Raw genomic sequence first — 57,671 nt, forward strand, 5'->3', positions numbered from 1 at the left:
GTCTTCAACATGGCCGGGCCCTACCTGGTCTCCATCGGCATCGACCGCGGCATCCCGGCGCTGCGGCGCGGGGACTGGACGCCGATCATCTGGGTGTTCGTGCTGATGGTGGTCTCCGCCGTGCTGGCGTCGGGGCTGCGCGCGATCTTCCTGAACAAGGTCGGGCGCATCGGCCAGACCATGCTGCTGAACCTGCGCCGCATGGTGTTCAGCAAGTTCCAGGCGCTGCCGCTGGCGTTCCACGAGAACTACACCTCCGGGCGCGTGATCAGCCGGCTGACCTCGGACCCGGACGCGCTGAACGACCTGATCGACAACGGCCTGGACGGGCTGCTGGACGCACTGCTGACGGTGTCGGCGATCGGCATCATGATGGCGGTGCTGGACGTGCCGCTGGCGCTCGTGGTGGGGCTGGCGTTCCCGGCCATGCTGCTGCTGATGCGGTGGTTCTCGACGCACTCGGCGGTCGCCTACCGCCGGACGCGCGAGACGATCGCGGCGCTGATCGTGCACTTCGTGGAGACCTGCAACGGGATCCGCGCGGTGAAGGCGTTCCGCCGCGAGCCGCGCAACGAGGAGATCTTCCGGCAGCTGAACGACGACTACCGCCGGGCCAACGCGCGCGCGATGAACCTGCTGGCGATCTTCATCCCCGGGATGAAGACCATCGCGGCGTTCACCACGGCGGCCGTGGTGGTCTACGGCGGGCTGCGGGTGATGGACGGGAACATCCAGATCGGCGTGCTGGTGGGCTTCGTGCTGTACCTGCGGCGGTTCTTCAACCCGCTGGAGGACATCGCGATGTTCTACAACTCCTTCCAGAGCGGAACGGCCGCGCTGGAGAAGCTGTCCGGCGTCCTGGCCGAGGCCAACGAGCTGCCGGAGCCGGCCGAGCCGAAGCCGCTGCCCTCGCCGCTGGCCGGCCGGGTCTCGTTCGACGGCGTGACCTTCGCCTACCCCAAGCGCGAGTCGGACGAGACCTCGGCGTCCGGCGCCGAGGCCGGGACCGGGGTCGGGGCCGGGGCCGGGGCTGAGGGTGAGGACATCGGCACCGGCGGCAAGGTGATCCTGCCGCTGCTGAACCTCCAGGTCCCGGCCGGCCAGACCCTGGCCCTGGTCGGCGCGACCGGCGCGGGCAAGTCCACCCTCGCGCGCCTGCTGTGCCGCTTCTACGACCCGCAGGACGGCGCCGTCCGCGTCGACGGCGTGGACGTCCGCGACCTGGCCGACGCCGACCTCCGCCGCGCGGTGGTGATGGTGACGCAGGAGAACTTCCTGTTCGCCGGCTCGGTCGCGGACAACATCGCCTTCGGCCGCCCCGACGCCACCCGCGAGGAGATCGAGGCGGCGGCCAAGGCCATCGGCGCCCACGAGTTCATCACGGCCCTGCCGGACGGCTACGACACGGACGTGAAGAAGCGCGGCGGACGCCTGTCCGCGGGCCAGCGCCAACTCGTCGCCTTCGCCCGAGCCTTCATCGCCGACCCGGCGGTCCTGGTCCTGGACGAGGCCACGAGCTCCCTGGACGTCCCCAGCGAGCGCATGGTCCAGCGCGCACTGCGCACCATCCTGGCCGACCGCACGGCACTGATCATCGCGCACCGCCTCTCGACCGTCGAGATCGCCGACCGGGTACTGGTGATGGAGGACGGCCGCATCGTCGAGGACGGCGAGCCCGGCGCCCTGCTGGCTGCCGGGACCGGGCGCTTCGCGGGGCTGCACCAGGCTTGGCGGGAGTCTTTGGTGTAGGGGTGGGTACGTGGCCGATGTCGTCACTTCGGGACGGTGTCGGCCACTCCTATCAAGCTGGATGCCTCGACGAGGCCGGCTCAGTCGTCGTTGCGGCGCGGTGGGGTGTTGTGGGCACGCAGCCACCGCACGCCCCACGCCGCAGAGGGAACAGCGGTGGTCAAGAAGGTCGCGGCGGTAGCGCTGCCGGACTCCGCCCGGAAGACCACCGCTGCCCAACCCAGGACCCCGCCCACGACTATGCCTGTAGCGGCATTTGAATACAGTGCTCTGAGCCACAGCATTCGGACCATGCTGCCAGTCACGCACGCCACCGAGGCCAGTCGGAGGCGCGGCGCCGTGATCAGCAGCAAGTCGAGCGCGAACCGCAGCTTTCCGATGGCGGACATCGGAGCTTCCGCGCCTACCGGCCCAACCTCCAGTTCCGCCTGCCAAGCTTCCGCTGTCCAGACGTAATACGGCCCGGCGATTCTTGACGCGATATCAGCCAGAGTGGCGCTCGCTCTACCCAGCGTTGTGTTCCCGGCCACATCAGGTCTCATGGGCCATGGGGACGCATTCAGCACGAGCAGAATCCGCATGTCCGTGATGTAGAGGAGGTGGTGGAAGCCAGCAGGAGCTCTGCGACGCTGCCGACTGGGAAACCAGACACCGAACACAGCCAGAACCACTTCGGACGGCGCCATCGCGTTGATCGGGTAGTGAGCGACCCGGTGCCCCACGGCGAATCGGACACCGTCGACTTCCAGTGTCAACGACGTAGCGAACAATGCCGCATCGGTCACCGCTGAGCTCTTCGCCATCGACATGAAGTGCATCTGCTCGTCGGTGGCCTGTGCGAGCGGGACGCCATAGACCATCATTCCCCAACCGATTCCGAGCATCACGCACTTCCCGTTGCCGGAGTGGGCCGGATCAGTGAGATCAACGTGAACTTCGTGGACTCGGTGGTCAGGGCGGCGCGGGCCTGGATCAGTCCGTCGGGCGACAGCCGATAGAAACGGCGGCGGGGCCCGGTACTGCGTTCGGCACCTACGCCGATGTCCTCCCACCGGGCCTCCACCCAGCCCAGATCGTCCAGCCGGGTGAGCAGGGGATAGACCGTGCCTGACGGTAGCCGGGTCAGGTGGCAGATACGCAGCCCCCAGAGGTCGTCCTCGAAGCCGTCGCACAGAACCTGCAGAACCGCGCGGGTGGTCCTGGTGAGACGCAGTTGTTGCGGCATGAGTTGAAGTGTAGGGCTCTGCGACACCAGTAGCTAGCTATGTAGCTATATACATGTCGGTCGTAGGGTTCTGCGATGACCGAGTTCCTGCCCCCGGCCGAGCACTACGCCCGCCTGCCCAAGAACATCGCCGGCGCCGGCGTCGTCTTCCACGACACCGCCGGCCGCATCCTCCTCGTCCGTCCGACCTACTGCACCGACACTTGGGAGATCCCCGGCGGCGCGCTGGACCCCGGCGAGCACCCCTGGGAGACCGCGCGCCGCGAGGTGTTGGAGGAGCTGGGTATTGACCGCGTTCCGGGCCGCCTGCTCGTCGTGGACTGGGTTCCGGCGCTGCCGGACGGTCGGCCGCCGCTCGCCAACTTCGTCTTCGACGGCGGGCTCGTCTCAGAAGACTGGCTGGCCGCCAATGTCGTGCTCCAGCAATCGGAACTCGCCGAGTGGCGCCTCGCGGACGCGTCCCAGCAGGAGGCTTTGCTCATGCCATTGTTGGCGCGTCGCCTCCGTGCGTGTGCCGCCGCGCTGGCCGACGGCAGTGCCGGCTACCTCCACGACGGTCATGCCTGAGCGACGACCCGCGCCGTCTCGTTCCCCGCGCGCAGCACGCGCTCGTCCCGAGCCGGCAGACAGCGGTGCGCCTCCGGGTCGTACACGGTCATCACCACGCCGGCGTGGTCCGTGTCGAGCTCGCTGAGGGTGGTCGGCCAGCCTCGCTGTCGCAGCGCTGTGTGCAGGCGGCGGGCTTGCTCGACGTCGACGAGCGAATCGGCGGTGCCGTGAACCACCTGGACGGGAATCGGCGAGGCGAGCGCGTCGTCCTCGGCCAGCCGCTCCAGAGCCGCCCGGCCGGTCAGCGGATCCGGGCTCGTGTACCTGCCGGCGATGGCGACAACGGTGCGGGGCCTCCAGCCATCCAGCGCCGCGTCATCCAGAGCGACGGCCACTGCGGTCTTCCCGCCCAGCGACCATCCGGCCAGCGTGATCCGTGTGACGTCCCCGTTGAAGTCGGCCCCGTGCTGCCGAACGAAGAGCGCTGACTCACGCAGGTGTGTCCGCCCGCCGTCCTCGGCATCGGGTCGCCAGTCCGGCACGAAGCACACGGCGCCCAGCGAAGCGACCGCCCTGGCCAGCGGAGCAAGAACGTCGCGTTCGTCCGGCCCCCTCCCGTGCCACAACAACACAATGGGACACGACTCCGGCCGACCCTCAGGAACGTAAGCATCCAAACGCTGGCCGCTGTCCCCATAAGCGAGCCCGTCGAAAACCGAGACGTCCACTCGCTCCCCATCCCCCGACCGCGCGAAGCGGCGTTGCGTGGTGCCCAGCGGACACACGCACATTTTTAGCCAGCTTTACCCGCTCTCTCAAACCCCATTCAGCTTCCACACCCCCCACTTGCATCGCGCCGATGCCCGACCGTCTGCACGTGCGTCCGCCGCGTGCGCGAGCCCGGGAACGTTGCTGGTGAAGGCCATGGTGGCCACTCTGCGCATGCCTTACCGCTCCGCTGTGTAGTGCCAAGACTCGGCAAAGTCCCGGTCATCTTCGGGCCGTCTCCATTGAGACCGGACCGTGACCTCCGGCAGATTGCTCTCCCGACAGGCCTCGCGCGGGCGTTCGAAACGAACACCCCACACACCCCGCGCACAGGAGGCGAAGTTCGGCGGAAGGCCTCTCTTGTCCGGCATATCCGGCTCCGGCTCCGGCAGACACGTAGCCAGCCACGCCAAGCCCGGGGCGATGACCCACGCCAAGGGCAAGGTCAAGACCGCGGCCGCGGTGACGAGTGTCCTGGCCGTCAGCGGAGGCGTCGCCACCGCGTTCCACATGCATCAGGACGGGCTTCGCAACAGCGCGGAGGCCGCGTCCTCGGGGGACGCCAACACCTCCGCCGCGATCGCCGCCGCGAACGCGCTGGCGGTCCGGTCGAGCACCGCCGCGAACCGCGACCTGGCGCGCCCCAGCCTGACGCAGAGCTCGTCCGCCGCGCCGAGCACGTCCCAGGCGCCGACGTCGGCCGCCACGTCGAGCACGTCGAGCAGCACGCCGCCGGCGCCCACCTCGACGTCGACGACCAGCACCACGCCGCCGGCGCCGACGACCACCAAGTCGCCGATCCCGCTGCCGACGAAGACCTCGACGAGCACGCCGACGCCGCCGAAGACCACGACGACGACGCCGACCTCGTCCAGCTCCTCCGGCTCCGGCACCGACATGGGCTACAACGCCACGCCGGCGCAGGCCAAGGCGATGGCCGAGCAGATCGTGCCGTCCGGCCAGTTCCTCTGCTTCTCGGACATCATCGAGCGCGAGTCGAGCTGGGACGTCCACGCCACCAACCCGTCCTCCGGCGCCTACGGCCTGGGCCAGGCACTGCCCGGCTACAAGATGGCCTCGATGGGCTCGGAGTGGCGCAACAGCGCCCTGGTCCAGATCAAGTGGGCGCTGTCGTACATGACCGGCCGCTACGGCTCGCCGTGCGCCGCGTGGGCCTTCTGGCAGGCCCACAACTGGTACTGACGTACCGACCAGGTGGCCCGGGACCCCACATCCGACCGTCGGCGCTTGCAGTCCTGAGCGTCGGCGCCGGACCCGGGCGGCCGCAAGACCGACCCGCGGCCGAACCCCCCACCGGCCCGCCGGGGCGGAACCAGGAAGGGTGCGTCAGCCGTCTGAGGCGGCGGCGAGCAGCGGGACCAGAACGTCGGACACCGGCGTCGGGATCCCGTGCCGCCGCCCCAGACGGCGAACCACCCCGTTGCGCGCGTCCCACTCCAGTTCCCGGCCCGCGAGCCGGTCGAACAGGATCGAGGACCCGATGTCCGGGTCCATCCGCTCGAAGATGCCGACCAGCGCCTCGGCCTCGCTCTCCGGCAGCGCCGCGCCCTCGGCCCGGGCCACCGCCAGCGTCTCCTGTGCCAGCGCCAGAACCAGCTCCCTGATGTCGGGGCGCTGGTAGATCGCCGCGCGGCGGCCGGTGGCCGCCATCACGCCGGCGATCGCGTTCGTGGTCAGCTTGCGCCAGGCCGCGGTGGTGAAGTCCGCGACCAGCTCGATCTCGACCGCCGGCGCCCCCTCCAGCAGCCGCGCGAACTCCTCGCCGTCCGGGCCCGCCGGGACCTGGATCACCGAGGAGATGTTGTTGCGGACCGTGATCTCGCCGGGCCCCGTCGGCTCGGCGCTGATCCAGACGATGGCCGGCAGCACGTGCGCGTCGTTCGCGTACGGCGCGACCCGCTCCACGTGCTCCACGCCGTTCTGCAGCGCCACGACCGTCGTGGTCGGCTTGCACAGCGCGTCCAGGTATCCGGCGGCGCCGTCGGTCTGGTGCGCCTTCACCGCCAGCAGCACCCACTCGGCCGGCCCGGCCACCTCCGCCGGGGAGGTCAGGACCGGGGCTTCCAGATCCGTCGCGGTCCCCGAGACGTCGTCGACCACGCGCAGTGCCCCGGGATCGCGCCGTGCGCACAGCGTGACGGAATGCCGCCCCGTCTGCTGCGCCGCAAGCGCCGCGACCGAACCGATAGCGCCAGGCCCCACCACCGCTATGTCCGCCATGGGTCAAGAGCGTATTGGTTCGGTGGCACCCCGTGCGAGGCGACAACAGGTTGTGATCGCAGGTTACTGCCGAGTTCACAGGGTTGCGGCGGGCCGCTACCGCACGTCCCCCATCAGCCGGTTGATGACCGGCGCGGCCGCGAACACCAGCACCCCGATGACCGCCGCCACGAGCCCCAGCGACAGGAAGTAGCTGAAGTCGCTCATCGTGGTGCTGAGCTTGGTGACGTACACGTTCAGCGCGTTGCCGGTGGCCGTGGCCAGGAACCACAGCCCCAGCATCTGCCCGGCGAACCTCGGCGGCGCCAGCTGCGTGGTCACCGACAGGCCGACCGGCGACAGGCACAGTTCCCCGATCGTCTGCAGCAGGTAGGCGACCGCCAGGAAGGCGATCGACACCCGGTGCGTCGGCGTGGCGTCCTTGCCCGCGATGCTCATCACGAAGAACGAGCAGCCGATCACCACCAGCGCGATCGCGAACTTCACCGAGGTGCGCGGGGCCCGGTCGCCGAGCCGCTGCCACATCCAGGCGAAGATCGGCGCGAACACCATGATGTAGAAGGGGTTCGCGGACTGGAGCCAGACCGAGGGCATCTCCCAGCCGAAGATGTGCAGGTCCGTCTTGTCGGCGGCGAACAGGTTCAGCTGGCTGCCGGACTGGTCGTAGATCATCCAGAACACCGTCGCGCCGATGAAGAAGGCGACGAACGCCAGCAGCTTCGGCCGCTCCCCGGCCGACAGCCCGCCGCGGCTGAACATGTACCCGAAGTACACGAACGGCGTGGCGATGATCGGTGCGGCCAGCCCGTCGGCGAAGGCCGAGACCGACCACTCGGTGATCGCCATCCAGCCCAGCACGATCGCCAGCACGATGGCCACGATCACCGCGCCGGCCTTCAGCGACCGCCGCAGCTCCGGCGGTGTGATCGGCTTCGGCGGCCGCAGCCCCACGGTGCCCAGGTGCTTGCCCTCCACGATGTACCAGACCACCGCGAACGTCATGCCGATCGCCGCGCACCCGAAGCCCAGGTGGTAGTTGATGTGCTGGCCGATCCAGCCGGCGGTCAGCGGCGCCAGGAAGGCGCCCATGTTGATCGCCATGTAGAACACCGTGAAGCCGGCGTCCCGCCGCTTGTCGTGCTCGTGGTAGAGCCCGCCGACCTGCGCGGAGATGTTCGGCTTGAGCAGACCGGTGCCGAGCACGATGAGCCCCAGCCCGAGGAACGCCGTCGCCGAGGTCGGGACGGCCATCACATAGTGGCCCAGCGCGATGATGATGCCGCCCCACAGCACCGAGCGTCTGGCGCCCCAGATCCGGTCGGCGATCCAGCCGCCGGGCACCGCCATCAGGTAGACGAGGCTGTTGTAGATGCCGTAGAAGCTGTTCCCGGCCTCCTGGGAGAGCCCCAGGCCGTGGTGGGCCGCGGTGTCCGTGAGGAACAGCACCAGCAGCCCGCGCATGCCGTAGAAGCTGTACCGCTCCCAGAACTCGGTGGCGAACAGTGTCTGCAGACCCTTGGGGTGACCGAAGAACGCTCGGTCCTCATCCTGCGGCGGCAGGCCCTGGGCGGGGGACGGAACGTTGTGGGTCGTCATGCGTTCGGTGCTTCCCGGACCAGATCCCAGCATTACAGACAATGCTCCGGATGGGGGAGCGACAGCAGGTCCACCCCGATTACCATCACACTCATGACCCGAGTACTGCTCGCCGAGGACGACGCCGCCATTTCCGAACCGCTGGCGCGGGCGCTTCGACGTGAGGGCTACGAGGTCACCGTCCGCGCCGACGGTCCCGGGGCCCTGCTGGCCGGGCAGAGCGGCGTCGACCTGGTGGTTCTCGACCTCGGCCTGCCCGGCATGGACGGCCTGGAGGTCTGCCGCCGGCTGCGCGCCGACGGCCACACCTTCCCGGTGCTGGTGCTGACAGCCCGCGCCGACGAGGTTGACACCGTGGTCGGTCTGGACGCCGGCGCCGACGACTACGTCACCAAGCCGTTCCGGCTGGCCGAACTGCTGGCCCGGGTCCGCGCGCTGCTCCGGCGCGGCACCCCGGACCTGGGCAACGGCGTGCACGGGGTGCGGATAGACATCGAGTCCCACCGCGCCTACCTGGGCGACCAGGAGCTGAACCTGACCGCCAAGGAGTTCGACCTGCTGCGGGTGCTGGTCCGGGAGGTCGGCCGGGTGGTCACCCGCGACCAGCTGATGCGCGAGGTCTGGGACACCACCTGGTGGTCCTCCACCAAGACCCTGGACATGCACATCTCCTGGCTGCGCAAGAAGCTCGGCGACGAGGCCTCGCGCCCCCGGTTCATCACCACGGTGCGGGGCGTCGGCTTCCGCTTCGAGCGCGGTTAGCGCGCGGGCCCGCCTGCTGTGCGCCGCCGCCTGGTCTCCTCCACGTTCCTCGTGGTGATGATGGTCGTCATCCTGCTCGGCGTGCCGCTGGCCGTGCTGGAGGTGCGCTCGGTCGACACCAGCACCAAGACCGTGCTGGCCACCGAGGCCCGCATGCTCGCCCGGACGGTGTCGATGCAGGTCAGCAAGGCCAGCCTGGACGGCACCAACTCCGGGCCGCTGGGCAACTACGTCTCGAACATGCAGCAGATGGTCGCCGCCGACCACACCGCCACCATCAACGTCGACGGGCAGAGCCCGATGCAGGTCAACGCCTCCGCGATCGCCCCGGGCGCGCCGACCTTCACCGCCACCTTCAACGAGGACAACGTGCTGCGCAACGTCGGCGTGCACGTCACCGTGCAGGCCCCGCGCGAGCCGGCCGACCAGCAGATCCGCAGCTCGATGTACCTGATCGGCGGCGTGGCGCTGGCCGTGCTGGTGGCCGCCACGGGCCTGGCCTACCTGCAGGCCCGCCGCCTGACCAAGCCGCTGGAGGAGCTGGCGGCCACCGCCGAGCGGCTGGGCTCCGGCGACCCGCGGCCCCGGCACCGCCGGTACGGCATCAGCGAGCTGGACCGGGTCGCCGAGGTCATCGACAGCTCGGCGGACCGGATCTCCACGATGCTGGGCTCGGAGCGCCGGCTGGCCGCCGAGGCCTCGCACGAGCTGCGCACCCCGCTGGCCGCGCTGTCCATGCGGCTGGAGGAGATCATCACGCTGGCCGACGACCCGCAGACCGTGCGCGACGAGGCCGAGGTGGCGCTGTCCCAGGTGGAGCGGCTGACCGACGTGGTGCAGCGGCTGCTGACCACGGTGCGCACGCACCGCCGCTCGGACCTGGCGGTGCCGATCGAGGTGGACACCGTGATCCGCCAGCAGGTCCACGAGTGGCGCCCGGCCTACCAGTCGATGCGCCGCGGGATCGTGGTCTCCGGCGAGCGGCGGCTGATGGCCATGGCCACGCCCGGGGCGTTCTCCCAGATCCTGTCCACGCTGTTGGAGAACTCACTGATCCACGGCGCGGGCACGGTCACCGTGCACACCCGCGCGGTCGGCGGCTCGGTGGTGATCGAGGTCGGCGACGAGGGCGACGGCATAGCCCCGGACCTGGAGGCGAAGCTGTTCGAGCGCGGCGCCTCCTCCCGCGGGTCCACCGGGCTGGGCCTGGCGGTGGCGCGGGAGCTGGCCGAGGCCGACGGCGGCCGGCTGAACCTGGTGCTTCAGCGGCCGGCGGTGTTCGCCGTGTTCCTCACGGAGCACTCGCCGCTGTCGGTGATTGCGCGCTGAAGCCGTCGTCGGGGTCGGCGCCCTGGTTGGGGAGGGCGTCGTCGCCGTCGCCCGGCGCGGAGCCCGCAGGAGTCCCGGCGGCTTCGGGGAAGACGAACAGATGCGAGGTCGTGAACCGGAACGCTCCGGCGATCGGCAGGCCCAGCACGAACTTCGCGACGTTGGCCGCGGCGATGCTGTGGAAGCCCAGTACCCGGTCCCCGACGAACACGAAGCTGTTCTCGATGATCAGGCCTATCAGGCTGATCAGCGCGAACATCGCCATCTCGCGGCGGCGGGCGTCGGCCGGCCGGTCGCGGAAGACCCAGTAGCGGTTGCCGATGTAGGCGGTGACGGTGGCCGCACAGGTGCCGCCGACGGAGGCGACGGTGTGGCTCAGACCGGTGTACTTCCACAACAGGTTCGAACAGCCGATGTCGGAGGCCACTCCGATCGCGCCGACCACGCCGAACTTGAGCATCTCGGCGTACAGCTTGCGGACTGTCGAAACGACCTTGGCAACGAGCACAGGAGGATTATCTACGCGAGAGACCGGAGCGTACTCAGCGGCCTGCGGTCTCCGGGATGGGGCGCTGGTGGACGTGCGCCTGCTGGACGTGCGCCTGCGGGGCGAGCGCCGGGTAGCCGTTCTGCGCCGGCTGGCCGACCGGGTACAGCGGCGCGCTGGCCGCGGCCGGGACGACCTCGGGCTCCGCGCCCTCGGGGAAGACGAAGGTCCGGTAGCAGTACAGGCGGAACAGCATTCCGACCGGCATACCGAAGACGTACTTGGCGACATTGACCGCCAGCGTGCTGTCCTCGCCCAGGCCGTACTTGGCGATGAAGACGAACATCACCTCGATGACCGCGGCGACGCCGTTGATCAGGAAGAAGAAAAGCATCTCCCGGTGGCGGTCGATCTTGTCGCGGTCCTTGTACGTCCAGTAGCGGTTGCCGACGTACGCAACGCAGGTGGCCACCACGGTGGAGACGATGGTGGCGACGATCTGCTTGTCCTTGACGGCGAGCAGCATCCCGTTCAGCACGGCGATGTTGACCAAGAGGGCTGCCGCGCCCACGACGCCGAACTTCGACAGCTCGTGGACGAGGTGTTCGAAGCGGTTGTACAGAGAACGCACGACCGTCACGCCTGCCACCTGTCTTCCATCGGTTTTCTCCTAGCGACCCGAGGGTACCGTCCCTATCTGGGCCGCTTCGACAGCTGAACGGGAAACCTCCGTTAAATCTACTCATCGCGACGTAGCTGTGACATTGGGCCGCACCCATTCGTGGAGTTTGGCAGGATTTCCGCCACCAATCGCGTCCAGGCGTGCAACCGAATCGGCGCAGGCCGCGTCAAAGGCGCCACCGCTCCCGCCTTAGACTCAGGTGGTGAGCTTTCCGGTGGTAGGAGTCGTCGGCGGCGGCCAGTTGGCGCGCATGATGCAGCAGGCCGCGATCGGCCTCGGGGTCGAGTTGCGGGTCTTGGCGCAGCGTCCCGATGATCCGGCGGCCCAGGTCACGCCGGGTACCGTGCTCGGCGACCACCACGACTTCGAGGCGCTGAAGGCCTTCGCCCTCGGCTGCGACGTGCTGACCTTCGACCACGAGCACGTCCCCACCGACTTCCTGCACGAGCTCGAGGCCGCCGGCGTCGCCGTCCGCCCGGGCCCCGACGCGCTGGTCTACGCGCAGGACAAGGGCCTGATGCGGCAGCGGCTGTCGGCGCTGGGGCTGCCGTGCCCCGAGTGGGCCCTGATCGCCACCGAGGACGACCTCGCCGACTTCGGCGCCACGGTCGGCTTCCCCTACGTGTTGAAGGCCACCCGCGGCGGCTACGACGGCCGCGGCGTGTGGGTGGTCGACGACCTGGCCGCGGCGCGGGAAGTGCTGGCCGGCGCCGCCGAGCGCGGCGTGCGCCTGCTGGCCGAGGCCAAGGTGCCGTTCGTCCGCGAGCTGTCGGCCCAGGTCGCGCGTTCCCCGCACGGTCAGGCCGCGGCCTACCCGGTGGTCGAGTCGCTGCAGATCGACGGCATCTGCCGGGAGGTGTACGTGCCGGCCCCGGGGCTGTCCGAGGAGGCGGCGCTGGACGCGCAGCGGATCGCGCTGACCGTCGCCAAGGAGCTCGGCGTCACCGGGATGCTGGCGGTGGAGATGTTCGAGACCGCCGACGGCGCGGTGCTGATCAACGAGCTGGCGATGCGGCCGCACAACTCCGGGCACTGGAGCATGGACGGCGCGGTCACCGGCCAGTTCGAGCAGCACCTGCGCGCCGTGCTGGACCTGCCGCTGGGCCAGGTGAAGCCGGTCGCGCCGGTGGTGGTGATGGCGAACGTGCTGGGCCTGGACCTGCCCGAGGTCTACCCGGCGTACAAGCACGTCATGGCGCACGACCCCGGGGTCAAGGTGCACATGTACGGCAAGGCTGTGAAGCCGGGCCGCAAGATCGGGCACGTGAACGTCCTGGGTCTGGCCGGCAGGTCGTTCGAGGACACCGTCGAGCGCGCCCGGCACGCGGCCGCTTACCTGCGAGGAGAGATCGATGAGTGAGCCGGCCGCCGCGCCCCTGGTGGGCGTCGTCATGGGTTCGGACTCCGACTGGCCGGTGATGAAGCTGGCGGCCGAGGCGCTGGAGGAGTTCGGCATCCCCTACGAGGCGGACGTGGTCTCGGCGCACCGCATGCCCCGCGAGATGATCGCCTACGGCGAGAAGGCGGCCGGCCGCGGTCTGAAGGTGATCATCGCCGGCGCCGGCGGCGCGGCCCACCTGCCCGGCATGCTCGCCTCGGTCACCCCGCTGCCGGTGATCGGCGTCCCGGTCCCGCTGAAGTACCTGGACGGCATGGACTCGCTGCTGTCGATCGTGCAGATGCCGGCCGGCGTCCCGGTCGCGACGGTATCCGTGGGCGGCGCCCGCAACGCCGGCCTGCTCGCCGCCCGGATCCTGGCGTCCCACGACCTGGAACTGCTCGGCGCCATGCGCGCCTTCCAGGACGACCTCAACGCCCAGGCCACGGCCAAGGGTGCGGTCCTGCGCGCGGTTAGGGCAGAGTAGGCCGGGCGCATAGCGGGGCACACTCGTCTGGTATCCGTTGTCCATGCCCTACGTGGGTGACTACCGTCCGCTGAAGAGAGGACAATCACCTCACGCGCGCGACGACAATGGGGGAGCAGTCCAGTGGAGGCCAACCGACCCGCTCCGGGGCCCGGCGGCTACGGCGGCCTCGGTGCCGGAAGCATCGTCTCGAAGAACATCCAGCCGCTGCTGGAGGCCGACCCGCGGCAGATCGGGCCGTACGCGGTGCGCGGGCGGCTGGGCCAGGGCGCGATGGGCAGCGTCTACCTCGGCTTCGCGCCGACCGGGCAGGCCTTCGCGCTGAAGGTGCTGCGCCAGGACTTCGCCGCCGACCGGGACTTCCGCAAGCGCTTCGCGCGCGAGATCGCGGCGGCGCGGGCCGTGCACTCGCCGTTCGTGAACGCGGTGACGGACGCGGACCCGAACGCGGCGACGCCGTGGCTGGCGTCGTACTTCATACCCGGGCCCCCGCTGAGCGCCGCGGTGCAGCTCGCGGGGCCCTTCTCGCCGCGCTCGGTGGCGCATCTCGGGGTCGGCATCGGGCTGGCGCTGCAGGCGATCCACACGGCGGGGATCGTGCACCGGGACTTGAAGCCGGCGAACGTGCTGGTGGCGTCGGACGGGCCGCGGGTCATCGACTTCGGGATCGCGCGCGCGACCGACGCGAGCATGCTCACCGCCACCGGCATGCGGCTGGGGACTCCCAGCTTCATGGCTCCCGAGCAGGTCGCGGGGGCCGACGTGGACGCTCCGGCGGACGTCTGGGCGGTCGGCGGGATGCTGATCTACGCCGCGACCGGCCGGACGCCGTTCGGCCTCGGCGACGCGATGGCGATTCTGTACCGGGTCGAGCATCACGAGCCGGATCTTGAGGGGCTTGAGCCAGCCCTGGCGTACATCGCGGCGCGGTGCCTGACGAAGGACGCTGCTGCGCGGCCGACTCCGACGCAGCTGGTCGAGATGTGCCGGGCCGCGCTCGACGGGGGTGTCGAGGGGCGCCCGGCGCTGCGGGGATCGGACGTCACGGGGTGGCTGCCGTCCGCGGTGTCGCGCGATCTGGCGGCGCGGGCGGTGGAGTTGGCGAATGTGGGGCAGGTGCTCCCGGGGCCCGGGCCCGGGTTCGCTCCGGTAGCTTCGCCGACGGCGGGGGCCGGGGACACCGGGTTGGGGACCGGTGCCGGTGGCAGGACCGGCGGCGGCCTCGGCGGATTCTTACGACGGAAGGGCGGAGGCCAGGCGACGAGCGCCGGCTCCGCGACGGGGGCGGCTTACAGCGGGCAGCCCATTGGTCAATACAGTCAGGGGACTGCGATGAGTGGCGGGCAGGGTCAGTACGGGCAGCCGGATGGGCAGACCGGCGGCGGGCAGTACGGACCTCCGCCGGGGCAGGACGAGCAGGATCCGAACGGGACCGGTGGCGAGTACGGTGCCGGCGCGGGGCAGACGGGGCCGGGCCAGTTCGGCGGGCAACAGCAGGGGGCACCCGGCCAGTTCAGCGAGCAGCAGCAGGCGCCTGGCCAGTACGGCGCGCAGCAACCCGCGCCTGCTGGCCAGCAGTATGGTGCCCCGGCCCCGCAGGGCTACGGCCCGGCCGACGGCGGCGGCGGTGCACAGCAGGCCGCGCCCGGCCAGAACGGCGGGCCGCAGCAGGGAGCGCCGGGCCAGTACGGCGCGCAGCCGCCGGCCGCGCCGGGCCAGTTCGGCGGGCAGCAGCCGGCGCCTGGTGGCCAGCAGTATGGTGCCCCGGCCCCGCAGGGCTACGGCCCGGCCGGCGGCGGTGCGCAGCAGCCCGCGCCCCCGGCCTGGGGCCCGTCCGGTCCCTCGGGCAGCGACATGCCGACCATCATCACGCCGCCGCCGACCCCCGCCCCCGAGCCGCAGGAACCGGCGTGGCGTGCCGCGACGTCGTCGCACACACCGGCGCCGACCCCCGAGCCGGACTCGGCGGGTCTCGCCGGGCTGCCGGCCGGTTTCACGCCGATCGGTGAGGAGGCCAAGCGGCTCGCCGAGGCGGCCGAGGCGGCGGAGTCGCCGGACGGGAGCGCGGGCTTCGGCGAGCCGCAGTCTGCTGGACCTTCCCCCGAATCCGCCGCCTCCGATGCCGCCTCCGACGTCGACGCCGCCTTCGGCCCGCCGAAGCCCGCCAACCCGGTCGTCCCGCACATCGCCGAGCCGACGTTCGCGACGAACTTCAACATCCCCGCCGTCACCCCGCAGCCCGAGGCGGGCTCCGCGCCGGCGCCGGCTCCCGCGCCCAAGCCGTCGGTCGGCATCCCGCAGATCGCCGAACCCACGTTCGCCACGAACTTCAACATCCCGGTTGTCACCGCGGCGTCCGGCGAGTCCGAGGGCACACCCGCGCCGGCGTCGAGCGGTGTCACCGTGCCGCAGATCGCCGAGCCGACGTTCGCGACCAACTTCAACATCCCCGTGGTCACCGCCACCGACCCGAACGCCGACGGCGACGACGCACCCGCCCCGCGCACCGGACCGCCGCAGGTCAGCGTCCCGTCCATCGCCGAGCCCGGCTGGGCGACCGGCTTCGGCATGCCCGCGGTCACCCCCGAGTCCCAGGCCCCGGCACCGGACGCCGACGAGGACGCGGCCCCCAAGCCGGTCACGCACGCTCCGCCGATCCCGCCGCACCTCCAGCAGCCGATGACGCCGCCGCCCGGCTTCGGCGGCCCGGCCACGGCGGCGAACCGCCAGCAGCCGGCGCAGCAGCCCTTCGGGGCATCGCAGCCTTCGGCGCAGAGCTCACCGTTCGCGCCGACCCAGATCCAGAGCCCGCAGGGGCAGCAGGGCTTTGGCTCCCCGCAGGCGCCGGGCCACGCTCAAGGCGCGCAGGCGCAGCAGCCGTTCGGCTCAGCGCCGCAGCAAGGGCAGCAGGCCTTTGGCTCCGCGCCGCAGCAGGGCCAGGCTCAGGGCGTGCAGGGGCAGCAGCCGTTCGGCTCCGCGCCGCAGCAGGGCCACGCTCAGGGCGCGCAGGGGCCGCAGCCGTTCGGCGCTGTGCCGCCGCAGCAGGGTCAGCAGGCCCACCAGCCCTTCGGCGCCGCCCCGCAGTCACCCTTCGCCCCGCCGCAAGGCCAGGCCCAGCAGCCCTACGCAGCACAACAGCAGGCCCCTTACGCCCAGCAGCAGCCTCCGCAGGGCTACCAGCAGCAGCCGCAAGGCTTCCAGCAGCAGGGTTTCCAGCAGCCGGGCCAGCCCCAGGGCTTCCAACAGCCGCACCCCCAGCCCAACTCCCAGTTCGGCTACCAGCAGCAGCCCCCGGCCCAGCCCCAGCAGCACAACCCCCAAGCCGGCGGCATGACCATCGTCCCGCTCCCGCCCTCGATGGAGTCGCCCTACGGCGTCCCCGAACGCCCCCACGGCCCCACCCCCACCCTCCTCGACACCAGCGCCCAGAAGGGCTGGTCCTCCTGGTCCAGCACGAAGCGCATCGTCGTCCTCGCGGTGGCGGGCATCGTCGTCATCGGCGGCGTCGTGGGCGCGATCCTCGCGCTCTCCGGCGGTAGTTCCTCCAAGTCCAGCGCCCCGCCCGCCGCGGCTGTCGGCGACGCCGCCGCCACGACCGCGGCGGCGGCCGGGCCGATCGGCGCGCAGCAGGGGGCGCCGGGCGCGCGCGACGTCGTTCTGCGCGGGCTCTACGGGGCCGCCGCCGCGCACGACTTCGCGACCGTCTGCGCCTCCCAGACCGTCGGGGCGCAGCAGGGTGCCGCCAAGAGCGCCGGCTGGAACGGGCAGGGCGACCCGATGCCGCAGTGTGAGAAGTACTTCCAGGACCACTGGTCGAACATCAGCGCCGACTACCTGCGCGGCCGCCAGGTGACGGACGTCAAGCCCGGCTCGGCCCCGTCCACCATGACCGTCACCGTGAACGACCCCCCGCCCTCCGGCGGCACCACCCGCAGCTTCACCGTGGTCTGGCAGGACCCGCACTGGCTGCTCGAGGCGGCCGCCGCCTGATCCCCGCCGCCGGACGGACGCCGGTCCACCGGTCGGTCCACCGGTCCACCGGTCGGTCCACCGGTCCACTGGACGGCGCCGTGCTCAACGCAGCCCGGCCGGACCACTAACCTGTCAGTCATGACAGGGCATGGACCGGCCGTCGCAGCGGTCGGAAACGCGGCGGGCACAGGGAGTAATGGTACGTACTTCAGTGCCTACTCCGTGGTCGGGATCCTCCTGCTCCTGGGAGTGGCCTTCGTGGCGACGGCGTTCGGGGCCAACCGCTTGTTAAGTCCTCACGCGCCGACCCCCGAGAAGCTTCTCACCTACGAATGCGGCGTCGACCCGGTCGGCGAGGGGTGGGCCCATACGCAGGTCCGCTATTACGTATATGCGTTCCTATACGCCATCTTCGCTGTAGACGCCGTATATCTGTTCCCCTGGGCGACCATCTTCGCGGCGCCCGGCTTCAAGGGGACGACGCTCGTGGAGATGTTCGTCTTCCTCGGCTTCCTGGCGGTCGGCTTGCTGTACGCCTACAAGAAGGGTGTGCTCGCATGGCTGTAGACCTCCCCATCCCGCGCGTAGGCGCCCCTGCGCAGAGCTCTGCAGAGGGAACCGGAGCGGCTCTGGGGCTCCTCAACAGTGCCGCCCCGGCGCCGATGCGCGTCGTCCTGAACTGGGGACGCCGCTACTCCCTCTGGGTCTTCAACTTCGGCCTGGCCTGCTGCGCGATCGAGTTCATCGCCACCTCCATGGCCCGCCACGACTTCATCCGTCTGGGCGTCATCCCCTTCGCGCCGGGACCGCGGCAGGCGGACCTGATGGTCGTCTCCGGCACGGTCTCGGACAAGATGGCCCCGGCCGTGAAGCGCTTGTACGACCAGATGCCCGAACCCAAGTACGTGATCTCCTTCGGCTCCTGCGCCAACTGCGGGGGCCCGTACTGGGACTCGTACTGCGTCACCAAGGGCGTCGATCAGGTCATCCCGGTGGACGTCTACGTACCGGGCTGTCCGCCGCGTCCTGAAGCGTTGCTTCAAGGAATCATTAAGCTGCAGGAAAAGATTGCAGCCGAAGATCTCTCGGCGCGCTATAGCGGACGCGACCCGCGGAACGCTCCGCGGCTTCCCTTTATGCGTCGCTCTCCTAAGCATCTCTCCGCAGGGGCCACAGGCGCTACCGGCGCTAAGGGCTCCGCTCAGACGGTCGCGGACACGAAGACCATCGCGGACATCCTCGCGACGGCCCAGGCGCCGGTCTCTCTGCTCCCTCCGCGCGAGGACGCCCCGACGGTCCTCCTCCCGGTCGTGGAGAAGCCGAAGCCGCCGAAGCTCTTCTACCGCCGCTACCCGAAGGAGCTGCGGCGCTCCCGCGACATCGGTCTCAACATCCTCAACCAGAAGCCGGACGCCGACGATGACTGAGACCGAGGCCTGGGACGACGTCCAGGAGACCTTCGGCGAGCGGACCGTCACCGTCGCCTCCGAGAACTGGCTGGCGACCCTGGAGCGGGCCCACGGGTTCGGCTACACGTTCTTCGACTGGCTGACCGCGGTCGACGAGGAGGCCGCCGGGTTCGACGTCTTCGCGCACGTCGCCAAGGTCGAGGGCGACGACCGGGCGACCCGGCTGCTGATCAGGACCCGCATCCCGAAGGACAAGGCCGAGCTGCCCTCGGCCGTGCACGTCTACCGCGGTGCGAACTGGCACGAGCGCGAGACGTTCGAGATGTTCGGCATCACGTTCACCAACCACCCGAACCTGGTCCCGCTGCTCCTGCCCGACGGCTTCGACGGGCATCCGCTGCGCAAGGACTTCGTGCTGGCCGCGCGGGTCGCCAAGGAGTGGCCGGGGGTCAAGGAGCCGGGGGAGGGCGGGCCTTCGCACGCGGCTCCGGCCGGGCGCGCGGCGCGCCGTCGGATGGTTCCGCCGGGCGTTCCGGACGGCTGGCTGAAGCCGTTGCCGGAGGACGAGCCCGCCGCGTCCGCCGGTTCCGCCGCGTCCGCCGAATCCGAGACCCCCGGACAGGAAGGCGGAGCATGACCGTCACCGACGCCGTCGTCCGGCTGGCCATCATCCTCGGCTTCTTCCTGGTCGTGCCGCTGGTCGTCGGCCAGATGGAGCACAAGGCCATGGCGCACATGCAGTCCCGCGTGGGGCCGATGTACGCCGGGGCCTTCCACGGCTGGGCGCAGCTCGTCGCGGACGGCGTGAAGTTCGCCCAGAAGGAGGACGTGGTCCCGGCCGCCGCCGACCGCCGCGTGTTCCAGCTGGCACCGGCCGTCGCGCTGATCCCGTACCTGGTGGTGCTGGTGACGATCCCGATCGGGCCGGGCACGCAGGTCGGGCGGAACCTGGACGCCGGGCTGTTCTTCGTGCTGGCGGTGATGGGCGTCGGCGTGCTGGGCTCGCTGATGGCCGGCTGGTCCAGCGCGAACAAGTACTCGCTGCTCGGCGGCATCCGCAGCGCGGCGCAGCTGATGGCGTACGAGCTGCCGATGATCCTGGCGGCGTCCTCGGTGGCGATGGCGGCCGGGACCCTGTCGCTGACCGGCATCGCCGAGGCCTGGCACTGGTACTGGCTGCCGTGGCAGCTGATGGGCCTGTTCGTGTTCTTCGTCTCGGGCCTGGCCGAGCTCCAGCGGCCGCCCTTCGACATGCCGGTGGCCGACTCCGAGATCATCTTCGGCGCCTACACCGAGTACACCGGCATCCGCTTCGCCCTGTTCCTGCTGGCCGAGTACGCGGGCATCGTCGTGCTGTCCCTGCTGACCGCGGTGCTGTTCCTCGGCGGCTGGAAGGGCCCGTTCTACTTCGGGCTCGGCGAGGCCGGCTTCGGCTGGTTCTGGACCCTGGCGAAGACCCTGGTGCTGGCCTTCCTGGTGATCTGGCTCCGGGTGAGCTACCCGCGCCTGCGCGAGGACCAGCTGCAGAAACTGGCGTGGACGACCCTGATCCCCCTGGCGTTGGCGCAGATCGCGCTGACCGGAATCCTGAAGGTGGTCTGAACCAGATGAGCGCGGACAAGCGCGCCCTGCCCGGCGCCGGCCTGGCCAAGGGCCTGGCCACGACCCTGAAGACGATGACCCACCGCTCCGTCACGGCGCAGTACCCGGACGTGAAACCGGAGCTCCCACCCCGTTCCCGAGGCGTCATCGCCCTGCTGGAGGAGAACTGCACCTCCTGCATGCTCTGCGCCCGCGAATGCCCCGACTGGTGCATCTACATCGACTCCCACAAGGAAGTCGTCCCCGCCACCGAACCGGGCCAGCGCGACCGCACCCGCAACGTCCTCGACCGCTTCGCGATCGACTACAGCCTGTGCATGTACTGCGGCATCTGCATCGAAGCCTGCCCCTTCGACGCCCTCTTCTGGTCCCCTGAGTTCGAGTACGCCGAATTCGACATCGTCGACCTCCTGCACGAGAAGGACCGCCTCCGCGACTGGATGTGGACGGTCCCCCCACCGCCCTCGCACGCCGCCAACGCCGAGCCGCCGAAGGAGATCGCCGCCGCACAGAAGACGGTCGAGAAGCAGGCCGCAGCGGAGGCCAAGGCCGCAGCCGAGCGTGCGACGGCGGAGGCGACGGCGGCCGCGACGGCTCCGGCAGCGCCGACCGCCCCGACAGCGACCGCGCGGACCCAGCCGCTGCCGCGCCCCGAGGCGGCCGCGCCGAAGTCGGACGGCACGGTGCCACTGCCGAAGCCGGAGGTCGACGACACCACCGAGATCCCGAAGGTCACCGGACCCGACGCGCTGACGGACACGACAGAGCTGCCGGTGGTCGAGGCGACGGAGCCTCGGGCGCAGGGTGGGGACGACTCGCAGCTTTCGGCGACGCTGGCTGCCGAGATCGCTGCCGCTGAGGCTGCGGGCAAAGCGACGGGGACGCCGGCTGCTGAGGCCAAGACCCAGCCGATGCCGCAGATCAAGCCTGTCGCCGAAGCGCCGGCGGCCGAGACCCAGCCGTTGCCTCCCATCGAGCCCGGCGCCGAAGCACCGGCTGCCGACGCTAAGACGGAGCCGCTGCCGCAGATCAAGCCTGCCGCTGAAGCGCCCGCGGCCGAGACCCAGCCGTTGCCTCCCATCGAGCCCGGCGCCGAAGCACCGGCTGCCGAGGCCAAGACGGAGCCGATGCCGCTGATCGAGCAGGTCGCCCGGCCTGCCGCTGAAGCAGCGGCTGCCGCGGCGAAGACCGAGCCGCTGCCTCCGATTGAGCCCGCCGCCGAGGCTGAGGCTGAGTCGCCGGCTCCGATCGAGCCTGCTGCCGGAGCCGAGCCTGCCGCTGATGTACCGGCAGCTGAGGCCAAGACCGAGCCGCTGCCTCCGATTGAGCCCGGCGCCGAAGTTGCGCAAGAAGCCGCTTCCGAAGCACCGGTGGCCGAGGCCAAGACCCAGCCGATGCCGCCCGTCGCGCCCGCTGCCGAAGCCGCGCTGGAAGCTCCTGCCGAAGCGTCGGCTCCGAGCGAGCCTGCCGCCGAGCCGCAATCCAAGCCCGCACCTCGCTCCCGCAAGACCGCCGCGTCCAAGACCGCGAAGTCCACCGCCAAATCCACCCCCCGCCGTCCGCGCAAGACGGCGTCCCCTGGCACCTCCGACTCCGCCGAGTCCGCCCCGCCCAAGGCCCAGCGCCCCCGCAAATCCGCCGCACCCTCCGAGCCGCCGGCCCCGGACACGGACGCCAGCCCCGACACCGCCCCCGACACCCCGGAGGCCGCCGGATGACCGCCACGCGCGCCTTGAGCTCCACCACCGGGGTGGAGATCACGTTCGTCCTCGTCGGGTTGCTGACCTTCGGGGCCGCGATCCTCACCGTGACCGTGCGGAACCTCGTGCACGCCGCGCTCTGGCTCGTCGTCGCGCTTGGTGGGCTCGCCGGCTGCTATCTGCTGCTCGCCGCCGAGTTCGTGGCGTGGGTGCAGGTGCTCATCTACGTCGGGGCCGTCGCCGTGCTGTTGCTCTTCGGGTTGATGCTCACGCGGGCGCCGATCGGGCGTACCACCGAGCTGGACTCCGGCAATCGGTGGGCTGCCGCGGTGGTGGGGCTCGCGACCGCCGGGGTGTTGGTCAGCGTCGTCGGCGATGCCGTGCGGACGACGTGGTTCGATCCGCGCCAGGCCGTCGTCAACGGCACCGCCAAGGCCGTCGGTTCCAGCCTGTTCCGCTACTGGGTGCTGCCCTTCGAGCTCCTGTCGGTGCTCCTGCTGGCCGCGCTGGTCGGGGCGATCGTCCTGTCGCGGCGTGACGTGTCCGACGACGCCGAGACGGAGGCCGGAGCCTGACATGCACGCCATCTACCCCCTCACCCTCGCCGCGCTCCTCTTCGCGGTCGGCGTCTACGGCGTCCTCGCACGCCGCAACGCGGTGGCCGTCCTCATGGCGATCGAGCTCCTCCTGAACGCGGTCAACCTCAACCTCGTCACGTTCTCCAGCCTCCTGCGCGATCAGTACGGCATGGGCCAGGTCTTCACGATCTTCCTCATCACCGTCGCCGCCGCCGAGACCGGCCTGGGCCTGGCCATCGTCCTGCTCCTCTACCGCAACCGCGGCACGGCGGCCATCGACGACGCCCGCGAGCTCGGCGAGGACGGCGCCCTCGGTCTCAAGCGGGTCCCGCCGCAGGCCGACGGTGACGGAACCGACGCCAACGCCAACGCTGACAACGCCCCCACCACAGCCGCCCGAACCCCCAAGGCGGTGACCAAATGAGCACCCTGGCTCTCTGGATCCCCCTCCTCCCCCTGCTCTCCGCCGCGGCCCTCGCGGCGGTCTCGCTGTCCGGCCGGGGCCGCCGAACGGTCCCCGCCCTGGCCGTCCTCCCCATCGCCGCCGCGGCCGTCCTCACCTTCGTCGTCCTGTTCGGCCACGGCACCGGCGCCGCCACCGAGTCCCGCGTCCGCTACGCCGCGACCGGCGGCCCCGAGCTCTGGCTCGGCGCCCGCGTCGACGGCCTGGCGGCCCTGATCGCGGTCCTGGTCGGCGTCGTGGCCACCGCGGTTCAGCTCTACTCGGTCAGCTACATGGCCCACGAGGAGCGCTACACCTCCTACTCCGCCCTGATCTCGCTGTTCACGGCGGCGATGCTGGTCGTCGTCTACTCCACCGACCTGCTCGTCCTGCTGGTCGGCTGGGAGATCATGGGCGCCTGCTCCTACTTCCTGATCGGCCACCACTGGGAGCGCCCCGAGGCCCGCGGCGCCAGCATCAAGGCCTTCCTCGTCACCAAGTTCGGCGACGTCCCCTTCCTGCTGGGCATCCTGTTCCTGGCGCACGGCGCGGGCACCTTCCGCGTCCAGCCGATCCTGCAGCACGCGATCCAGCAGGGCGGCCACGGCTACACCGCCGCCGGCGCGATCCTGCTGATCGGCGGCGTCATGGGCAAGAGCGCGCAGATCCCGCTCCAGACCTGGCTCCCCGACGCGATGGCCGGCCCGACGCCCATTAGCGCCCTGATCCACGCGGCCACCATGGTCGCAGCCGGCGTCTACGTCGTGGCCCGCCTCTACCCGGTGTTCCTGGTGACGCCGGCCGCCTTGTGGATCCTCGCGATCGCGGCCACCCTCACCGCCGTGACGGCCGCGCTCTCCGCCTTCGCGCAGCGCGACCTCAAGCGCATCCTCGCCTACTCCACCGTCAGCCAGCTCGCGCTGATGGTCGCGGCGCTCGCGGCCGGCGGCCGGGACGCGGCGGTCTTCCACCTGATGTCGCACGGCGGATTCAAAGCCCTGCTGTTCCTCGGCGCCGGCGTCATCATCCACAAGGCCGGAACCGGCGATGTGGACGAGCTCAACACCCAGAACCTGCGCCGCAAACTGCCGGTCACGTTCATCACCATGACGATCGGCCTCGCGGCGCTCGCCGGCGTCCCGCCCTTCTCAGGGTTCTTCTCCAAGGAGTCGATCGCCGGCGCGGCCTATGACACCGCGACGCACAGCGGCCCGACCAAGTCCCTCCTCGGCGTCACGCCCCCGGCCGGCATCGGCTGGCTGGTCCTCGTCGCCACGCTCCTGACCGGCTTCCTCACCGCCGCCTACGCCCTGCGCACCTGGCTGATGCTCTTCGGCCCGCTGGAACGCGGCTGGTTCCGGTCGGCCGTCGAGATCTCGCAACGCCAGCCGCAGGCCGTGGCACCGGCCGGCGCGAGTGAAGGCGTGGTCAAGGCCGAAGCCGAACCCGAAGCCGCGACCCCGACGGCGGCCGAGACCGCCGCGGGCAGCGAGTGGGCCCTGGAAGCGCTGGTCGCGGAGTCGATCCGGGAAAAGACAGCCGCCGAGGTCGCCGCAGCCAACGAAGCCAGCGAAGTCGCCAACGCCAAGACCAAGACCAAGGCCAGAACCGGCCCCGAAGCACCACGCGCCGAACTCCTCCCGCTGGTCGTCCTCGCCGCGGTCACCACGGTGTTCGGCTTCGCCGGCCTGAACCTCGGCTGGTTCGCCTCGTGGCTCGGCGACGCCGACGGCAACGCCTACCGCGCCAAGGCGGCCGAAGCGGGCAAGCTCATCCAGCCCGCCGACGCCTACCACCTCGGCCCGGGCCTCCTGTCGATCCTCCTGGCGCTGCTCGCCCTGGTCCTCGGCCTCGGCGTGGTCTTCGTCGCCGCGCGCGCCAAGCCCGGCACGGATCCGAACCACATTCTCGGCTTCCTGCGCAAACCGGCCTTCCTCGGCTTCCGCGCCGACGACCTCCAGGACGCGGTCGTGGTCCGCCCGACGCAGGCCGCCGCGGACGCCGTCGGCTTCCTCGACACCGAAGTCGTGGACGCCTACGTCCGTGGCAGCGGGCACGCGGCCCGCCTGCTCGGCGAGGGGCTGCGCCGACTCCAGACCGGCAACGTCCAGCTCTACCTGACCGGGGTGCTGACCGGAGTCGTCGTCATCGCCGCCGCCCTCGGATTCGGAAGGTAGGGAACGGGATGAACGCCCTTCTGCTGGCGATGCTGCTGGTCCCGGTGGCCGGTATCGCAGTGCTCTACCTTCTGCCGCGGGACGCCGCCGAGCGCTCCGCGTCCCGCGTCGGGTTCTACGCCGGCGGCGCCGTGCTGGTGCTCGCCGCCGCGCTGGCCTGCGTCTTCGACTACACGAAGACCGGATACCAGGCGAGCGTGGACTGGAACTGGATCCCGGCCCTGCACATCCGGTTCCACCTCGGCGTCGACGGCATCTCGCTGCCGCTGATCCTGCTCACCGCACTGCTGTCGGCGCTGTGCTTCTTCTACTCGATCCGGCACATGCCGGACGGTGGAAGTCAGCGCTCTTACACAGCCCTGCTGCTGCTCCTCGAGATCGGGATGCTCGGGACCTTCATGGCCGCCGACCTGATCCTGTTCTTCGTCTTCTTCGAGATCGTGCTGATGCCGATGTGGGCGCTGATCGCCTATTGGGGCGCCGACGGTGCGAAGGCGGCGGCGAACAAGTTCATCCTGTACACGCTGCTCGGCTCGGCGGTGATGGTCGTCGGGTTCCTGGTGGTGTTCGCCTACGCCGACAGCTTCGACATGGCGTGGCTGACGGCGCACGCGCGGGGCGACGTGCCGAAGGGCGCGGCGCTGACGGCTTTCGCCCTGATCGCGCTCGGGTTCGCGGTGAAGACGCCGATGTTCCCGCTGCACACCTGGCTGCCCGACGCGCACACCGCCGCGCCGACCACCGGGTCGGTGCTGCTGGCCGGCGTGCTGCTGAAGATGGGGACGTACGGGTTCGTCCGCATCGCGGTGCCGATCCTGCCGCAGGCCGCGCCGACGTACGCGCCGGCGCTGGCGGCGTTCGGCGTCGTGGGCGTCATCTACGGCTCGCTGGCCTGCCTGTCGATCGCGCGCAAGCCCGACGGGGATCTGAAGCGGCTGATCGCGTACTCCTCGATCGGCCACATGGGCTTCGTGCTGCTCGGCATCGGTTCGCTGACCACGGTCGGGATGAACGCGGCGCTGTTCGCCTCGGTGGCGCACGGCCTGATCACCGGCCTGCTGTTCTTCCTGGTCGGCGGGCTCAAGGTGCGGGTGCACTCGGCGAAGCTCGACGACATCGGGCGGGCGCTGTACCGGCGGGCTCCGAAGTACGGCGTGCTGGTCGCCTTCGCGGCCATGGCGTCGCTGGGGCTGCCCGGGCTCGCCGGCTTCTGGGGCGAGGTGCTGGCGTTGTTCTCGGCGACCAGGCCGGGGACCGGGCTGACGCAGGGCTCGTACATCGCGATGGCCTCGATCGCAGCGGTCGGGCTGGTGCTGACGGCGACGTATCTGCTGGCTGTGGTGCGGCGGGTGTGCATGGGGCCGGCCGCGACGCCGAGCGAGGCGCCGGTGACCGAGCTGACCGCGGTGGAGACCGCGACGTGGACGCCGCTGGTTCTGTTGACGCTGCTGGCCGGGCTGTGGCCGGCGTTGCTGTTGGGCATCACCAATCCCGCTGTCCGTGTCCTGATGAAGGGAGTCTGACGTGACGATCTCCTCCCTGGTCCAGAACGTTTCGTACGCGCAGATCGCCGCGCCGCTGATCGTCGCGGCGGGGGCGGTGGCGGTGCTGGTGGCGGAGGTGTTCCTGCCGCCGAAGCGGAAGCAGCTGGTGTCGTGGCTGTCGCTGGTGGTGCTCGCCGGGGCCGCGGCTCCGGACATCGCCTTGTGGCCGGGGCGGACGACCGGGACGTTCTGCATGCCGCAGAGCGCGGCCGGGCTGTATTCGCTGGGCGTCGGCGAGCCGCACGGGATGCCGAGTACGTGTTCGTACGTCGCCGACCGGTTCGCGCTGATCTTCCAGTTCATCGCCCTGGCCGGGGCGTTCATCGTGGTGCTGATGTCGGTCTCGTCGATGCGGCGGGACCGGATCCCGACCGGCGAGTACCACTTCCTGCTGCTGTCCTCAGTGGCCGGGGTGCTGGTGCTGGCGGCGTCGCGGGACCTGATCACGCTGACCATCGCGCTGGAGACGGTGTCGCTGCCGGCGTTCGCGCTGGTCGGGTTGAAGCGGTGGAGCGGGCGGTCGTCCGAGGCGGCCCTGAAGTTCTTCCTGGTGTCGGTGGCCTCGACGGCGGTGATGCTGTTCGGGATCAGCCTGGTGTACGGGGCGACGGGGAACGTGCACTTCGGGCCGGTCGCGCTGCACCTGCACGCGCTGGCCGGGGCGTCCGGCGGAACCAGCGGGCCGATCCGGCACCTGGCGTACCTCGGGGTCGGGATGACGCTGGTCGGCTTCGGCTTCAAGGTGTCGGCGGTGCCGTTCCACTTCTGGACGCCGGACACCTACGCCGGCGCACCGGTACCGGTCGCGGCGTACCTGTCGGTGGTGTCGAAGGCGGCGGGCTTCGCCGGGCTGATCCTGTTGACGGGGACGGCATTCAGCCCCCTGCTGGACAAGACCGGCCCGCTGCTGGCGGTCCTGGCCGCGCTGACGATGTCGCTCGGCAACCTGGTCGCGCTGCGCCAACGGGACGCGGTGCGCCTGCTGGCCTGGTCGACGATCGGGCAGGCGGGGTACATCCTGGTGCCGCTCGCGGCACACGATTCGGTCTCGTACACCAAGCACATCAACGCCTCGGTGGCGTACATCATCATGTACGCGGCGATGAACCTCGGCGCCTTCGCGGTGGTGCACTCGGTGCAAGGGACGAGCCTGGACGGCTACCGCGGACTGGCGAAGACGCGGCCGCTGGCGTCGGCGGCGCTGGCCTTCTTCCTGCTGTGCCTGGCCGGACTGCCGCCGGGACTGATGGGGCTGTTCGCGAAGGTGGCGGTGTTCGGCGCGGCGGCGGGCTCACACCTGGTGTGGCTCGCGGTGGTGATGGCGGTGAACGTGGTGATCGCGCTGTACTACTACCTGAGCTGGACCGCGCGGCTGTTCGCGGCGCCGGACGCGGCCACCGCGGCCGTCGGCCGGTCGCCGGTCACGCTGCGGTTCGCGATCGGGCTGACGGTGCTGGCGGCGGTGCTGTTCTCGGTGTGGCCGCAGTCGGCGTTGGGGGCGTTTTAGGCGCGCCGCCGCCAACCCCCAGCGCCCCTACCGCAAACTCTCCCCGGCGATCTGCTCCAACCGCCGCACCCGGTCCGGAATCGGCGGGTGCGTCGAGAACAGCCGCGACATCCCCGCGCCCTGGAACGGGTTCGCGATCATCATCGAACTGGTGGTCATCAGCTCCGGCTCCGGCGCCAGCGGCCGGGCCTGCGTGCCGCGCTCCAGCTTCACCAGTGCCGAGGCCAGGGCCAGTGGGTCGTTCGTGAGGCGGGCGCCGGAGGCGTCGGCCTGGTACTCGCGGGAGCGGCCGATGGCCAGCTGGATCATCGAGGCCGCCAGCGGGCCCAGGAACATGATGGCGAGCATGCCGACCAGGCCGGGGCCGTCGTCGTCCTCGGAGCGGCCGACCGGGATCAGCCAGGCCAGGTTCACCAGCCACATGATGGCGCTGGCCAGGGCGCCGGCGATGGAGGCGATGAGGATGTCGCGGTTGTAGACATGCGACAGTTCGTGGCCCAGGACGCCGCGGAGCTCGCGCTCGTTGAGCAGGTCCAGGATGCCGGTCGTGCAGCACACGGCGGCGTGCTGGGGGTTGCGGCCGGTGGCGAAGGCGTTGGGGGCGTCGGTGTGGGAGATGTACAAGCGCGGCATGGGCTGGCGGGACTGCGTCGACAGTTCGCGGACGATGCGGTACATCGCCGGCTGCTCGACCTCGCTGACCGGCTGGGCGCGCATGGAGCGCAGCGCCATCTTGTCGCTGTTCCAGTACGCGTAGGCGTTGGTGCCGACCGCGATGAGCAGCGCGAACGTGACACCGGTCCGACCCCAGAAGCTGCCGACGCCGACGATGACCGCCGAAAGCAGACCCATCAGTGCCGCGGTTTTCACGGCGTTGTGGCGCCCATGGAGATGCGTGGTCGATGTCATCGACGTCCTTGCCCGTTTTCCCTCGTCCTTGCCCTTCCCCCTCAGTCCAACGTAGGTGAAGATCTCCGGGGTTCCCGGGGCGCTGGGCCGGGCGGGTGAGGCGGGCGGGGCGGGAGCGGCTAAACCGCCAGATCCCGGGAGGTGAAACGGGCCCAGGCCAGGGAGACGGCGACCACCGCGTAGCCGGCCTGGAGCCACAGGCTGTGCGAGATCGTGCCCCAGTAGACAGGTGTGCGAAGCAGGTCGGCGAAGGCCAGCCAGTCGAAGGAGAACAGCCAGGGCTGCAGCGGGCTCAGCTGCGGGATCGAGCCGGCTATCTCCGCGACGACGATCAGCCCGATCGTCCCGGCCAGCGCCGTGGCGGGGGAGTCGGTAAGCGTCGAGATGGTCAGCCCGAGGACCGCGACGCCGGCCATGCAGCAGGTCACGACCCCCGCGATGAGCACCGCACGCCCGAACGCCGCGCCCAGCGGGATCGTCGCCCCGCTGAGCATCGTCACGGCCCGCATCGGGAACAGCGCCGCGCCGGTCGCCAGCGCCGACAGCGTCACCGTGCACGTCGCCGCCACCGCGTAGACGACCGCTGCGACGAGCTTGGCCGCCAGCAGCCGCGTCCGGCCCACCGGCCACGCCAGCACGGTCCGCAGCGTCCCATCGGCGGCGTCCCCGGCCACCTGGTCCGCGGCGACCACGCCGACCGCCACCGGCAGGAACAGCGGCACCATCAGCGCCAGCGACGCGAAGAGCAGGAACAGGCCGTTGCCGGCGACCTGGTTCAGCATCCCGGTGCCGCTCCCGGCCCCGAGCCCGGACACCCGGATCGACACCCCGAGCAGTACCGGAACCACCGCGAGCACCGCGAGGATCAGCAGATTGCGACGCCGGCGGAAGGTCAGGGCCAGCTCGATGCTAGGAATGGCTCCCCACCTCCGGATTCGATGACGATGATGACGGCGACGGCGACGGCGACGGAGATAACGACAACGGCTCCGCGGCGACCGTTGCCTCCAAGGACTCCGGCGTCGCGAAGGCGATGAAAAGCCGCTGGTCCGGCGTGAACACCAGACTGACCAACCGGCTGCTCCAGACCAGTCCGACCGGAGTCTTCTCCCCGGCGGCCATCATCATCCGCAGGTAGCTCTGCAACGGCGTTCCCGGAGTCCCGGCCAACGCGGCCAACACCGCGGCGGCCCCCTCCGGCGCGGGCTGCTGGACGGTACGGCCGCCGCCTCCGAGCCCTGAGATCAGCTTCGCCAGGTCGAAGCCGCCGATCGCCACCGCGGCGGTCCAGCCCTTCCCGGCGCCCCGCACCGGATTCGCCGTCGTGTCCAGGGCCGGTGTGGTCTCCTCGACCACCTTCGCCCCGGGCGGCGGCGTGAAACGCAGCTCCGAGGGGTCGGCGGCGAAGCTCACCGTCTCGAACTCGGCCCGGATCGCAGGGCTCGACGATCCCGTCGGGTAGATCGCGACGCTCAGCGGCACCCCGGTCGCCGCGTCCACGGCGACCTGCACCGAACCGACCGTGGTCCCGTCCGAATGCGGTGTGACGAGCAGGACGTAGCAGTCCCGCCCCGCGACCCGCGTCGTCTGCCGCGCCGAGTACGCGGTGTCGAACAACAGCGTCTGGACCGCCGTGGGCCCCGTGAACGTCTTCGCCAGCTCCGAAGGCGAGGCGAACGAGAGCAGCGCCGCGGTCAGCGCGTTGACCGTGCTGTGCCGCGCCGTCTGGTGCGACGAGTCCCACGCCCACAGATCGCTGCCGTCGCGGTACAGGTCGTACTCCGACAGCGTGTCCTGCACCCCGATCCGCTCGCGCGGTTCGGGCCCGGAGTCGTCGGTCGCGACCCGCACGAAGTGCACCCCCGACAGCAGCCGCATCGGATCCGCGCCGCCGTCGCCCCCGAGCTTGGGCAGCTTCGGCAGCCCCACGTCGACCGTCAGCCGCACGGTCCCGGACACCGTCGGCGTCTGCGGCTTCCCCATTTTCTTCAACAGCGACAAGGTGGATATGCCGGGCAGACGCGGCGAATCCGACGCGCCGAGGCCGTGCGAGACGGCGGCGACGGCCACCACGGCGGCCGCCGCCACGAGCGGGACGAGCATGCGCCGGTGCATCCGGTGCGCCTCCCCCGGGACTAGGTCCGCGACGCCGACCGTGCGGACCGTGCCGACTGTGCCGACCGCGCCGACGACGCGGACCGCGCCGACCGCGTCGGCGCCGTCCGGCTCACCGGCTCACCGGTAGTTGGTGAACTGGATCGCGAAGTCGTAGTCCTGCTCCTTGAGCAGCGACTGCGTGGCCTGCAGGTCGTCGCGCGACTTCGAGGACACGCGCAGCTCCTCGCCGATGATCTGCGCCTTGACGCTCTTCGGCGCCTCGTCGCGGATCAGCTTGGAGATCTTCTTCGCGTTCTCCGAGGAGATCCCCTCCTTGATCGCGACGCTGATCCGGTACTCCTTGCCCGAGACCCGCGGGTCCGAGGCGTCCAGCACCTTCAGCGAGATCTTGCGCTTGATCAGCTTGTCCTTGAACACGTCGAGCACCGCGGCGACCCGCTCCTCGGAGTTCGCCTTCATCTCGATGCCCTCGCCGGACCACCGGATCTCGGCGTCCACCCCGCGGAAGTCGAAGCGCTGGGCGATCTCCTTCGACGCCTGGTTCAGCGCGTTGTCGATCTCCTGCCTCTCGACCTTGCTCACCACGTCGAACGACGAATCCGAAGCCACAGTCCGGTCCTCTTTTCTACTCAGCTCTCCTCGGCGGAGCGTGTCCGCCGCGCTGAACGATCCTAGACGCGTCACTACTTCCACGAACGCAAGTAGGACCGAGAAGGCGAACCGAGACCGGTCACGTCGTCGTAGCCGGCACCGGTGGTGAGCAACCCGTCGTCGCCGAGCTGGTACAGCCGCGCCTGGTGCCCTCCCTTGCCGTCCAGGCCCAGGTCGACCACCGTGGCCGGCGGCGTGCCGGGACGCGGGGAGTCCGCGCCGAGCGAGGTCGGGGTCACGTCGTGGAACGCGCCGGTGGCCGCCAGGCCGTACAGGGCCGGGTTGAGGAAGCCGAATGGATGACCCGCGGCCTGTTCGGCGTCGGCCATCACGCCGGCGAACAGCGGGGTGGCCAGCGACGTGCCGCCTATCGTCGACTCGGCGTACCCGACGGTGCCGTTCGGCAGCTTCTGCGTGACCCCGGTCAGGAAACCGGTCATGGGGTCGGCGTCCATCGCCACGTCCGGCACCGTGCGCATCGGCTGCGCCGCCGCCTTGCCGTTCAGCAGCGTGGTGGCCAGCGCCTGCGGAACGACCCCGGCCTGGTAACTCGGCTGCGGCACGTCCTCGCTCGTCCCGCCGCCGCCCCCGAACCGCCACTGCCCGGTCCCCGCCGACGGCGCCCACGCGGTCCCGCCCGGCGCCAGCGACGACCGCCGGTCGCCCCAGCCGACCTCTCCGACGTACTGGTCCCAGGGCCCGACCGCCAGGCTGGTCCCGCCGACCGCGGTCACCCACGGATCCTGCGCCGGGTACTCCGTCTGCGGCCGGGCCGAACCGCTCGCGCACTGCGCCGACGGATCCTCGGCGCCGCAGTCCCCGGTCGAGAACAGGAAGCTGATGCCCTGCTGCCCGCCGCGTTGGAACAACGCCGAATACCCGGCCATCGTCGCGGGATCCTCGTCGCCGTAGGCGCTGTGCGGGATGCCGCCCCAGGAGTCGGAGACGATCGTCGCGAGGTGGTTGTCGACGACGGTCTGCAAGGCCGCCATCAGATCGGTGTCGTCGCAGGAGGCGGCCGCGACGTAGACGATGTTCGCCTGCGGGGCCATGGCATGCACGGCTTCCACGTCCAGCGCCTCCTCCACGGCCCAGTCCGCCGGCACCTCGCACTCGCCGTCCGTGAGGTGGTGGTACGCCGGGGGAGCGACCTCCCGGTACTGGCTCGGGCTCAGCAGCCGCTCGTCGTGGTTCATCGCGTAGTGGTTCGCGTCGGCGAGCATCGTGGGGGAGGCGTACGCGTCGACGATCGCGACGGTGACGCCCTTGCCGCGCTCGTGGGACTGGGTGACGCCGTAGGCGAAGCGCAGCTGCTCGGGGGTGTAGCCGCAGACGGCCAGCGGATTGCGGCCGCCGAAGGCGTTCGGGACGGTTCGGGCGGTGAGTTCGCCGTAGTAGTCGGAGCACTTCTCGGGACCGATGTAGTTGGGGTCGTCATCGGTCAGCGATATGTGGTTCGTGCGCATCGCCAAATGGCGGGCTATGTGGTGCGCAGGCGCAGGCGCAGGCGCCGGAGCCGGTGTTGATGTCGGTGCCGGCGCCGAGGCCGTCTCCGAGACAGCGCCCTGTGACACTGCTGTGAACGCGACGGCCGCCAGAGCGGCGGCCCACGTGGAACGACGGACTAAGCGTCCGAACATGAACCCTCCCGAATCGGTACGTATGTCGGGTTCGTACCGTCTCGGGAGGGCGGGGAAGCGCGGTCGCCCCGAAAGGGTGACCGCGCGTCCTGACTTCTAGTGTTTGAACGAGTTCAGATACTCCTCACGGGGGGATCCGAGGCCCGTCGCGAGGTCGTAGCCGGGTCCGGCGGGCAGACCCTGGTCGTGTCCGAGCTCGAACAGCCGCACCTGGTGCCGGCCCTGGGCGTCGACGCCGAGGTCGAGGACGGTGGAGATGTCCGCGGGCGCTCCGGCCGGCTGCGCGACCACGTCGGTGAACGTGGCGGAGGTCGCGCGCTGGTACAGGTCCGGGTTCGCGAAGCCGATCGGCTTGCCGCCCGCCGCCACCCGCGCCTGCTGCGCGTCGGCCTGCGTCGCCGCGAACATCGGCGCGGCGGCCGAGGTGCCGCCGACCGCGATCTCGCCGTACTGGCCGGTGGTGGCGTCCGTGACGCCGACCTGCACCGCGGTCAGCAGGTCGCCGTCCATGGCGGCGTCCGGCAGAGTGCGCATCGGTGTCGCGGTCTTCGCCCCGGTGCCCAGGGTGCGTGCGAGGGCGTCGGGGACCACACCCTTCTGATAGGCGGGCTGCTGGAAGTCCTCGCTGGTGCCGCCGCCCCCGCCGAAGTAGAAGTCGCCGGGGAACGGGAGCCAGCTCCGGCCGTCGTCGGACAATGCCGAGCGCCGGTCGCCCATCGAGGCCTGCCACAGCGGACCGCTGTCGGAGCCGAGCGCCAGCGCGGTCCCGCCGACCCCGGTCACCCACGGCGAGGACACCGGCCACTCGGTCTGGGCCCGCGCCGACTCCGGGTCGCAGCCCGGTCCGGTCCGCGCCGAGTCGTCGCCGCAGTCGCCGGTCGCGAAGTACAGGCCGATGCCCTCGGTCGCCGCGTACTGGAACACCTGCGTGGCCTGCGAGATCAGGGCCGGGTCGATGTTGCCGGACAAGCGGTGCATGGTCTCCCCGAAGGACGAGGAGAGGATGTCCGCGGCGCGGGTGTCGACGATGTTCGCCAGCGTGGCGTTGATGTCCTGGTCCGCGCAGGAGTTCGCGCCGAAGTAGTGGACGGTCGCGCCCGGGGCCATGCCGTGGACGGTCTCGACGTCCAGCGCCTCCTCGCCGGCCCAGTCGGCGGGGGTCTGGCAGATCCCGTCGGTGGTGTGCGTCCACTGGCTCGCGGTGACGGTCTCCTGGTACTGGCTGCCCGCGAACGGGGCGTCGCCGTGGTTCTGCGCGAAGCGGTTCGCGTCGGTGAGCATCGTCGGGGAGCCGTAGGCGTCGATGACCGCGACGGTGACGCCGGAGCCGGTCAGGCCGGAGGCGCTGACGCCGTAGGCGGTGCGGAGCTGGCTGGGGACATAGCCGCAGACGTCGATCGGCTCGGGGGTGTTGTAGCCGGGCGGCAGGCCCGGGTCCGCGCTGAGGGCGCCCCAGCTGGGGGAGCAGGACGGGAGCGCCGCCGTTCGGGCGCGGGGCGTTGCTCCGGCGGAGTGAACGACGTCGGGGTGTTCGGGCAGGTCGGCGGGCAGCGGGGCGCCGCCGTCGGAGTGCGGCGCGGTGGGGTTGCCGACGCCGGCGTAGGGCGGGGTGGCGGCGTCGGGCTGGCCGAAGCCCGCAGCGGTCTGGCCGCCCTGGCTGAAGCCCGCCGGCGTCTCGCGGCCTGCCTGGCTGCTTCTGTCGCCGCGCGCCTTTCCTGCGTCTGCGCCCGCTGCGACCCCGAGCGTGCCTGCGCCGACCGGGTGAGCGCTCATTCCCCGGCGGGCCGTGATCGCCGCCGTCGCACCCTCGCGCATCCCGCGCACCTGCGTCTGCCCGAGCCGCGCCACGTTCGCCACGGCGCGCGCGACCTCCGGCGGCGCGGTCAGCCGCAGGGTCCGGGGCCCGCCGCCGAACGCCGCCCGCGCGGCTCCGGCGCTCCCGGTCGCGTCGACCCAGTGCGGGTCCTGATCCGTGACCTGCATCCCGTTCGCCTTGAGCCACTTCTTGACCGCTTTGACCTGTGTCGCGGTCGCCCCGAACCGGGCCTGGGCCTGCGCGGGCGTCAGGTAGTGCCCGTACTCCGTACTGCCCGGCGTGGACACCGCCCGCGCGTACGCCTCCAGGCCCGCCGGATCCTGCCCGGCCAGCCCGATCCGCACGCTCACCGGCGCGCCATGCTCCTGCGCGCCAGCCGTGGCATCGGCGTCGGCCGCCCCGGCGGCCAGCAGCACGACCGCCATCGCACATCCCAGGTATCGAAACATGAATCGGTGTTATCCATCACAAACAGATTCATGTCTGGTGATTCAAGGTGTGGCAATATTCTCATCAAGTTTTCCACCTGCGGGCATTCGAACATTGACGCTGTTGGTCATGCCCCTTACGTTCCAGCCGTGTCCGTCAAACGAGTGCGCACCGTGTTCATGTCGCTCGCACTGCTGACCTCCGCGCTGCTGCCGGGACCGGCGCACGCCGCCAAGCCCGTCGCCGCTACTGGCACGGCTTCGCTCGCCGCCTCCTGGACCGGCCCGCTGAGCACCAGCGGCCGCTACGTCGTCGACGCGACCGGCAACCGCTTCAAGCTCATCGGCGGCAACTGGGACGGCGCGCAGGGCCACTGGACCGGCAGCGGCTCCCCGACCGATCCGGCGCAGAACCACGCCGGCGAGGTCTCGTACGACGTCCCGCTGGCCCTGGACCGCGCGCCGATCGCGCAGATCCTCGCGGACTTCCACAGCCTGGGGATCAACACCATCCGGCTGCCGTTCGCCGACGCGATGATCCACGACACCTCGACCGTCCCGGACGCCGCCGTCGCCGCCAACCCGCAGCTGCGCGGGCGGACGCCGCTCCAGGTCTACGACGCCGTCGTCAGCGCCCTGACGAACGACGGCTTCGCGGTGATCCTCAACAACCACACCACGAGCTACCGCTGGTGCTGCGGCCTGGACGGGAACGAGCGCTGGAACAGCGGGCAGACCACGCAGCAGTGGGAGTCAGACTGGCTGTTCATGGTGAACCGCTACAAGGACGACAAGCGCGTGGTCGGCGCCGACCTGCGCAACGAGGTCCGCCGCGACACCTGGGACGACCCGAACTGGGGCCGGTACGACGACCACGACGAGTACGCCGCCTTCGAGGAGGCCGGCAACCAGATCCTGGCCGCCGACCCGGACATGCTGATCATCATGGAGGGCATCAACTGGTACGGCATCCCGGCCGCCGGCTTCTCGCACGGCCGCCCGATGCTCACCCCGGTCCAGAACCTCTCCAACACCCTGATCACCTCGAACAAGCTGGTCTACGCGGCGCACTTCTACAGCTACACCGGCCCCAACAACTCCGGCGCGGCGGCGGGCAGCGCGGGTGCCACCAGCGATCCCCGCTACGAGGACTTCACGCCGGACCAGCTCGCCTCCGTGGTGAACCAGGAGGCACTGTTCGTCACCCAGTCCGGCCAGCACTTCACGGCCCCGGTCTGGGTGAGCGAGTTCGGCGCGGCCGGCCGCGGCTCGACCGACACCAAGGAACAGGCCTGGTTCGACAACTTCACCAACATCCTGGCCGCCAATGACACCGACTTCGCCATCTGGCCGCTCATCGGCTACACCGCCGCCGACGGATCGCTCCAGGACAACTGGGCCCTGCTGTCGTACGACGCCTCCGGCAACCGTGTCAGCGTCACCGATCCCGGCGACTGGCGCCTGGCCGACTGGCAGAAGCTGACCGCGGCCCCCGCCTTCAGCGGCCCGGTCCCAGCCTCGCCGCACTGGAACATGCTCGACCTCGACCACGCCGACTACGACGTCTCCACGACGATGCTGGCGCAGTCGGACTGGTCCTCCGGCAACCGCAAGGGCGACTGCCCCGACACCGAGCGGCTGATGGCCCTGGGCCGGGGAAGCAGCCGCGGACTGTGCACGGACTCCTCCGAACCGGCGAAGGGCGCCGGTGCTTGGACCGTGGTCACCGACGAGAGGTACGTGACCGAAGGCGACTGGGCCTCCGGCTACAGCAAGCTCCAGTGCCCCGACAACACCTTCGCCGTCGGCTACAGCGTCCACAACAACGGGATGGCCGCCCTGCTGTGCGCGCCGTCGGCCGCCGCGCTACCGACCACCGGCCACGACGTCTGGTTCAACCAGGGCGACAACCGCCCCGCCGGCGGCGGGTCCACGGCTTCGGACTGGGCCCCCGGCTCCTACAAGGGCCAGTGCGCCGACAACGAGTACGTGGCCGGCGTCGCCTACACCTGGCAATGGGCCGAAGGTGGCGTTCCGGATGCGCTTCTGTGCCGGCCGCTGGTCTGATCGGAACTGTGACCCTATGCCGGTATTCACCACTTCTGGGACGTGAACACAATCACGAAAATTTCTGTGACTCACGTCCTCGGCTAGGGTCTCCCCCTACGTCCGAACAAAAAAGCTCGGGTGTGGAGGCCTGACGATGGTGACGGAAACAGACACGACTTCGGTGTCCGCGGCGGCGGCCGGGGATCCGGCTGCCTTGGAGCGCTTGGTCTCCGACTACCTGCCGCTGGTCTACAACATCGTGGGGCGCGCGCTGCCGGTGGCCGCCGACGTCGACGACGTGGTGCAGGAGACCATGCTGCGGGTGGTGCGCTCGCTGCCGACGCTGCGCGACCCGCGGGTGTTCCGGTCCTGGCTGGTCGCGGTGGCGATGAACCAGGTGCGGGACCACGTGCGGGCCTACCAGGGCCGGCCGCGGCCGTTGGACGAGGCGCCGGAGGTGGCCGACCCGGGAGCGGACTTCGCCGACCTGACGCTCACCGAGCTCGGGCTCACCGGGCAGCGGCGCGAGGTCGCGATGGCCACCTCGTGGCTGGACGACGACGACCGCGAGCTGCTGTCCCTGTGGTGGCTGGTCGAGGCCGGGCACCTGACGCGCGGCGACCTGGTCAGCGCGCTCGCGCTGGAGCCGCACCACGTCACGGTCCGGATCGCGCGGATGAAGGCGCAGCTGGAGGTGTCGCGGGCGGTGGTGCGCGCGCTGTGCGCCGCGCCGATCTGCCTGGAGCTCTCGGACCTCGCCATGCACTGGCACGGTCAGCCGGAACCCTTGTGGCGCAAGCGGTTCGCGCGTCACGTCCGGCAGTGCCCGACCTGCGCGGGGCTGGCGTCCGACTTCGTGCCCGCCGAGCGGTTGCTGGTGCGGCTGCCGCTCGTTCCGCTGCCGTTCGGGCTGGTTGAGGCCGTGCATCGTTCGGTGCCCTCGGCGTTCCACCCGGCGGCGGCTGCGGCTCAGCAGCCGCTTCCGGGCGGGCCGGGGCAGGCACCGGGGCACGTTCCGGGGCAAGGTCCGGGGCAAGTCCCGGCGCAGGAACCGAGCCAAGGTCCGCGGCCGACCGGCCACTCCCACCGCCGAATACACAGGGCGGGCGCGCGGTCCGCGGCCTCGCACTTCGCCGCCAAGGCCGCCGTCGCCCTGGCCGCGACGACGGCGATCGTCGGGGCGGTGGTGGTGACGACCGGGGCGACCGACCCCAAGGCCGACTCCCAGCCCGGCGGTGCCGCGACGTCGCTAAGCTCGGTCGATGGAAGTTCCACTTCCGCAGCCGCCACGCCCACGCCGTCGGATTCCCAGACGTCCACGTCCGCGTCGAGTACTTCAGCGCCGTCGTCCCGTTCGGACTCCGCCAAGCCGACTCCGAGTACTTCGAAGAGCTCCATGAAGCCCCCCACGCATTCCTCGGCCAGTTCGTCCGTGTCGCAGAGTTCTGATCCCGCCTCGGTCGGCGCCCCGTCCACTTCGGCGACCTCGTCCAGCTCGTCCTCGTCGCAGGCGTCGCCGGCGGACCAGGTGCTGGCCGTGATCAACCAGGCGCGTGCCGGCCAGGGCTTGGCGCCGTTGACGTACAGCGCCGGCCTCAACAAGAGCGCCTCGGCGCACACGTCGGTCATGGCGTCCGGCTGCGGTCTGTCGCACCAGTGCCCGGGTGAGCCGGCGCTCGGCGATCGCGAGACCGCCGCGGGCGTCTCGTGGTCGTCGGCCGGCGAGAACATCGGCGACGGCGGGCCGGTGTCGGACACGAACGCGGCCATCGCCTCGATGGCCGTCGGCCTGACCAACAGCATGCTCGCGGAGCAGCCGCCGGACGACGGCCACCGTCGCAACATCCTGAGCACCGACTTCCACCACATCGGGATATCGGTGTTCCGGGACAGCAACGGCACGGTCTGGATGACGCAGGACTTCTCCGACTGAGAGTCTTGGCGCATGCAGGCCGACAAGACCGACGAGTTGACGCCCGATCTGCTTCCGCCGGGCACTCGGGCGCTCCGCAGTGAGGCCTTGACCGGAGGCGTGGCGCACACGGCCTGGCGCGTCGCGCTGTCCGACGGTCGCGAGGTCGTGGTGAAGGGCGGCCATTCCGTGGCCGAGGGGTTCTTCGGTCAGGAAGCCGAGAGCCTTGAGGCGCTGCGGGACATCGGTGGCCTGCCCACGCCGCAGATCCTGCACGTCGGCCCGCATTCGCTGGTCCTGGAGGCTCTGAACTCCGAGCTGCCGGACACGCCGCAGTTCTGGGAGGCCGCCGGCCGAGCCGTCGCCGCTCTGCACGGCCACGGTTCGGACCGCCACGGTTGGGACCACGACGGCATGCTCGGCTTGCTGCCGCAGGAGAACGCGTGGGACGAGGACGGGTTTCGGTTCTTCGCCGAACACCGGATCCTGCGTTATCTGCGCGAGCCGAAGGTCGAGGCGGCCTTCGAGACCGCGGACCTGCGCGCGCTGGAGCGCTTGGCCGAGCGTCTTCCGAGCCTGCTTCCGGAGGCGCCGGCGGTGTTGGTCCACGGCGACCTGTGGCGGGCCAACATCATCGCCGACTTCGATGACCTGCCAGTGTTCATCGATCCGGCCGTGTACTACGGCTGGGCCGAGATCGACGTGAGCATGATGTATTGCACCGGTGGTGTGCCGGAGGAGTTCTTCTCCGCGTACTACGAGGTGCGTCCGCCGGTCGGCGACTGGCGGGAGCGGATGACGCTGCTGAACCTTCGCGAGTGGCTGTGTGTCGTCGCGCACTTCGGTGCGGAGGAGAAGTACGTGACGCTCATCCGTGAAGTACTGAAGCGGTTCTCATAGGCTCTCACCGATATACGCAGTACGTGTCTATGAGAGGAGCCGCGCCATGGCGACCATGCGGGCCGCACGTCTGAACCTGTCAAACCCTTCCAGCCCGACGCTGAGCGTCGAGGACGTGGAGAAGCCGACGCCGGGGACCGGTGAGGTGCTGGTCAAGGTCGAGGCGGCGGGGGTCTGCCTGTCGGACGTGCACCTGGCTCGCGGTTACTTCGCCAAGCCCCGGCTGCTGGTCGGGGACACGGTCACGCTCGGTCACGAGACCGCCGGGACGGTCGCCGAGGCCGGGCCCGGCGTCACCGCCTGGAAGCCCGGCGACCGCGTGGTGCTCCAGGCCGGCGAGGTCCGCGACGGCCAGGTGTGGACGCGCGGCGTCGACTACGACGGCGGCTGGGCCGAGTACGCGCTGGCGCGGCAGGACACGCTGGTCGCACTGCCGGACTCCATCCCGTTCGAGCAGGGCGCGATCATCCCGGACGCGGTGTCGACGCCGTGGGGCGCCATCACCGCTACGGCGCACGTCGGCCCGGCGCAGTCGGTCGGCGTCTGGGGCATCGGCGGGCTCGGGGCGCACGCCGTGCAGCTGCTGCGCGCGATCGGCGCCTGCCCGATCATCGCGATCGACCCCTCCCCGGCGGCCCGGGAGCGGGCCCTGGCCTTCGGCGCGGACCTGGCGCTGGACTCCGCCGACCCGGAGCTGCGGGCCACGATCCGCACCGCGACCGGCGGCCTCGGGCTGGAGTACGCCTTCGACTTCGCCGGCGTGACGCCGGTCCGCGACCAGGCGCTGCGGCAGCTGGCGCCCGGCGGGAAGCTGGTGCTGGTCGGGCTGAGCGGCCAGCCGATCACGATCGAGAACAGCACCCGCTTCCAGTCCGCGCAGTACCAACTGCTGGGGCACTACGGTTCGCCGGAGGAGTCGGTCGCACAGTTGATCCGCCTGGAGGCCGGTGGACGGTTGAACTTCGCGCGGTCCATTTCCGGGGTGATGGGGTTGGAGGAGGCTGCCGAGGCGGTCGAGCGGCTGGAGAAGAAGGTCGGGGATCCGATTCGGATTGTTCTGCGCCCTTCGCTTTAGGGTCTAGTCTCTAGGCGCCTCTATGGGGTCGCCTTTTATAGGAACTCGCTAAAGAGCTCCTAAGGATCGCCGCCACGGCGTGCTGCGCAGGGGCACAGTGCGCGGGTGCTCCATAAACTGGCCAGGTCAGGACATTCGGCCCGGCCGGTGCGGGGCCTCGACAATCGGGAAGCACTCTGTTCGCCTACGTACTGGCCGCGCTGTTCGCGCTTCTGTTCGTCGACTCGGTGATGCGTGACCCGCGCGGGTTCCGCAATGCCGTGTTCCTCGGGCTGACGTTGTCGTTTCTGGGGTTGGGGCTGCTTTACGGCGTGACGCGCACGTCCGGGGACGGACGCGTGCTGGCCGTCATGGCGGTGGCGTTGCTGCCGACGCTGGGGCTGATGGCGCTGGTGACATTCCTGATCCTCAACGGCATGACGATGCTCCGCAAGGAGGGGCGTACCGCCGGGAACCTGCTGTCCCTCGCTTGTGGGGTCGGTATCATCGCGCTGGTCCTGCTGTTGGTGGCGGCCGTGGTGGCGCGGCGGCATGTGCTGATCGGTCTGGCAGCCGCCGCGGTGCTCGTCGTCTGCTACTTGGCGTTCCTGTTCTTCTGTTACCTCAGCTATGGGTTCCTCTATAGGCGGATGCCTATAAAGCGCGCCGTGGACTTCGTCGTAGTGCTCGGGGCCGGCCTGATGGGAGGCCGACGGGTGTCGCCGTTGTTGGCGAGCCGGCTGGAACGCGGGCGCTCTGTGTATGAATCGCTTGATGCGCAGAACGCGCCGATGCTCATCGTGTCCGGCGGCAAAGGATCGGACGAGCGGCTGTCCGAGGCAGAGGCGATGGAGAACTATCTGGTAGAGCGTGGGTTCCCCGCCGATCGGATCCTTAGAGAGGATCAGTCGCGGACGACGGAGGAAAACCTCATCTATAGCGCGGCCCTTATGCGGCAGTCCCGGCCAGAGGGGTACCGCTGCGTGGTCGTCACCAACGACTTCCACAGCTACCGCGCCGCGCTGATCGCGCGGGACCTCGGCGTGCCCGCTCAAGTGGTCGGATCGCCGACCGCCGCGTACTTCCTGCCGAGCGCGACGATCAGGGAGTTCATCGCCGTCTTCGTCCGCTACTGGAAGGTGAATCTGCCGATCTGTGCGTTTCTGGCGGCGCCCGCTTTGGTGATGCTGACCCGCTGAGGCGCGCCTTCGACACAGACGTGTGTCCGCCCTCGAAGATGGGTTGGTGAACGGATACGCGGTTGTCGATGTCGAGACGTCAGGGTTCCAACCTCCGATCGCTGAGATCGTGGAGGTCGCGATCGTGCATGTGGACGTCGCCGGGCAGGTGACGGGCAGTTGGGACAGTCTGCTGCGGCCGGAGGGCGGGGTCGGGGCGACGCGGGTGCACGGCATCACGCGGGAGATGGTGGAGCCGGCGCCGCGTTTCGAGGACGTCGGGCTGGACCTGTACGCGCTGCTCGCCGACCGGATCGTGGTCGCCCACAACCTGGCCTTCGACGCCAAGTTCCTGGTGACGCAGTTCGCGCGGATCGGCGTGCACTCCCCGGAGATCGCCGGCGGCGCCTGCACGCTGCGCACGTCGCAGGCGCTGCTGCCGGGGCCCTCGTACAAGCTGCTGGACTGCTGCGAGGCGGTCGGAGTCCAGCTGACCGACGCGCACAGCGCGCTCGGCGACGCGCTGGCGACCGCGCGGCTGCTCGGCTTCTTCCTCCAGCGCGGGGTCAACGTCGGCGGGATGGCGGTGCGGCCGCAGGCGGCGGTCCCGCAGCCCCGTGCCGAGCTCAGCGAGCTGTTCCTGTCCAGGTCGCGCTAGGACTCCCGGGCTCCGGCGGCGCGTCGCGGACTGTTCGACAGTTGAACGCGACCCGCCGCAGTCCGCTGCTTCGGGGCTACAGTGACGCGCAACTCGGGGAGCTCGCCGGCCGGCCGGCGTGAGAACCACAGCGGGGAACAGCCATGAGCCAGGAGCCTGATACCACCACCGCCGAGTACCAGCCGACCGCCCCCGGCGTCTACGCCCGAGCGCAGGCCCGCGGCCAGCAGGTGCTGCGCGCGTCGCTGCTGGACGTCGCCGCGCGCCTCCTCGCAGCCGAGGGCCCAGCGGCCCTGACCATGCGCCGCATAGCAGCCGAAGCGGGCTGCTCGACCATGGTCCTGTACAAGCACTTCGGCTCCAAGGACGCCATCGCCGCGGCCCTGTACCTCGAAGGCTTCGCCCGCCTCAAGCTCCACCTCGACGCCGTCCCGCGCGCCTCCGACCCCGCGGAGTACCTGGCGGCCGTCGGCCAGGCCTACCGCGAGAGCGCCCTGGCCGAACCCAACTTCTACGACGTCATGCACGGCCCCGGCATCCCCGGCTACAGCCCCGACGCCCACGCCCGGACGGCGGCCAGGCAAAGCCTCGCCGCCCTCCGCATCGCCGCCCAGCGCTGCATCGACGCCGGCATCTTCAGGCTCACCGCGGATCCCGAGGAGATCACCGACGTCCTCTGGGCCGCCGCCCACGGCATCATCAGCCTCGAACGCGCCGGCCACATCGCGCCCGTGACCGCCGCCGTCCGGTACCGGACGATCACGGCGGCGGCAGCGGCGGCTTTCGCTGTGACGCCAGCGCCGGCTTCGGCTGCTTAGCGAGCCGGTGTCGCCGCGCAGCGCGTGATGGACGTGATGGACGCGATCGCCGGGCAGGGCTACGGCTCGGACGTCTCGTCCGCCTCGTCGTAGTACCCGGCCGCGGCGACGAGGACGGACTCGAAGTAGAGCGGCGACCCGTCCGCGTCCTCGGGGACCTCGTGCGCGGCATCGCGGCTGAAGCCGAGCGTGAGGTCGGGCGCGGAGGCGAACAGGTCGCCGTCCTCACGCACGATGCGGTGTCCGCGGGACTCCAGCTCCGCGAGCAGCTTGCTCCAGGGCGTGCGGAAGACATCGAGGCCTTCGAACGTCACGGTCACGTCGTGCCCGGGGTCCGGCGGCCGCCATACCTCGACGGTGTCCGCGTTCCCGCTCTCGTCGAGGGTCAGCGCGAAGTTGAACTCCGGGCCGCCCGCGACCATCTTCGTCGGGATGCGGAACGGCTCCCCGCCGACCTGGACCAGCGCTCCGCGAGAGACGCTGACCGGGCCGAACCGCTCGGCCGCGCGCACCGTCTCCTCCTCGGGACGGCCCAGGGCGATGCCGGTGAAGCCGGTGGGCGGCTGCAACTCGATGTCCACGACCCAGAACCTACAGCTGCTTCCGATAGTGCTCGCGCCAGATCAGCCGGTACACCGGAACCACGCGCGGCAGCGACCGGAGTCCGGGGATGAACGGCACGAACACCAGCACCGCGCCGATCAGGCCCATCGTCCCCCACACCAGCGCGTCGCCGTTGCCGGAGGTCTTGTAGGGCGAGATCTGGTACCAGAACGTGTAGGGCGCCAGCCATACCTGGCCTGGGAAGTCGCCGACCTCGTTCATCATCCCCCACTGCGTTCCGGCCAGGTGCTGCGTCCGCGCCTCGGCGGTGAGGTCGCTGCCGTCGGCGAGGAGCATCAGCGGGAGCGTGTAGTCCGAGTGGTAGAAGCCGTCCTCGGACATCAGCTGGCCCTCCAGCGAGCCGGCCTGCGCCTGGTTCAGCAACTGCGCCAGCATCAGCGGCACCGGACCGTAGACGCCCGGGGCGACTTTGGACGGATCGCCGCCGGCCGTGCCGAGTGCGGTGGAGTAGGCGCTGGTCCAGGCCGTGCGCTGGTCGTCGTTCGCCGAGTTCCAGGTGCCGATCGCGGCGACCACCTCAGGGTTCTGCGGTATTGACTCCAACGGCTTCAGGACGAACGCGTCGACGGTGTCGATCGGATGCGTGACTCCGGCGGCCTTGGCGATCGCCAGCGGACCGAGCTTCTGCCCCTCGGCGGCGGAGTTGTACGGCGGGCCGTACCCGGCAGTCGTGCTGCTGCCGTCGAGTTCGGCCAGCGCGGTGGTCGTGAAGTCGCCGGGGTCGTTGGTCGCCCAGGCGGCGATCGTCATCGGCTTCACGTCCGGCGAGGAGAACGCGGCAGCGAGCACGACGGTCAGTACCACGACCGCGACCAGCGCGATCACGAACTCCTTCACCAGGTCGTACGGCCGCGAGCCGAACGAGTACGGGTCCGGTTCGGCGTGTGCGCGGCGGCTCATGCCTCCACCTCCGAAGCCGAAGTCTCAGCCAATGTCGAAGCCGAAGCATCGTCCGCACCCCGCACCGCCAACGGCGGCACCACACCCCGCCGCCGCACCAGCAGGATGTGCAGCACCACGATCACCGACACGACCAACGGCAGCAGCGCCACATGCCAGATCAGCATCTGCCCGAAGTCCATCGTGTTGAAGTACGCCCCGACCCCGATCGCGTTCAGCCCGTCCTTGGCCTGCGTCGCGATCCACTGCGAGTCGAAGTTCTGCTGCACCAGGTACCCGGTCAGCGCGGTGAACGCCGAGGCGCCCAGCGCGATCACGCCGGTGATCCACGTCAGCGCGCGCTTCCCGCGCCAGGCCGCCATGAAGAACTTGGCGATCAGGTGCACGGACATGAACGTCATGAACAGCTCCACCGACCACAGGTGCAGGCTGTTGACGTAGTGCCCGGTCCCCGACACGTGCCACCACGCGGCGCCCTTGAGCGCGAGCACGGTGCCGGTGCCGACGACGGTCAGGAACGCGGTCAGGGTCAGCACCCCGAAGACGTAGATCCACGACGCGACATACGCGGGCTGGGTGTCGGGGAGCAGCTGCTCCGGGGGCATGGTCTCGAAGATGCGGCGCCGCAGCGCGCCGGTCCATCCGCCGGCGGGCTCCGGGTCCGGTGTCGGCTCCGGCACGGTCGTCGCCTCGATCAGGTCGGTCATTTCCCGTCCCGTCCCTTCGGCTTCGGGAACGGCAGGAACAGCGCGGCGAGGAACACCGCGCCGATGAGCGCGATCATCACGGTGTTGGCGGCGGAGATCTGGACGAATCCCCAGTGCAGGTAGTGCCCGTGGCCGCTGAGGTTCACGGGTGGTGCGAAGACGAGATGGGGGGTGGCAGGTGTGGCGGTCACTGGTGTCCTCATCGAGTGCGAGCCGCCCGGTGGGGCGGCTGGGGCAGGGGGAGGTCCCCGGGGTGGGTGGTCCGGGGAGATGTGAAGACGGCCGTCGCCGCGTGAGTCTTGTAAAGTAAGAACGCTCATGTCAATGATCTGGCGGTAAACAAGCACTACCTGAAGGCGGATGCGACACCAATTACGAGTAAGCCCGTTGCCGCCGTGCTTTCCGGCTCTGCACTTCACGCCAGGGTTCGCCGGATACCGGCCGACGGGATTCGACCGACGTCTACGACTCGCGGCCGTAGTGCCGCACTCTGGCGGATTTGCCGCATTCGGCCGCTGACCTCGGGTTCAGCGGGATGAGCGGGTCGGGCGTTTAGGGTTGGAGCCGTGGAGACGATCGGAACCGAAGCCGGAGCCCGCATCCTGGTGGTCGAGGACGACGCCGGGATCGCCCAGTCGCTGGTCCGCGGCCTGGCCCGGGCCGGGTACGTCGTCGACACCGCGAGCACCGGGGCGGACGCGCTGGTGGCGCCGCCGGCCGACGTCGTGCTGCTCGACCTGGGGCTGCCGGACGTGGACGGGGTCGAGGTGTGCCGGCGGCTGCGGCGGCGCGGCGACGTCGCGATCATCGTGGTCACCGCGCGCGGCGAGGAGAGCGACCGGGTCGCCACCCTGGACGAGGGCGCGGACGACTACCTGGTGAAGCCGTTCGGGCTGGCCGAGCTGCTGGCCCGGGTGCGTGCGGTGCTGCGGCGGGTGCGGCCGGCGGGGCCGGTGACGTACGCGTACGGACCGCTGTCGGTGGATCCGCGCACGCGGCGCGTCGCGGTTTCCGGCGTCGAGGTGATGCTCACGCCGAAGGAGTTCGACATCATCGAGTGCCTGGCCGCCGACCCGGGGCGCGTGGTCTCGCGGCAGGAGCTGCTGGAGCGGGCCTGGGACGCGAACTGGTACGGGCCGACGAAGGTGCTCGACGTGCACGTCGCCGCGCTGCGCCGGAAACTCGGCGTCGAGGGGCTGGTCGAGACGGTGTACGGGCGCGGGTTCCGGCTCGGGCGCGTCGCGTCTCCGGCCCCGCCGACGCGGTCAGAGGACTGACTCGGTGCGCCGCCGCATCGCCCTCGCCTTCGTCGCACTGGTCGCGGTCCTGCTGGTGGCCGCCATCCTGCCGCTGGGCGCGGCGATGCAGTCGCGCGAGGACGCGTCGTTCCGCTTCACCACGATCTCGGCGGCCCGCCAGGTCTCCGCAGCCGCCGAGGAGACACTGGTCGACCACCACCCGCCGGACGCGATGAACCAGGCCGTGGCCGAGGCCGGCCGGCACGGCGACTGCGTGGCGGTCTTCACCGGCACCGGCGACCTGGTGACCGCGACATCCTGCGGCACCGCGAAGGACGCCGCCGCGATCGCCCTGGCCACCCGCGCGATGACGACCAAGACCGAGACCACCGCCCGCGCCGACGACTGGCTCCGCGCCGCGATCCCGGTCGGCGACGAGGACGACTCCGGCGCCGTGGTCCTGGCCCGCTCGGCCGAATCCCTCGACCACCACGTGGCCGTGATGTGGGGCTGGCTGGCCCTGACCGCCGCGGCGGGCCTGGCCCTCGGCATCGCCCTGGCCGCCGCCCTGGCCCGCTGGGTCGCCCGACCCCTCCTCGCCCTCGACACGGCAGCATCCCGCCTCGGCGAAGGCGCCCTCGACGTCCGCGCCCCCACCGAGAGCGGCCCCCCGGAGGTACGCCGCCTGGCCCGCACCTTCAACCGCATGGCCGAGCGCACCGAGACGCTGGTCCACGCCCACCGCGGCTGGGTCGCGGACGTCTCGCACCAGCTCCGCACGCCGCTGACGGCGCTGCGACTGCGGCTGGACGTGCTGGCGGGGGAGGCTGCGGAGGTGCAGGCAGACCGCGCGGTGACCGAGGCGCCGCTGGGTGGCTCGCGAGGAGAACCCGCGGAGGCGCTGCAAGATCCAGCCGCTTCCGAGAGCACTGATCTGGCCGCTGACTTGCCGGTCCGCGCGGCTTCGCAGAACCCTGGTCTGCTCGCCGACTCGCCAGCGAGCGCACCAGCCTGGCCCGGCCCCGACTTCGCCGCCGAACTGGCCGGCGTCCAGGAGGAGATCGAGCGCCTGTCCCGCCTCGTCGATGGGCTCCTCGCCATCGCTCGCGCCGAGTCCGTCGTCGCGCCGCGCGAAGCGGTTCCGGTCGCCGAGGTCGTTGCGGAGCGGGTCGCGGCGTGGGAGCCGTTGGCGCGGGAGCACGGCCAGGGGCTGACCGCCGTCGGGCGTCCGGCGTCTGCCTCGCTCGCGCCGGGCGACCTGGAGCAGATCCTCGACAATCTGATCGCCAACGCGCTGGCCGCCATCCCGTCCGGCGGCCGGGTTCGGGTCGAGAGTGTCGCTGATCGCGAGCACGACCGCGTCGTCCTGCGCGTCGTCGATGATGGCCCCGGCATGAGTGACGCGGCCAAGGCGACCGCCTTCCGCCGCTTCGGGGCCAGCAGCGGCTCGGGGAGCGGGCTGGGGCTGGCGATCGTGGATCGGCTGGTCTCGGCGAACGGTGGTGAGGTCCGGTTGGCGGATACCGTCGGCGGCGGGTTGACCGTGGTCGTGGAGCTTCCGGCGGCGTCCTCAGCAGCGGCTTCGGGCGGCTGATCGCGGCGGGCGCCGACACCTTATATATGTGCCACGTTTTTCTTTGCCTTTTCTGAAGGACCGACGCGCCATGCTGTGCGGGACCGCCCCGTGAAAGCTGCACCGGAGGATCCGCGTGACCGCGTCTGCGACGACTCAGCACCGACGTCGTGCCCGCGCCGAAGCCGAAGCTCAAGCAGATACAGGCGCCGAGGGCAACGAACGCCTCACCGCGATCACCGGAGCGCTGCTGCTCGTCCTGTTCGCCATCGAGGGCGTGACCATCCTCCAGCTTGGCGGCCTGCTCTACTGGCACTACTTCTTCGGCTTCCTGCTGGTCGGCCCGGTGTGCGTGAAGATCTGCGCGACCGTCTACCGCTTCGCGCGCTACTACACCCGCGAACCGGCGTACGTGCGCAAGGGACCTCCGATGATCGTGCTGCGGGTGTTGGGCCCGTTCGTCGTCCTGACCTCCTGCGCCGTCCTCGTGACCGGCATCCTGCTCGGCTTCGCCAAGTCCGAGACCGTCCTCGGCCTGCCGATGCTCTTCCTGCACAAGGGCTTCTTCATCGTCTGGGCCGGAGCCATGACCATCCACGTCCTCGCCTACCTCTGGCGCCTCCCCAGCCTGGTCGCCTCCGACCTCCCCGGCGCACGCCGGATGCACGGCGCCGCGACCGCCGTCGGCGGAAGCGCGCTGCGCTGGTCGGTGACGCTCGCGGGCCTGGCCGGCGGCCTGGTGTTCGCGATGCTCGCCGCGCACCTGTCCTCCGCATGGCGGTGAGCCGGACCCCGGTCCGGTCCCCGATGCCCTTCCTGAGCTGCGGCTTTGACTGCGGTGAAGATCTTTACCTTCTCTGAAGGACTTCCGAACCTGTTTCTCATGTCCGCGGGTGAGTCTGGTCGCAGATGGAATGGCACGATCCAGCCGCGCGGCAGGACAGCCCGGCGGCGGACAGGGTCCGATGGGAGCCGAGCTGATGGATGCCAGAACGCGCAACGCCGTCGCCGCACGCGACCGGGCAGTCGGCAGGGTTAGCCACCTGACCTGGCGGATCGGGAGCTTCGCGGCCGTCGGGGCGGTGGTGCTCGGCGCCGGGTTCGCGCATCTGCTGCCGACGCATCTGCCGCACTTCAGCTCCGGCGGCGGCACCGGAAGCTCCGGCAACTCCGGCAACTCCGGCAACTCCGGCAGCTCAGGTTCCAACTCCGGTTCCAACAACATCCAAGGCCCCGGAACCGCGCCCCAACAAGGCTCCGGCAGCGGCAGCCACGTCACGTCCGGCGGGTCCTGACGCCATGCGCACCCGCACAGCCGCAGCCGCAGCCGCGGCCACAACCGTCGGCCGAGCCGGCTTCCCCGCACTGGGCGGCCTCGCAGTCGTCCTCACCGCGGACCCCGACGCCATCGAGCCCGCAGCCGAAGCGGTACGCGCCGAAGTAGCGGCGATCGACCAAGCCTGCAGCCGCTTCCGCGACGACTCCGACCTCTCCCGCGTGAACGCCCGCGCAGGCGAGTACGTCGAGGTCGGCCCCCTGTTCGCCGAAGCACTGAGCGCCGCGCTCTGGGCCGCCCGCATCACCGACGGCGACGTCGACCCGACCTGCGGCGCGTCCGTCCGCGCGCTCGGCTACGACGTGGATTTCGCCGACCTCGCGACCGGCCCGCTGCGCTCGGCGGCGACCCGTCCCGGCGCCGGCTGGACTTCCGTCGAGTGGGACCAGACACGCTCCGCGGTCCGGATCCCGGCCGGCACCGCGCTGGACTTCGGCGCCACCGCCAAGGCGCTCGCCGCCGACCGGGCCGCCGGACGCGCCGCCACCGCCGCCGGCTGCGGCGTCCTCGTCAGCCTGAGCGGCGACATCGCGGTCTGCGGCCCGGCGCCCGAGGGCGGCTGGCGGGTGCGCGTCACCGACGACCACCGCAGCGGCGACGACGTCCCCGGCCAGACCGTCGTCGTCACCGAGGGCGGGCTCGCCACGTCCAGCACGACCGTCCGGGCCTGGCAGGTCTGGTCGGACGAGACCGTCCCGCAGCGCATCACCGTCCACCACATCGTCGATCCCCGCACCGGCCGCCCCACCGACGGATCCTGGCGCACCGCCTCGGTCGCGGCCGCCAGCTGCCTGGACGCGAACGTCGCCGCCACCGCGGCGATCGTCCGCGGGCACGCCGCCGCGCGCTGGCTCGCCGGGCTGGGCCTGCCGGCGCGGCTGGTGCACACGGACGGCACGGCCGTGACCGTCGCCGGCTGGCCCGAGGACACGGCCCCCGAGACCGTCCCGCCCGCAGTCAGTGCCCTGCCAAGGTTCGGCGTCATGACCGGCCGTCGCACGGCTCCACGCCCCCACCCCGGCAGCCGGCGATGATTCTCGCCTCCACCGTCGTCTCCTCGAACAGCTGGCTCTGGTACGCGACCCGGGCCACCGGTGTCATAGCCCTGATCCTCCTCACCGGCAGCGTGGTCCTCGGTATCGTCGTCCGGGTCCGCGCGGCCTCGCAGCGGTGGCCGAGGCTGGTCACGCTCGGCGTCCACCGCAACCTGTCGCTGCTGGTCCTGGCATTCCTCGGGCTGCACATCCTCACCGCGGTCGTCGACAGCTACGCGCCGGTCGGGTGGCTGTCGGTCGTCGTCCCGTTCGCCTCGTCGTACCGGCCGCTGTGGCTCGGCTTCGGGACCGTCGCGTTCGACCTGCTGATCGCGGTGACGGTCACCAGCCTGCTGCGCACGCGAATCAGTGCCCGGTTATGGCGGCTGGTGCACTGGACCGCCTACGCGTGCTGGCCGTCGGCCGTCATCCACAGCCTGGGGACGGGATCGGACACGAAGCAGCCGTTCACCCTCGGCGTGACCATTGCCTGCGTAGTGGCAGTGATTGCCGCAGGTGTTTGGCGGCTGGCGTCCGGCTGGCCCGAGCACGCCACTGCCCGGCTGGCCGCCGGTGCGACCGGGGCGGCGCTGGTGATCGGCGTCGCCGTCTGGACGATCCTGGGTCCGCTGCGCCCCGGCTGGGCCGCGCGATCCGGTACTCCGGCCGTGCTTCTGGCCCGGGTGCAGGCGCCCGCCGACGACGCGTCGGCGCAGACATCCTCTCAGCTCCCTGCTTTGCCCTTCACGACCGCCATCACCGGAACCTCCACCACCGCCTCCGCGGATTCCGGCACGACGACCGTCACGCTCAGCGGCCAGGGCTCTGATTCGGTCGCGTTCCAGCTCGCCATCAGCGGTCCGGCAGCCTCCGGGGGAGGAGTGCAGATGACCAGCAGCCAGGTCTCCTTCGGCCCCGCGTCGAACACGCGCCAGTACACCGGACATGTGGCGTCGCTGAACGGGAGCGCCATCGTGGCGACCGTGACGGACAGCTCCGGTTCCACCGTCACACTCAGCTTCAACGTCTCCCTGTCCGGCTCCGCGCTCAGCGGCTCGCTGACAGCGAGCTTGGCGTGAGCACCGCACAGCGCGTCACGCGCGTCACACGCCTCACGGCGACCGGCGCCGGCTACGCCGACCTGGCGGCGCACGTCCGGTGCCACGGCCCGCTCCCCGCCGTCGACGCCGCGCACATCATCGACGTCGTCGAGCGCTCGGGCCTCACCGGACGCGGCGGCGCGGCGTTCCCGACCGGCCGGAAGCTGCGGACCGTGGCCGGGAACGCGCGGCGGTCGGGAGCGATCCTGATCGCGAACGGGTGCGAAGGCGAGCCGGCGAGCGGCAAGGATCACAGCCTGCTGATGAACGCGCCGCACCTGGTCCTCGACGGCATCGTGCTCGGCGCGCGAGCGGTCGGTGCTGAGCATGCGTATCTGTGTGTCCACGAGGGCCAGGACGACGTTCTCAGCACCTTGCGACGCGCGCAGTCCGAACGTCGAGCGGCAGCGCTGCCGGACGTGGACATCACGGTCGTCGAGGTCCCGAACCGGTACGTCGCCAGCGAAGAGAGCTCGCTCGTTCACCTGCTCAACGGCGGCCCGGCATTGCCGCTGTCCACACCGCCGCGTCCTTTCGAGCGCGGGGTACGAGGGCGACCGACCTTGGTCGACAACGTCGAGACCCTGGCCCACCTCGCCTTGGCCTCCCGGCACGGCGCGGACTGGTTCCGCCAGGCCGGTACGCCGGACGCCCCGGGAACCGCGCTGGTCACTATCGGCGGAGCCGTCGCGGCACCTGGCGTGTACGAGGTCGAACTCGGTCTCTCCGGCGCCGACCTGCTGGCGGTCGCCGGCGGGCCCTTTGAACCGCTGGGCGCGGTCCTCGCCGGCGGCTACTTCGGTGCTTGGCTGCGTGCCGATCGCTTTGCCACGGCGCCGATCACGCCGCTCGGACTGCAAGGCGCCGGTGCCGCGATGGGCGCCGGGATCTTCCTCGCGCTGCCGGCGGCGTCGTGCGGTCTGGCGGAGACCGCGAGGGTGGCCAGGTACCTGGCGGACCAGAGCGCCGGCCAGTGCGGGCCGTGCCTCAACGGCCTTCCCGCACTGGCTGACGCCCTGGCCGCGCTCGCGCTTCGCGGCGGCGGCAAGGCCTCAGGGACCATCACTTCCCTGTCGCCCTACGTCGCCGGCCGCGGCGCGTGCCGTCATCCCGATGGCGCGGTCAGACTGATCAACAGTGCCCTGACGACGTTCGCGGACGACGCGCGTTCCCATGCCCAGCGCGGACCGTGCCAAGGCCTGCGCCGTACGCCGATCCTCCCGATCCCGGTGAAGGTGTGACATGCTCAGACGCCACCATGACCGCACCCTGCGCGTGGACCCGATCACGTGCGAGGGCCACGCCCTGTGCATCGAAGCCTTCCCCGAGATGATCACGGCCGATCCGTGGAACTATCCCGTTCTCAATCCCCATCCCATTCCGGACCATCTGCTCCGGCACGCCGAGCACGCGGTGAAGGTGTGTCCGGTGCTGGCGCTGCGGATCGTGACGAGCTCGCGAGACTCCGCGTAGCCGATTCGACCTAGCGATTCGACGTAGCCGATTCCTCGCTGCTCGCTCGCGAATTCCTGCTGCTACGCGGGCTTCCCGGCCTCGATCCAGTGCTCGAAGACGTCCGTCTTCTCCGCCGGCCAGGCGCCGTCGCACGGCATCGACCCCTGCCGGAGGCGGTCGAGGATCGCGCCGGCGTGCTCGCTGACGTCCTCGTAGGCCCACAGGTCCAGGACGAAGTTCATCGACTGGCGGTCCAGCGGTCGAAACAGGGGCTTGATATGTGCTTCGAAGCTGAGTGGCTCGTCGGCGGTGGGCAGTGTCATGACGGGTCCTTCCGGGTCGGTCTGGACGGCGAGTGCGGACACTCGGGAGCCGGGGGTGGCGTTGCACACCCACCACCAGCGCGGGACGGGCATGTGCGGCGGCGGGTGCGCGCCCGGCTGGGAGTTCTCCACCGCGATCCGCGAGCCCCACTCGATGTAGGCGACGAAGGCGGCGCGGAACTCGGGGTCGCTGGGCAGGCCGGCCTCGCCGGCGGACTGGATGATGAGCTGGGCCCAGCGGGCGCGCTGTGGTTCGGTGAGCGCGCGGCCCGCGTGCTGGCCGACCATGCGGTCGTAGCCGCCGTAGGCGTCGGTGTACCGCTTGGGGCCGCCGAAGGTCTCGCCGAGCCAGGCCGCGACGCGCTCGGGGTGGTCCGGCGACATGTCCGCGAAGATCGGCGCGAGCAGCGGGTCCTCGGGGACGTGCTTCTCGTAGAAGAGCCGCGTCATCCTGGTCAGCGCCGGCAGGCCGCCGGCCCACTGGAAGAGCGTCGGCTCGGCGGGCATCGGCGGGTCCTGGAAGTCGACGTACCAGTGCATGCCGCTGCAGAAGGGCTTGTTCTGGGACTGGCCGCACCGGCACAGGCTGTAGTGCTCGGTCGAGGCGCCCTCGTTCCGGGGCTCCGGCGCGCCGTCCGGGCCGGTCAGCGGGATCGAGCCGGTGACGCGGTAGGGGCCGTCTTTGGAGACCTCGATGGCCGGCGGCCGGTCCCGGTCGACCTGCTCCCGGGCCTCGCGGCCGTCGACCGCGAAGCTCAGGGCCCCCGACGGGCACGCGCGGACGGCCCGGACGATCTCGTCCATGCGGCCGCCGCTGGGCGCGACGAACGGCTCCTCGCCCTGGCGGAAGACGGTGGGGAGGCGGTCGGTGCACAGGCCGGAGTGCGCGCAGATCCCGCGGTTGTCGAAGACGGTGACCTGCTGGCCGGGATACGTGTCGCGGCGGTCGGGGACGCGGGAGGGGCTTTTCGCGCCGCTGAAGCCGTTCTTCGCGTGGGTGCCGTCGCAGAAGGGTTTGGCCGCCGAGGCGCCGCATCGGCACAGCGCCATCTGCGGGCGGACCGGAAGCGGTTCGCCGAGCCAGGCGGTGAGGTCGGTGGCATTGGTGACGAGGTACGGGCCGTCGGCGGCGGCTTGGATGCTGGTGGGCAGGTTGCTCTGGAGCTCGGCCAGTCGGGCGGTTCGGGCTTCGGCGGTTTCCGGGTCCGGCGCCGACCGGCAGGCCAGGTCCTGGAGCGCGGCGGTGGCTTCGATGAGGAGCGCCGGGGCGTCGGCGTCGGTGCTGACGTCGGCGCGCAGGCGGGTGGCGGTCTGGGCGATTCGCCAGAGTCCGGAGTCGATCGAGGCGTCCTCGCCGAGGTGAATCCCTTCTTCCGCCAGGTCGTTCTCGCCATCTGCGGCGAGTGTTGTCAGCGGTCTGATGACGGAATCCGTCAGCCGCACCGAGATATCGCTCCCGGACGCCGCGTCCGCGATGTGCCGTACCTCTGCCAGTAACTCCGCCACTGTGTGGCGGATGTCTTCACCGCTCATACATCAATACGGTACAGGTGTGTATTGCATAGATACAATCCAGGTGTGCACCGGAAGACAACGCCACAGGTCGGAGCCCGGTCCCCGGGCCAGGGCAGGGCGCGCGACGGCGCGATCGACACCCGGATCCTGGCCGCCGCCAAGCGTCAGCTCGCGGTGCTGGGCTACGAGGGCATGTCGATCGCCGCGGTCGCTTCCGAAGCCGGCACCACCCGCCAGGCGCTCTACCGGCGCTGGCCCACCAAGGCCGCGCTCGCCGACGCTGCCATGGCCGCCGTCGAGGACACACCCCCGGCATCCCATCGGGGCGACGCGCCGGCCGTCGCGGACCCGCTGGCCGCCCTGATCGCCGAGCTCACCGACTTCCAGCGCAAGGTCACGCGTCCGGGGCGGCTCTCCCTGGTCGGCACCATGCTCCAGGAGAACACCGACCCGCAGGCCCGCGACCGGTACCGCAGCCAGGTGATCCACCCTCGCCGCCGGCGCATCAAGGCGATCTTCGAAGCCGCGCAAAGCCTCGGCCTGATCGACCAGGACGCCGACTTCACCGTCGCCGTCACCATGTGCACCGGCGCCTGGTACGGCCGCGCGCTGGCCGGCGAGCCGGTGCCGCCGGAGTGGCCCACGCGGACCGCGCTGCTCGTGTGGCGCGCGCTCGGCGGCGTTGCGCCCGCCGTGGCGGGGGCCTGAGAGCACCGGAGCGGCAAGCGAGAGACAATGACCCGGTGGCAGCCGGACAGTATCGGTGTCCGGCTGCCGCGTCAGCAGCATCGACAGCTTCGGCAGCATCGGCAGTGACGGCGCGCCCGGCGGGCTCGCGAGTCCCAGTTGCCGCGTCGGTCGTCAGCCGAAGCGTCCGTTGACGTAGTCCGACGTCCGCTGGTCCCGGGGCCGCGAGAACATCGCCTCCGTCGGCCCGTGCTCCACGATGCGCCCCGGCGTTCCTGCGGAGGCCAGGAAGAAGGCACAGCGGTCGGAGACCCGGGACGCCTGCTGCATGTTGTGCGTCACGATGACGATCGTCACCTCCGACGCCAGCTCGCGGATCGTCTCCTCGATCCGGTTGGTGGAAGTCGGGTCCAGCGCCGAGCACGGTTCGTCCATCAGCAGCACTTCCGGGCGGACCGCGAGGGAGCGGGCGATGCACAGGCGCTGCTGCTGGCCTCCGGACAGGGCGCCGCCGGGTTGCTTGAGGCGGTCGGACACCTCGTTCCACAGGCCGGCTCGGGTGAGACAGGACTCGACGATGTCGTCCTGCTCCGACCTGTTGCGGCGGGTGCCGGTGAGCTTCAGGCCGGCCGTGACGTTGTCGTAGATCGACATGCCAGGGAACGGGTTCGGCTTCTGGAACACCATGCCGATGCGCGCTCTGGCCTCGGTGAGCCGGATCGCCGGGTCGTAGATGTCGCTGCCGTCCAGCAGGACCTCGCCGGCCAGGGTGGCCGACGCGACCAGCTCGTGCATCCGGTTCAGGATGCGCAGGAAGGTTGACTTGCCGCAGCCCGAGGGCCCGATCAGGGCCGTGACCCGGCC

At 70.8% G+C, this 57,671-nt stretch carries 51 protein-coding genes and 2 pseudogenes (2 of these 53 only partly in view); 34 read left to right on the forward strand and 19 right to left on the reverse strand.

Features of this window, described 5'->3' with window-relative positions; all coding sequences use genetic code 11:
- Window positions 1-1,749, forward strand: the 3' portion of a protein-coding gene (locus tag ABH920_RS38715; RefSeq protein ID WP_370354275.1) for an ABC transporter ATP-binding protein. Its footprint begins 171 nt before the window's first position; the window shows 1,749 of its 1,920 coding nt (coding positions 172-1,920); its start codon lies off the left edge, out of view; it ends in the stop codon at window positions 1,747-1,749.
- Window positions 1,750-1,829: 80 nt separating this feature from the next.
- Here the strand turns inward: ABH920_RS38715 and ABH920_RS38720 are convergent, their stop codons facing one another.
- Together ABH920_RS38720 and ABH920_RS38725 are read right to left on the reverse strand one after the other, a co-directional pair.
- Window positions 1,830-2,636: a hypothetical protein gene (locus ABH920_RS38720; RefSeq protein WP_370354276.1), complete on the reverse strand. Its 807-nt coding sequence runs from the start codon at window positions 2,634-2,636 to the stop codon at window positions 1,830-1,832.
- The gene (locus ABH920_RS38725; protein ID WP_370354277.1) at window positions 2,633-2,974 is read right to left on the reverse strand and encodes a PadR family transcriptional regulator; all 342 of its coding nucleotides are present in this window, start codon (window positions 2,972-2,974) and stop codon (window positions 2,633-2,635) included. The genes ABH920_RS38720 and ABH920_RS38725 overlap by 4 nt, the downstream gene beginning before the upstream one ends.
- Before the next feature lie 75 nt (window positions 2,975-3,049).
- On the opposite strand from ABH920_RS38725, the gene ABH920_RS38730 reads away from it, so the two are divergent.
- A complete protein-coding gene (locus ABH920_RS38730) occupies window positions 3,050-3,541 on the forward strand; it encodes an NUDIX domain-containing protein (protein ID WP_370354278.1) in 492 nt (163 codons plus the stop codon).
- Here the strand turns inward: ABH920_RS38730 and ABH920_RS38735 are convergent.
- On the reverse strand, window positions 3,532-4,065 hold the full coding sequence (locus ABH920_RS38735; RefSeq protein ID WP_370354279.1) for an alpha/beta hydrolase: 534 nt from the start codon (window positions 4,063-4,065) through the stop codon (window positions 3,532-3,534). The genes ABH920_RS38730 and ABH920_RS38735 overlap by 10 nt on opposite strands.
- A 586-nt stretch (window positions 4,066-4,651) precedes the next feature.
- Between ABH920_RS38735 and ABH920_RS38740 the strand changes: the two genes are divergently transcribed.
- Window positions 4,652-5,494, forward strand: coding sequence for a hypothetical protein (locus ABH920_RS38740; protein WP_370354280.1), 843 nt, complete (start codon window positions 4,652-4,654; stop codon window positions 5,492-5,494).
- A gap of 144 nt (window positions 5,495-5,638) precedes the next feature.
- Here ABH920_RS38740 and ABH920_RS38745 read toward each other — a convergent pair whose 3' ends face one another.
- Window positions 5,639-6,532: a 2-dehydropantoate 2-reductase gene (locus tag ABH920_RS38745; RefSeq protein ID WP_370354281.1), complete on the reverse strand. Its 894-nt coding sequence runs from the start codon at window positions 6,530-6,532 to the stop codon at window positions 5,639-5,641.
- A gap of 96 nt (window positions 6,533-6,628) precedes the next feature.
- Window positions 6,629-8,128 carry a peptide MFS transporter gene (locus ABH920_RS38750; RefSeq protein ID WP_370354282.1) on the reverse strand — a complete coding sequence of 500 codons (1,500 nt, stop codon included), beginning with the start codon at window positions 8,126-8,128 and terminating at the stop codon, window positions 6,629-6,631.
- A gap of 93 nt (window positions 8,129-8,221) precedes the next feature.
- On the opposite strand from ABH920_RS38750, the gene ABH920_RS38755 reads away from it, so the two are divergent.
- Both ABH920_RS38755 and ABH920_RS38760 read left to right on the forward strand, forming a co-directional pair.
- On the forward strand, window positions 8,222-8,890 hold the full coding sequence (locus tag ABH920_RS38755) for a response regulator transcription factor (RefSeq protein WP_012785064.1): 669 nt from the start codon (window positions 8,222-8,224) through the stop codon (window positions 8,888-8,890).
- Between the two features lie 18 nt (window positions 8,891-8,908).
- Window positions 8,909-10,219: a sensor histidine kinase gene (locus ABH920_RS38760; protein ID WP_370354283.1), complete on the forward strand. Its 1,311-nt coding sequence runs from the start codon at window positions 8,909-8,911 to the stop codon at window positions 10,217-10,219.
- Here ABH920_RS38760 and ABH920_RS38765 read toward each other — a convergent pair.
- Window positions 10,182-10,727, reverse strand: coding sequence for a GtrA family protein (locus ABH920_RS38765; RefSeq protein WP_370354284.1), 546 nt, complete (start codon window positions 10,725-10,727; stop codon window positions 10,182-10,184). The genes ABH920_RS38760 and ABH920_RS38765 overlap by 38 nt on opposite strands.
- A 34-nt stretch (window positions 10,728-10,761) precedes the next feature.
- Entirely contained in the window at window positions 10,762-11,346 is a 585-nt protein-coding gene (locus ABH920_RS38770) for a GtrA family protein (RefSeq protein ID WP_370354285.1), read from the reverse strand.
- Window positions 11,347-11,590: 244 nt separating this feature from the next.
- On the opposite strand from ABH920_RS38770, the gene ABH920_RS38775 reads away from it, so the two are divergent.
- The 13 genes and pseudogenes from ABH920_RS38775 to ABH920_RS38835 all read left to right on the forward strand — a co-directional run bounded on the left by ABH920_RS38775 (window position 11,591) and on the right by ABH920_RS38835 (window position 28,184).
- Entirely contained in the window at window positions 11,591-12,748 is a 1,158-nt protein-coding gene (locus ABH920_RS38775) for a 5-(carboxyamino)imidazole ribonucleotide synthase (protein ID WP_370354286.1), read from the forward strand.
- Entirely contained in the window at window positions 12,741-13,253 is a 513-nt protein-coding gene (gene purE, locus ABH920_RS38780) for a 5-(carboxyamino)imidazole ribonucleotide mutase (protein WP_370354287.1), read from the forward strand. The genes ABH920_RS38775 and purE overlap by 8 nt, the downstream gene beginning before the upstream one ends.
- A gap of 123 nt (window positions 13,254-13,376) precedes the next feature.
- Window positions 13,377-17,243, forward strand: coding sequence for a protein kinase (locus ABH920_RS38785; RefSeq protein ID WP_370354288.1), 3,867 nt, complete (start codon window positions 13,377-13,379; stop codon window positions 17,241-17,243).
- A 120-nt stretch (window positions 17,244-17,363) separates the two neighbouring features.
- The gene (locus ABH920_RS38790) at window positions 17,364-17,792 is read left to right on the forward strand and encodes an NADH-quinone oxidoreductase subunit A (protein ID WP_194922195.1); all 429 of its coding nucleotides are present in this window, start codon (window positions 17,364-17,366) and stop codon (window positions 17,790-17,792) included.
- Window positions 17,783-18,331, forward strand: a pseudogene (locus ABH920_RS38795) (NADH-quinone oxidoreductase subunit B); the annotation flags it as partial. The gene ABH920_RS38790 and the pseudogene ABH920_RS38795, both read left to right, overlap by 10 nt.
- Before the next feature lie 313 nt (window positions 18,332-18,644).
- Entirely contained in the window at window positions 18,645-19,271 is a 627-nt protein-coding gene (locus tag ABH920_RS38800; protein ID WP_370354289.1) for an NADH-quinone oxidoreductase subunit C, read from the forward strand.
- Window positions 19,268-20,236, forward strand: coding sequence for an NADH-quinone oxidoreductase subunit H (locus ABH920_RS38805; RefSeq protein ID WP_370354290.1), 969 nt, complete (start codon window positions 19,268-19,270; stop codon window positions 20,234-20,236). The genes ABH920_RS38800 and ABH920_RS38805 overlap by 4 nt, the downstream gene beginning before the upstream one ends.
- A gap of 5 nt (window positions 20,237-20,241) precedes the next feature.
- Window positions 20,242-20,824: pseudogene (locus ABH920_RS38810) on the forward strand (NADH-quinone oxidoreductase subunit I); the annotation flags it as partial.
- 1,126 nt (window positions 20,825-21,950) lie between these two features.
- Complete coding sequence (locus ABH920_RS38815) at window positions 21,951-22,511, forward strand: NADH-quinone oxidoreductase subunit J (protein WP_370354291.1); 561 nt, start codon at window positions 21,951-21,953, stop codon at window positions 22,509-22,511.
- A 1-nt stretch (window position 22,512) separates the two neighbouring features.
- Entirely contained in the window at window positions 22,513-22,938 is a 426-nt protein-coding gene (nuoK, locus tag ABH920_RS38820) for an NADH-quinone oxidoreductase subunit NuoK (RefSeq protein WP_370354292.1), read from the forward strand.
- On the forward strand, window positions 22,935-25,133 hold the full coding sequence (locus ABH920_RS38825) for an NADH-quinone oxidoreductase subunit L (RefSeq protein WP_370354293.1): 2,199 nt from the start codon (window positions 22,935-22,937) through the stop codon (window positions 25,131-25,133). The genes nuoK and ABH920_RS38825 overlap by 4 nt, the downstream gene beginning before the upstream one ends.
- Window positions 25,134-25,141: 8 nt before the next feature.
- On the forward strand, window positions 25,142-26,656 hold the full coding sequence (locus tag ABH920_RS38830) for a NuoM family protein (protein WP_370354294.1): 1,515 nt from the start codon (window positions 25,142-25,144) through the stop codon (window positions 26,654-26,656).
- Between the two features lies 1 nt (window position 26,657).
- The gene (locus tag ABH920_RS38835) at window positions 26,658-28,184 is read left to right on the forward strand and encodes an NADH-quinone oxidoreductase subunit N (protein WP_370354295.1); all 1,527 of its coding nucleotides are present in this window, start codon (window positions 26,658-26,660) and stop codon (window positions 28,182-28,184) included.
- A gap of 27 nt (window positions 28,185-28,211) precedes the next feature.
- Here the strand turns inward: ABH920_RS38835 and htpX are convergent, their stop codons facing one another.
- The 6 genes from htpX to ABH920_RS38865 form a co-directional block, all read right to left on the reverse strand.
- Window positions 28,212-29,093 carry a zinc metalloprotease HtpX gene (gene htpX / locus ABH920_RS38840; RefSeq protein WP_370354296.1) on the reverse strand — a complete coding sequence of 294 codons (882 nt, stop codon included), beginning with the start codon at window positions 29,091-29,093 and terminating at the stop codon, window positions 28,212-28,214.
- A gap of 119 nt (window positions 29,094-29,212) precedes the next feature.
- Entirely contained in the window at window positions 29,213-29,950 is a 738-nt protein-coding gene (locus ABH920_RS38845; protein ID WP_370354297.1) for an ABC transporter permease subunit, read from the reverse strand.
- A gap of 52 nt (window positions 29,951-30,002) precedes the next feature.
- Window positions 30,003-31,196, reverse strand: a complete 1,194-nt coding sequence (locus tag ABH920_RS38850) for an outer membrane lipoprotein carrier protein LolA (protein WP_370354298.1) — start codon at window positions 31,194-31,196, stop codon at window positions 30,003-30,005.
- A gap of 132 nt (window positions 31,197-31,328) precedes the next feature.
- On the reverse strand, window positions 31,329-31,820 hold the full coding sequence (locus ABH920_RS38855; protein WP_370354299.1) for a YajQ family cyclic di-GMP-binding protein: 492 nt from the start codon (window positions 31,818-31,820) through the stop codon (window positions 31,329-31,331).
- Between the two features lie 74 nt (window positions 31,821-31,894).
- On the reverse strand, window positions 31,895-33,328 hold the full coding sequence (locus tag ABH920_RS38860) for a S8 family serine peptidase (RefSeq protein WP_370354300.1): 1,434 nt from the start codon (window positions 33,326-33,328) through the stop codon (window positions 31,895-31,897).
- A gap of 270 nt (window positions 33,329-33,598) precedes the next feature.
- Window positions 33,599-35,743: a protease pro-enzyme activation domain-containing protein gene (locus tag ABH920_RS38865; protein WP_370354301.1), complete on the reverse strand. Its 2,145-nt coding sequence runs from the start codon at window positions 35,741-35,743 to the stop codon at window positions 33,599-33,601.
- A 183-nt stretch (window positions 35,744-35,926) separates the two neighbouring features.
- Between ABH920_RS38865 and ABH920_RS38870 the strand changes: the two genes are divergently transcribed.
- The 7 genes from ABH920_RS38870 (at window position 35,927) to ABH920_RS38900 (ending at window position 44,315) form a co-directional block, all read left to right on the forward strand.
- The gene (locus tag ABH920_RS38870; protein ID WP_370354336.1) at window positions 35,927-37,813 is read left to right on the forward strand and encodes a glycoside hydrolase family 5 protein; all 1,887 of its coding nucleotides are present in this window, start codon (window positions 35,927-35,929) and stop codon (window positions 37,811-37,813) included.
- A gap of 136 nt (window positions 37,814-37,949) precedes the next feature.
- The gene (locus tag ABH920_RS38875; protein ID WP_370354302.1) at window positions 37,950-39,728 is read left to right on the forward strand and encodes a sigma-70 family RNA polymerase sigma factor; all 1,779 of its coding nucleotides are present in this window, start codon (window positions 37,950-37,952) and stop codon (window positions 39,726-39,728) included.
- 12 nt (window positions 39,729-39,740) lie between these two features.
- Window positions 39,741-40,607 carry a fructosamine kinase family protein gene (locus tag ABH920_RS38880; protein WP_370354303.1) on the forward strand — a complete coding sequence of 289 codons (867 nt, stop codon included), beginning with the start codon at window positions 39,741-39,743 and terminating at the stop codon, window positions 40,605-40,607.
- Window positions 40,608-40,653: 46 nt separating this feature from the next.
- A complete protein-coding gene (locus ABH920_RS38885; protein ID WP_370354304.1) occupies window positions 40,654-41,682 on the forward strand; it encodes a zinc-binding dehydrogenase in 1,029 nt (342 codons plus the stop codon).
- A gap of 230 nt (window positions 41,683-41,912) precedes the next feature.
- On the forward strand, window positions 41,913-42,860 hold the full coding sequence (locus ABH920_RS38890) for a YdcF family protein (protein ID WP_370354337.1): 948 nt from the start codon (window positions 41,913-41,915) through the stop codon (window positions 42,858-42,860).
- A 46-nt stretch (window positions 42,861-42,906) separates the two neighbouring features.
- Complete coding sequence (locus tag ABH920_RS38895; RefSeq protein ID WP_370354305.1) at window positions 42,907-43,497, forward strand: PolC-type DNA polymerase III; 591 nt, start codon at window positions 42,907-42,909, stop codon at window positions 43,495-43,497.
- 143 nt (window positions 43,498-43,640) lie between these two features.
- Window positions 43,641-44,315, forward strand: a complete 675-nt coding sequence (locus ABH920_RS38900; protein ID WP_370354306.1) for a TetR/AcrR family transcriptional regulator — start codon at window positions 43,641-43,643, stop codon at window positions 44,313-44,315.
- Between the two features lie 59 nt (window positions 44,316-44,374).
- Here the strand turns inward: ABH920_RS38900 and ABH920_RS38905 are convergent, their stop codons facing one another.
- Genes ABH920_RS38905 through ABH920_RS38920 form a run of 4 tightly spaced genes read right to left on the reverse strand, consistent with a single transcriptional unit; the run spans window position 44,375 to window position 46,737 of the window.
- Window positions 44,375-44,896, reverse strand: a complete 522-nt coding sequence (locus tag ABH920_RS38905; RefSeq protein WP_370354307.1) for a hypothetical protein — start codon at window positions 44,894-44,896, stop codon at window positions 44,375-44,377.
- A 10-nt stretch (window positions 44,897-44,906) separates the two neighbouring features.
- Window positions 44,907-45,839: a hypothetical protein gene (locus ABH920_RS38910; protein WP_370354308.1), complete on the reverse strand. Its 933-nt coding sequence runs from the start codon at window positions 45,837-45,839 to the stop codon at window positions 44,907-44,909.
- Window positions 45,836-46,546, reverse strand: a complete 711-nt coding sequence (locus tag ABH920_RS38915) for a cytochrome b N-terminal domain-containing protein (protein WP_370354309.1) — start codon at window positions 46,544-46,546, stop codon at window positions 45,836-45,838. Before ABH920_RS38915 ends, ABH920_RS38910 begins: the two co-directional genes overlap by 4 nt.
- Complete coding sequence (locus ABH920_RS38920; RefSeq protein ID WP_370354310.1) at window positions 46,543-46,737, reverse strand: hypothetical protein; 195 nt, start codon at window positions 46,735-46,737, stop codon at window positions 46,543-46,545. The genes ABH920_RS38915 and ABH920_RS38920 overlap by 4 nt, the downstream gene beginning before the upstream one ends.
- A 375-nt stretch (window positions 46,738-47,112) precedes the next feature.
- On the opposite strand from ABH920_RS38920, the gene ABH920_RS38925 reads away from it, so the two are divergent.
- The 8 genes from ABH920_RS38925 to ABH920_RS38960 all read left to right on the forward strand — a co-directional run bounded on the left by ABH920_RS38925 (window position 47,113) and on the right by ABH920_RS38960 (window position 54,300).
- Window positions 47,113-47,823: a response regulator transcription factor gene (locus ABH920_RS38925; RefSeq protein WP_370354311.1), complete on the forward strand. Its 711-nt coding sequence runs from the start codon at window positions 47,113-47,115 to the stop codon at window positions 47,821-47,823.
- A gap of 4 nt (window positions 47,824-47,827) precedes the next feature.
- A complete protein-coding gene (locus ABH920_RS38930; protein ID WP_370354312.1) occupies window positions 47,828-49,378 on the forward strand; it encodes an ATP-binding protein in 1,551 nt (516 codons plus the stop codon).
- A gap of 115 nt (window positions 49,379-49,493) precedes the next feature.
- Complete coding sequence (locus ABH920_RS38935) at window positions 49,494-50,141, forward strand: hypothetical protein (RefSeq protein WP_370354313.1); 648 nt, start codon at window positions 49,494-49,496, stop codon at window positions 50,139-50,141.
- Between the two features lie 196 nt (window positions 50,142-50,337).
- Entirely contained in the window at window positions 50,338-50,652 is a 315-nt protein-coding gene (locus ABH920_RS38940; RefSeq protein WP_370354314.1) for a hypothetical protein, read from the forward strand.
- A 4-nt stretch (window positions 50,653-50,656) separates the two neighbouring features.
- On the forward strand, window positions 50,657-51,727 hold the full coding sequence (locus tag ABH920_RS38945; protein WP_370354315.1) for an FAD:protein FMN transferase: 1,071 nt from the start codon (window positions 50,657-50,659) through the stop codon (window positions 51,725-51,727).
- Entirely contained in the window at window positions 51,724-52,806 is a 1,083-nt protein-coding gene (locus tag ABH920_RS38950) for a ferric reductase-like transmembrane domain-containing protein (RefSeq protein WP_370354316.1), read from the forward strand. The genes ABH920_RS38945 and ABH920_RS38950 overlap by 4 nt, the downstream gene beginning before the upstream one ends.
- Window positions 52,803-54,068: an NADH-ubiquinone oxidoreductase-F iron-sulfur binding region domain-containing protein gene (locus ABH920_RS38955; protein ID WP_370354317.1), complete on the forward strand. Its 1,266-nt coding sequence runs from the start codon at window positions 52,803-52,805 to the stop codon at window positions 54,066-54,068. The genes ABH920_RS38950 and ABH920_RS38955 overlap by 4 nt, the downstream gene beginning before the upstream one ends.
- Window position 54,069: 1 nt before the next feature.
- Complete coding sequence (locus tag ABH920_RS38960) at window positions 54,070-54,300, forward strand: ferredoxin (RefSeq protein ID WP_370354318.1); 231 nt, start codon at window positions 54,070-54,072, stop codon at window positions 54,298-54,300.
- 62 nt (window positions 54,301-54,362) lie between these two features.
- On the opposite strand, the gene ABH920_RS38965 is transcribed toward ABH920_RS38960, so the two are convergent.
- The gene (locus ABH920_RS38965) at window positions 54,363-56,138 is read right to left on the reverse strand and encodes a CDGSH iron-sulfur domain-containing protein (protein WP_370354319.1); all 1,776 of its coding nucleotides are present in this window, start codon (window positions 56,136-56,138) and stop codon (window positions 54,363-54,365) included.
- Window positions 56,139-56,183: 45 nt separating this feature from the next.
- Here ABH920_RS38965 and ABH920_RS38970 point away from each other — a divergent pair, with 45 nt between their 5' ends.
- Window positions 56,184-56,828: a TetR/AcrR family transcriptional regulator gene (locus tag ABH920_RS38970; RefSeq protein WP_370354320.1), complete on the forward strand. Its 645-nt coding sequence runs from the start codon at window positions 56,184-56,186 to the stop codon at window positions 56,826-56,828.
- A 153-nt stretch (window positions 56,829-56,981) separates the two neighbouring features.
- On the opposite strand, the gene pstB is transcribed toward ABH920_RS38970, so the two are convergent.
- Window positions 56,982-57,671, reverse strand: partial view of a phosphate ABC transporter ATP-binding protein PstB gene (gene pstB, locus ABH920_RS38975; protein ID WP_370354321.1) — the 3' portion only. 267 nt of this gene lie beyond the right edge of the window; the window shows 690 of its 957 coding nt (coding positions 268-957); the start codon falls outside the window, past its right edge — the gene reads right to left on this strand; its stop codon occupies window positions 56,982-56,984.

The sequence above is a fragment of the Catenulispora sp. EB89 genome (assembly GCF_041261445.1).
In the GTDB taxonomy this organism is placed as follows: Bacteria; Actinomycetota; Actinomycetes; order Streptomycetales; family Catenulisporaceae; genus Catenulispora.

Coding starts and splice junctions, on each gene's coding strand:
- ABH920_RS38950 (WP_370354316.1), top strand. CDS start 51,724: ATGATTCTCGCCTCCACCGTCGTCTCCTCGAACAGCTGGCTCTGGTAC.
- ABH920_RS38830 (WP_370354294.1), top strand. CDS start 25,142: ATGAACGCCCTTCTGCTGGCGATGCTGCTGGTCCCGGTGGCCGGTATC.
- ABH920_RS38800 (WP_370354289.1), top strand. CDS start 18,645: ATGACTGAGACCGAGGCCTGGGACGACGTCCAGGAGACCTTCGGCGAG.
- nuoK (WP_370354292.1), top strand. CDS start 22,513: ATGCACGCCATCTACCCCCTCACCCTCGCCGCGCTCCTCTTCGCGGTC.
- ABH920_RS38815 (WP_370354291.1), top strand. CDS start 21,951: ATGACCGCCACGCGCGCCTTGAGCTCCACCACCGGGGTGGAGATCACG.
- ABH920_RS38860 (WP_370354300.1), bottom strand. CDS start 33,328: ATGCGCACGAACCACATATCGCTGACCGATGACGACCCCAACTACATC.
- ABH920_RS38725 (WP_370354277.1), bottom strand. CDS start 2,974: ATGCCGCAACAACTGCGTCTCACCAGGACCACCCGCGCGGTTCTGCAG.
- ABH920_RS38850 (WP_370354298.1), bottom strand. CDS start 31,196: ATGCTCGTCCCGCTCGTGGCGGCGGCCGCCGTGGTGGCCGTCGCCGCC.
- ABH920_RS38960 (WP_370354318.1), top strand. CDS start 54,070: ATGCTCAGACGCCACCATGACCGCACCCTGCGCGTGGACCCGATCACG.
- ABH920_RS38730 (WP_370354278.1), top strand. CDS start 3,050: ATGACCGAGTTCCTGCCCCCGGCCGAGCACTACGCCCGCCTGCCCAAG.
- ABH920_RS38865 (WP_370354301.1), bottom strand. CDS start 35,743: ATGGCGGTCGTGCTGCTGGCCGCCGGGGCGGCCGACGCCGATGCCACG.
- ABH920_RS38825 (WP_370354293.1), top strand. CDS start 22,935: ATGAGCACCCTGGCTCTCTGGATCCCCCTCCTCCCCCTGCTCTCCGCC.
- ABH920_RS38910 (WP_370354308.1), bottom strand. CDS start 45,839: ATGAGCCGCCGCGCACACGCCGAACCGGACCCGTACTCGTTCGGCTCG.
- ABH920_RS38755 (WP_012785064.1), top strand. CDS start 8,222: ATGACCCGAGTACTGCTCGCCGAGGACGACGCCGCCATTTCCGAACCG.
- ABH920_RS38870 (WP_370354336.1), top strand. CDS start 35,927: ATGTCGCTCGCACTGCTGACCTCCGCGCTGCTGCCGGGACCGGCGCAC.
- ABH920_RS38945 (WP_370354315.1), top strand. CDS start 50,657: ATGCGCACCCGCACAGCCGCAGCCGCAGCCGCGGCCACAACCGTCGGC.
- ABH920_RS38880 (WP_370354303.1), top strand. CDS start 39,741: ATGCAGGCCGACAAGACCGACGAGTTGACGCCCGATCTGCTTCCGCCG.
- ABH920_RS38885 (WP_370354304.1), top strand. CDS start 40,654: ATGGCGACCATGCGGGCCGCACGTCTGAACCTGTCAAACCCTTCCAGC.
- purE (WP_370354287.1), top strand. CDS start 12,741: ATGAGTGAGCCGGCCGCCGCGCCCCTGGTGGGCGTCGTCATGGGTTCG.
- ABH920_RS38900 (WP_370354306.1), top strand. CDS start 43,641: ATGAGCCAGGAGCCTGATACCACCACCGCCGAGTACCAGCCGACCGCC.
- ABH920_RS38875 (WP_370354302.1), top strand. CDS start 37,950: ATGGTGACGGAAACAGACACGACTTCGGTGTCCGCGGCGGCGGCCGGG.
- ABH920_RS38940 (WP_370354314.1), top strand. CDS start 50,338: ATGGATGCCAGAACGCGCAACGCCGTCGCCGCACGCGACCGGGCAGTC.
- ABH920_RS38750 (WP_370354282.1), bottom strand. CDS start 8,128: ATGACGACCCACAACGTTCCGTCCCCCGCCCAGGGCCTGCCGCCGCAG.
- ABH920_RS38805 (WP_370354290.1), top strand. CDS start 19,268: ATGACCGTCACCGACGCCGTCGTCCGGCTGGCCATCATCCTCGGCTTC.
- ABH920_RS38890 (WP_370354337.1), top strand. CDS start 41,913: ATGCGTGACCCGCGCGGGTTCCGCAATGCCGTGTTCCTCGGGCTGACG.
- ABH920_RS38965 (WP_370354319.1), bottom strand. CDS start 56,138: ATGAGCGGTGAAGACATCCGCCACACAGTGGCGGAGTTACTGGCAGAG.
- ABH920_RS38915 (WP_370354309.1), bottom strand. CDS start 46,546: ATGACCGACCTGATCGAGGCGACGACCGTGCCGGAGCCGACACCGGAC.
- ABH920_RS38790 (WP_194922195.1), top strand. CDS start 17,364: ATGACAGGGCATGGACCGGCCGTCGCAGCGGTCGGAAACGCGGCGGGC.
- ABH920_RS38745 (WP_370354281.1), bottom strand. CDS start 6,532: ATGGCGGACATAGCGGTGGTGGGGCCTGGCGCTATCGGTTCGGTCGCG.
- htpX (WP_370354296.1), bottom strand. CDS start 29,093: ATGACATCGACCACGCATCTCCATGGGCGCCACAACGCCGTGAAAACC.